The organism is Thauera mechernichensis, assembly GCF_029588855.1.
In the GTDB taxonomy this organism is placed as follows: Bacteria; Pseudomonadota; Gammaproteobacteria; order Burkholderiales; family Rhodocyclaceae; genus Thauera; species Thauera mechernichensis.
Genome location: NZ_JARQZE010000010.1, coordinates 1 through 56,363, shown reverse-complemented (window position 1 = coordinate 56,363; position 56,363 = coordinate 1). Strand labels below are relative to the sequence as shown.

49 protein-coding genes (1 of these 49 running past the window's edge) are annotated in these 56,363 nt (G+C 67.1%); 21 read left to right on the top strand and 28 right to left on the bottom strand.

All coding sequences use genetic code 11. The features are described from left to right. The 6 genes in view from P7F68_RS13740 to P7F68_RS13715 are tightly spaced (at most 39 nt apart) and all read left to right on the top strand, a layout consistent with a single transcriptional unit that may run on beyond the window. Positions 1-350, top strand: the 3' portion of a protein-coding gene (locus P7F68_RS13740) for a TorD/DmsD family molecular chaperone (protein ID WP_277833942.1). 283 nt of this gene lie to the left of the window's left edge; the window shows 350 of its 633 coding nt (coding positions 284-633); its start codon lies off the left edge, out of view; its stop codon occupies positions 348-350. Between the two features lie 39 nt (positions 351-389). After that, positions 390-596, top strand: a complete 207-nt coding sequence (locus tag P7F68_RS13735; protein WP_157354550.1) for a hypothetical protein — start codon at positions 390-392, stop codon at positions 594-596. Positions 597-609: 13 nt separating this feature from the next. Continuing rightward, positions 610-3,513 (top strand): formate dehydrogenase subunit alpha, encoded by a 2,904-nt coding sequence (locus P7F68_RS13730; protein ID WP_002940017.1) that lies wholly within the window; start codon positions 610-612, stop codon positions 3,511-3,513. A gap of 18 nt (positions 3,514-3,531) precedes the next feature. Then, positions 3,532-4,158: a formate dehydrogenase FDH3 subunit beta gene (gene fdh3B / locus P7F68_RS13725; RefSeq protein WP_002930368.1), complete on the top strand. Its 627-nt coding sequence runs from the start codon at positions 3,532-3,534 to the stop codon at positions 4,156-4,158. Continuing rightward, complete coding sequence (locus P7F68_RS13720; protein ID WP_002930370.1) at positions 4,155-4,391, top strand: hypothetical protein; 237 nt, start codon at positions 4,155-4,157, stop codon at positions 4,389-4,391. The genes fdh3B and P7F68_RS13720 overlap by 4 nt, the downstream gene beginning before the upstream one ends. 10 nt (positions 4,392-4,401) lie before the next feature. After that, on the top strand, positions 4,402-5,421 hold the full coding sequence (locus P7F68_RS13715) for a formate dehydrogenase subunit gamma (RefSeq protein ID WP_277833934.1): 1,020 nt from the start codon (positions 4,402-4,404) through the stop codon (positions 5,419-5,421). 126 nt (positions 5,422-5,547) lie between these two features. Here P7F68_RS13715 and P7F68_RS13710 read toward each other — a convergent pair whose 3' ends face one another. Both P7F68_RS13710 and P7F68_RS13705 read right to left on the bottom strand, forming a co-directional pair. Beyond that, the gene (locus P7F68_RS13710; RefSeq protein ID WP_277833932.1) at positions 5,548-8,445 is read right to left on the bottom strand and encodes an EAL domain-containing protein; all 2,898 of its coding nucleotides are present in this window, start codon (positions 8,443-8,445) and stop codon (positions 5,548-5,550) included. Continuing rightward, the gene (locus P7F68_RS13705) at positions 8,442-10,094 is read right to left on the bottom strand and encodes a FecR family protein (RefSeq protein WP_277833930.1); all 1,653 of its coding nucleotides are present in this window, start codon (positions 10,092-10,094) and stop codon (positions 8,442-8,444) included. Before P7F68_RS13705 ends, P7F68_RS13710 begins: the two co-directional genes overlap by 4 nt. Before the next feature lie 188 nt (positions 10,095-10,282). Here P7F68_RS13705 and P7F68_RS13700 point away from each other — a divergent pair, with 188 nt between their 5' ends. After that, the gene (locus P7F68_RS13700; protein ID WP_277833928.1) at positions 10,283-11,449 is read left to right on the top strand and encodes a THUMP domain-containing class I SAM-dependent RNA methyltransferase; all 1,167 of its coding nucleotides are present in this window, start codon (positions 10,283-10,285) and stop codon (positions 11,447-11,449) included. 32 nt (positions 11,450-11,481) lie between these two features. Here P7F68_RS13700 and P7F68_RS13695 read toward each other — a convergent pair whose 3' ends face one another. Next, a complete protein-coding gene (locus P7F68_RS13695) occupies positions 11,482-12,615 on the bottom strand; it encodes a PilT/PilU family type 4a pilus ATPase (RefSeq protein WP_277833926.1) in 1,134 nt (377 codons plus the stop codon). 122 nt (positions 12,616-12,737) lie between these two features. Then, a complete protein-coding gene (locus P7F68_RS13690; protein WP_002930383.1) occupies positions 12,738-13,778 on the bottom strand; it encodes a type IV pilus twitching motility protein PilT in 1,041 nt (346 codons plus the stop codon). A 92-nt stretch (positions 13,779-13,870) separates the two neighbouring features. Here P7F68_RS13690 and P7F68_RS13685 point away from each other — a divergent pair, with 92 nt between their 5' ends. Genes P7F68_RS13685 through P7F68_RS13675 form a run of 3 tightly spaced genes read left to right on the top strand, consistent with a single transcriptional unit; the run spans position 13,871 to position 16,045 of the window. Beyond that, positions 13,871-14,578, top strand: a complete 708-nt coding sequence (locus tag P7F68_RS13685) for a YggS family pyridoxal phosphate-dependent enzyme (protein ID WP_270069213.1) — start codon at positions 13,871-13,873, stop codon at positions 14,576-14,578. A 58-nt stretch (positions 14,579-14,636) separates the two neighbouring features. After that, on the top strand, positions 14,637-15,461 hold the full coding sequence (gene proC / locus P7F68_RS13680; protein ID WP_277833921.1) for a pyrroline-5-carboxylate reductase: 825 nt from the start codon (positions 14,637-14,639) through the stop codon (positions 15,459-15,461). 2 nt (positions 15,462-15,463) lie between these two features. After that, a complete protein-coding gene (locus P7F68_RS13675) occupies positions 15,464-16,045 on the top strand; it encodes a YggT family protein (RefSeq protein WP_277833919.1) in 582 nt (193 codons plus the stop codon). 52 nt (positions 16,046-16,097) lie between these two features. Here the strand turns inward: P7F68_RS13675 and P7F68_RS13670 are convergent, their stop codons facing one another. From P7F68_RS13670 to P7F68_RS13645, 6 genes are all read right to left on the bottom strand, one after another. Beyond that, entirely contained in the window at positions 16,098-17,378 is a 1,281-nt protein-coding gene (locus P7F68_RS13670) for a dihydroorotase (protein WP_270069215.1), read from the bottom strand. A 27-nt stretch (positions 17,379-17,405) separates the two neighbouring features. Then, positions 17,406-18,365 (bottom strand): aspartate carbamoyltransferase catalytic subunit, encoded by a 960-nt coding sequence (locus P7F68_RS13665; protein WP_002939992.1) that lies wholly within the window; start codon positions 18,363-18,365, stop codon positions 17,406-17,408. A 16-nt stretch (positions 18,366-18,381) separates the two neighbouring features. Beyond that, positions 18,382-18,888 (bottom strand): bifunctional pyr operon transcriptional regulator/uracil phosphoribosyltransferase PyrR, encoded by a 507-nt coding sequence (pyrR, locus tag P7F68_RS13660; protein WP_002930396.1) that lies wholly within the window; start codon positions 18,886-18,888, stop codon positions 18,382-18,384. After that, positions 18,875-19,372: a Holliday junction resolvase RuvX gene (gene ruvX, locus P7F68_RS13655; protein ID WP_277833914.1), complete on the bottom strand. Its 498-nt coding sequence runs from the start codon at positions 19,370-19,372 to the stop codon at positions 18,875-18,877. Before ruvX ends, pyrR begins: the two co-directional genes overlap by 14 nt. Beyond that, positions 19,365-19,931: a YqgE/AlgH family protein gene (locus P7F68_RS13650; RefSeq protein ID WP_002930399.1), complete on the bottom strand. Its 567-nt coding sequence runs from the start codon at positions 19,929-19,931 to the stop codon at positions 19,365-19,367. The genes ruvX and P7F68_RS13650 overlap by 8 nt, the downstream gene beginning before the upstream one ends. Before the next feature lie 135 nt (positions 19,932-20,066). Then, positions 20,067-21,731, bottom strand: coding sequence for a methyl-accepting chemotaxis protein (locus P7F68_RS13645; RefSeq protein ID WP_277833911.1), 1,665 nt, complete (start codon positions 21,729-21,731; stop codon positions 20,067-20,069). Between the two features lie 182 nt (positions 21,732-21,913). Here P7F68_RS13645 and P7F68_RS13640 point away from each other — a divergent pair, with 182 nt between their 5' ends. Beyond that, a complete protein-coding gene (locus P7F68_RS13640) occupies positions 21,914-23,359 on the top strand; it encodes a cryptochrome/photolyase family protein (RefSeq protein WP_277833909.1) in 1,446 nt (481 codons plus the stop codon). Between the two features lie 71 nt (positions 23,360-23,430). After that, a complete protein-coding gene (locus P7F68_RS13635) occupies positions 23,431-24,591 on the top strand; it encodes a MalY/PatB family protein (protein ID WP_277833905.1) in 1,161 nt (386 codons plus the stop codon). A gap of 15 nt (positions 24,592-24,606) precedes the next feature. Here P7F68_RS13635 and P7F68_RS13630 read toward each other — a convergent pair whose 3' ends face one another. From P7F68_RS13630 to P7F68_RS13605, 6 genes are read right to left on the bottom strand one after another with little or no spacing between them, the layout of a single operon-like run. Beyond that, positions 24,607-30,282, bottom strand: coding sequence for a hybrid sensor histidine kinase/response regulator (locus P7F68_RS13630; protein WP_277833903.1), 5,676 nt, complete (start codon positions 30,280-30,282; stop codon positions 24,607-24,609). A 23-nt stretch (positions 30,283-30,305) separates the two neighbouring features. Continuing rightward, positions 30,306-32,411 (bottom strand): methyl-accepting chemotaxis protein, encoded by a 2,106-nt coding sequence (locus P7F68_RS13625; RefSeq protein ID WP_277833901.1) that lies wholly within the window; start codon positions 32,409-32,411, stop codon positions 30,306-30,308. A 54-nt stretch (positions 32,412-32,465) separates the two neighbouring features. Continuing rightward, entirely contained in the window at positions 32,466-32,972 is a 507-nt protein-coding gene (locus P7F68_RS13620) for a chemotaxis protein CheW (protein WP_002930409.1), read from the bottom strand. Positions 32,973-32,980: 8 nt separating this feature from the next. Further along, complete coding sequence (locus P7F68_RS13615; protein ID WP_002930411.1) at positions 32,981-33,346, bottom strand: response regulator; 366 nt, start codon at positions 33,344-33,346, stop codon at positions 32,981-32,983. A gap of 24 nt (positions 33,347-33,370) precedes the next feature. Further along, positions 33,371-33,760 (bottom strand): response regulator, encoded by a 390-nt coding sequence (locus tag P7F68_RS13610; RefSeq protein WP_002930412.1) that lies wholly within the window; start codon positions 33,758-33,760, stop codon positions 33,371-33,373. A gap of 52 nt (positions 33,761-33,812) precedes the next feature. Continuing rightward, on the bottom strand, positions 33,813-33,965 hold the full coding sequence (locus tag P7F68_RS13605) for a rubredoxin (RefSeq protein WP_002930413.1): 153 nt from the start codon (positions 33,963-33,965) through the stop codon (positions 33,813-33,815). A gap of 136 nt (positions 33,966-34,101) precedes the next feature. Here P7F68_RS13605 and thiD point away from each other — a divergent pair, with 136 nt between their 5' ends. From thiD to hemL, 3 genes are all read left to right on the top strand, one after another. Further along, the gene (gene thiD, locus P7F68_RS13600; RefSeq protein ID WP_386040105.1) at positions 34,102-34,965 is read left to right on the top strand and encodes a bifunctional hydroxymethylpyrimidine kinase/phosphomethylpyrimidine kinase; all 864 of its coding nucleotides are present in this window, start codon (positions 34,102-34,104) and stop codon (positions 34,963-34,965) included. Then, positions 34,958-35,599 carry a thiamine phosphate synthase gene (thiE, locus tag P7F68_RS13595; RefSeq protein ID WP_002930415.1) on the top strand — a complete coding sequence of 214 codons (642 nt, stop codon included), beginning with the start codon at positions 34,958-34,960 and terminating at the stop codon, positions 35,597-35,599. Before thiD ends, thiE begins: the two co-directional genes overlap by 8 nt. Positions 35,600-35,704: 105 nt before the next feature. Continuing rightward, complete coding sequence (hemL, locus tag P7F68_RS13590) at positions 35,705-36,988, top strand: glutamate-1-semialdehyde 2,1-aminomutase (RefSeq protein ID WP_277833896.1); 1,284 nt, start codon at positions 35,705-35,707, stop codon at positions 36,986-36,988. Positions 36,989-37,611: 623 nt separating this feature from the next. On the opposite strand, the gene mgtE is transcribed toward hemL, so the two are convergent. The 11 genes from mgtE to P7F68_RS13535 all read right to left on the bottom strand — a co-directional run bounded on the left by mgtE (position 37,612) and on the right by P7F68_RS13535 (position 48,008). Beyond that, positions 37,612-39,054 (bottom strand): magnesium transporter, encoded by a 1,443-nt coding sequence (mgtE, locus tag P7F68_RS13585; protein ID WP_277833894.1) that lies wholly within the window; start codon positions 39,052-39,054, stop codon positions 37,612-37,614. A 122-nt stretch (positions 39,055-39,176) separates the two neighbouring features. Beyond that, positions 39,177-39,869: a monofunctional biosynthetic peptidoglycan transglycosylase gene (mtgA, locus tag P7F68_RS13580; protein WP_157384669.1), complete on the bottom strand. Its 693-nt coding sequence runs from the start codon at positions 39,867-39,869 to the stop codon at positions 39,177-39,179. 21 nt (positions 39,870-39,890) lie between these two features. Then, entirely contained in the window at positions 39,891-40,724 is an 834-nt protein-coding gene (aroE, locus tag P7F68_RS13575) for a shikimate dehydrogenase (RefSeq protein ID WP_277833892.1), read from the bottom strand. 10 nt (positions 40,725-40,734) lie between these two features. Next, positions 40,735-41,673: an energy transducer TonB gene (locus P7F68_RS13570; protein WP_277833890.1), complete on the bottom strand. Its 939-nt coding sequence runs from the start codon at positions 41,671-41,673 to the stop codon at positions 40,735-40,737. A 21-nt stretch (positions 41,674-41,694) separates the two neighbouring features. Then, positions 41,695-43,602 (bottom strand): ribonuclease catalytic domain-containing protein, encoded by a 1,908-nt coding sequence (locus P7F68_RS13565; protein WP_277833888.1) that lies wholly within the window; start codon positions 43,600-43,602, stop codon positions 41,695-41,697. Positions 43,603-43,753: 151 nt separating this feature from the next. After that, positions 43,754-44,629: an EamA family transporter RarD gene (rarD, locus tag P7F68_RS13560; RefSeq protein WP_002939959.1), complete on the bottom strand. Its 876-nt coding sequence runs from the start codon at positions 44,627-44,629 to the stop codon at positions 43,754-43,756. A gap of 156 nt (positions 44,630-44,785) precedes the next feature. Next, entirely contained in the window at positions 44,786-45,679 is an 894-nt protein-coding gene (locus P7F68_RS13555) for a class I SAM-dependent methyltransferase (protein ID WP_277833886.1), read from the bottom strand. A gap of 16 nt (positions 45,680-45,695) precedes the next feature. Further along, a complete protein-coding gene (locus P7F68_RS13550; protein ID WP_277833884.1) occupies positions 45,696-46,268 on the bottom strand; it encodes a YqiA/YcfP family alpha/beta fold hydrolase in 573 nt (190 codons plus the stop codon). Between the two features lie 14 nt (positions 46,269-46,282). Further along, the gene (locus P7F68_RS13545; RefSeq protein ID WP_002933072.1) at positions 46,283-47,107 is read right to left on the bottom strand and encodes an undecaprenyl-diphosphate phosphatase; all 825 of its coding nucleotides are present in this window, start codon (positions 47,105-47,107) and stop codon (positions 46,283-46,285) included. 124 nt (positions 47,108-47,231) lie between these two features. Beyond that, entirely contained in the window at positions 47,232-47,486 is a 255-nt protein-coding gene (locus tag P7F68_RS13540) for a YkgJ family cysteine cluster protein (RefSeq protein ID WP_002933067.1), read from the bottom strand. A 3-nt stretch (positions 47,487-47,489) separates the two neighbouring features. Next, the gene (locus tag P7F68_RS13535) at positions 47,490-48,008 is read right to left on the bottom strand and encodes a DUF2478 domain-containing protein (protein ID WP_277833882.1); all 519 of its coding nucleotides are present in this window, start codon (positions 48,006-48,008) and stop codon (positions 47,490-47,492) included. Between the two features lie 113 nt (positions 48,009-48,121). Here P7F68_RS13535 and hrpA point away from each other — a divergent pair, with 113 nt between their 5' ends. Continuing rightward, positions 48,122-52,348 carry an ATP-dependent RNA helicase HrpA gene (gene hrpA / locus P7F68_RS13530; RefSeq protein ID WP_277833880.1) on the top strand — a complete coding sequence of 1,409 codons (4,227 nt, stop codon included), beginning with the start codon at positions 48,122-48,124 and terminating at the stop codon, positions 52,346-52,348. Between the two features lie 25 nt (positions 52,349-52,373). On the opposite strand, the gene P7F68_RS13525 is transcribed toward hrpA, so the two are convergent. Then, positions 52,374-52,724, bottom strand: a complete 351-nt coding sequence (locus tag P7F68_RS13525; RefSeq protein WP_277833878.1) for a hypothetical protein — start codon at positions 52,722-52,724, stop codon at positions 52,374-52,376. Positions 52,725-52,975: 251 nt separating this feature from the next. On the opposite strand from P7F68_RS13525, the gene rpsF reads away from it, so the two are divergent. From rpsF to dnaB, 5 genes are all read left to right on the top strand, one after another. After that, complete coding sequence (rpsF, locus tag P7F68_RS13520) at positions 52,976-53,359, top strand: 30S ribosomal protein S6 (RefSeq protein ID WP_002933056.1); 384 nt, start codon at positions 52,976-52,978, stop codon at positions 53,357-53,359. Between the two features lie 43 nt (positions 53,360-53,402). Continuing rightward, on the top strand, positions 53,403-53,675 hold the full coding sequence (gene priB, locus P7F68_RS13515; protein WP_386040092.1) for a primosomal replication protein N: 273 nt from the start codon (positions 53,403-53,405) through the stop codon (positions 53,673-53,675). 2 nt (positions 53,676-53,677) lie between these two features. Then, on the top strand, positions 53,678-53,953 hold the full coding sequence (gene rpsR, locus P7F68_RS13510) for a 30S ribosomal protein S18 (protein WP_002933051.1): 276 nt from the start codon (positions 53,678-53,680) through the stop codon (positions 53,951-53,953). Between the two features lie 15 nt (positions 53,954-53,968). Then, complete coding sequence (rplI, locus tag P7F68_RS13505; protein ID WP_002933042.1) at positions 53,969-54,418, top strand: 50S ribosomal protein L9; 450 nt, start codon at positions 53,969-53,971, stop codon at positions 54,416-54,418. Between the two features lie 130 nt (positions 54,419-54,548). Beyond that, a complete protein-coding gene (dnaB, locus tag P7F68_RS13500; RefSeq protein WP_198291789.1) occupies positions 54,549-55,952 on the top strand; it encodes a replicative DNA helicase in 1,404 nt (467 codons plus the stop codon). Positions 55,953-56,363: the final 411 nt, after the last annotated feature.

Below are 56,363 nucleotides of genomic sequence, written 5' to 3'. Positions count from 1 at the left end.
ATGGCTCGTGGTACCTGACCGGCTTCCTGCAAGAGGAGCCGCTAGCCGAACTGCGTGCCGACCTCGCCGAGCTCGGGCTGGGCCGTCGCGCCGGGGTGACGGAAACCGAGGACCACATCGCCGCGCTCGCCGAGGTCATGCGCCACCTGGTGCTGACCGGGCCTGACGAGGCGGGCCTGCAGCGCCAGCGCGCGTTCTTCGCGCGCCACATCGCGCCCTGGTATGCCGATTTTGCACATGCCCTGGCGCAGGCGCCCGGGGCGGACTTTTACGCGAAGGTGGGTGCCTTGCTGCTGGCCTTCATGGACATCGAGCGCGAGGCGTTCGACATGCTGGAGGTGTCCGCCTGACGGGCGGATGCCGATTCTTTGTTGGGGGGGAGATCGATGATGAAAGACGACACGACGAAATTGTCCCGGCGGAACTTCCTGATGGCCGTCGGTGCGGGCAGTGCCGCAAGCGCCGCCGCGGTGGCGACGGCAGCGACCCAGGCCGTACCGCAGGCGGCGGCCGTGGTCGAGGATGCACGCCGCGAGGCTGCAGAGCAGGGCACCAGCGCGCACATGCGCAATTACTACCGCACCGCGCGGATCTGAGGAGGACGCCACGATGCTGACCAAGAAATCCGCTGCGACTGCCGGCAGTGCGCGTCGCCTGCGCGGCGCGGCAGCGCGGCCGCTGGGCCAGACCATGGATCGGCGCGCCTTCCTGAAGCGCTCGGGCCTGGGCGTGGGCGCGGGGGCGATCGCCACCCAGCTGCCCTACAACCTCATCGGTGCGGCAGACGCTGCGGCCGCGGGCGTGTCACGCAGCGACGGCCCCGCCGAAGTGCGTCGTACCGTATGCACCCACTGCTCGGTCGGCTGTTCGACCGATGCCATCGTGCGCAATGGCGTGTGGGTGCATCAGGAGCCGGTGTTCGATTCGCCGATCAACCTCGGCGCGCACTGTGCCAAGGGTGCGGCGCTGCGCGAGCACGGCCACGGCGAGCACCGCCTGAAGTACCCGATGAAGCTGGTCGACGGCAAGTACCAGCGCATGTCCTGGGAGCAGGCGCTGAACGAGGTCGGCGACCGCCTGCTCAGGATCCGCGAGGAGTCCGGCCCGGACGCCGTGTATTGGATCGGTTCATCGAAGCACAACAACGAGCAGGCCTACCTGCTGCGTAAGTTCGTGTCCTTCTGGGGCACCAACAACTGCGACCACCAGGCGCGCATCTGCCACTCCACCACGGTGGCGGGCGTGGCGAACACCTGGGGTTACGGTGCGATGACGAACTCCTACAACGACATGCAGTTCTCCAAGGCGGCGCTTTATATCGGCTCGAATGCGGCCGAGGCCCACCCGGTGTCGATGCTGCACATGCTGCATGCCAAGGAAAACGGCTGCAAGATGGTCGTCGTGGACCCGCGCTTCACGCGCACGGCGGCGAAGGCGCACCAGTACGTGCGCATCCGCTCGGGCACCGACATCCCCTTCATCTGGGGCATGCTGTACCACATCTTCAAGAACGGCTGGGAAGACCAGAAGTACATCGACGACCGCGTCTTCGGCCTGGAGAAGGTCAAGGAAGAGATCATGACCTGGACGCCCGAGCGCGTGCAGGAAGTGACCGGTATTCCGGAAGACCAGGTGTTCAAGGTCGCCGAGACGCTGGCCATGAACCGGCCCTCGACCGTTGTGTGGTGCATGGGCCAGACCCAGCACACCGTCGGCAACGCCAACGTGCGCGCGATGTGCATCCTGCAGCTGGTGCTCGGCAACGTCGGCGTGTCGGGTGGCGGCACCAACATCTTCCGCGGCCACGACAACGTGCAGGGCGCGACCGACGTCGGCCCCAACCCGGATTCGCTGCCTGGCTACTACGGCCTGGCCGCCGGTTCGTGGAAGCACTGGTGCAAGGTGTGGGGCGTCGATTACGAGTGGGTCAAGGCCCGCTACGCCTCCGAGGAACTGATGACCAAGTCGGGCATCACCGTGTCGCGCTGGATCGACGGCGTGACCGAGAACAAGGAGCTGATCGACCAGCCCAGCAACCTGCGCGCAGTCGTGTATTGGGGCCATGCGCCCAATTCGCAGACGCGCGGCGCGGAGATGGTCGAGGCCATGAAGCAGCTCGACACCCTGGTGGTGATCGACCCCTATCCGTCGGCGACTGCGTCGATGGCGGCGATGGTGCGCAAGGATGGCGTGTACCTGCTGCCGGCCTGCACCCAGTTCGAGACCACTGGCTCGTGTACTGCGTCGAACCGGTCCATCCAGTGGCGCGAGAAGGTCATCGAGCCGCTGTTCGAGTCCAAGCCCGACCACACCATCATGTACGCCTTCGCGAAGAAGTTCGGCTGGGCGGACGAGCTGGTGAAGAACATCAAGGTCGACAAGGACGCCCAGGGCTGGGACGAGCCGAACATCGAGGACATCCTGCGCGAGATCAACCGCGGCACCTGGACCATCGGCTACAGCGGCCAGTCGCCCGAGCGCCTCAAGCTGCACATGAAGAACATGCACACCTTCGACGTCAGGACGCTGAAGGCGGCCGGCGGCCCTTGCGACGGCGAGTACTTCGGCCTGCCGTGGCCGTGCTACGGCAACCCGGAGATGAAGCACCCGGGCACGCCCAATCTTTATGACACCTCCAAGCACGTCATGGACGGCGGCGGAAATTTCCGCGCCAACTTCGGCGTGGAGAAGGACGGCGTATCGCTGCTGGCCGCCGAGGGCTCGGCTTCCAAGGGCGCCGACCTGCAGATGGGCTACCCCGAGTTCGATGACGTGCTGCTCAAGAAACTGGGCTGGTGGGACGAACTCACCGACGCCGAGAAGCAGGCGGCGGAAGGCAAGAACTGGAAGACCGACCTGTCGGGCGGGATCATCCGCGTGGCGATGAAGAACCATGGCTGCCACCCGTTTGGCAACGCCAGAGCGCGTGCGCTGGTGTGGAACTTCCCCGACCCGGTGCCGCTGCACCGCGAGCCGATCTACTCGCCGCGGCCCGACCTGGTCGAGAAGTACCCGACCCATGACGACAAGATGAAGTTCTGGCGCCTGCCGACGCTCTACAAGTCGATGCAGGACAAGGTCAAGAACATCTCCAGCGAATACCCGCTGATCATGACCTCCGGCCGTCTGGTGGAGTACGAGGGGGGCGGGGAGGAAACGCGCTCCAACCCCTGGCTGGCCGAACTGCAGCAGGAGATGTTCGCCGAGGTGAACCCCAAGGACGCCAACGATGCGGGCTTTCGCAACGGCGAGTACATCTGGGTCGAGTCGCCGACCAAGGCGCGCCTCAAGGTGCGTGCCCAGGTCACCCAGCGTGTTGCCCCGGGCACGGTGTTCCTGCCCTTCCATTTCTCCGGCTGGTGGCAGGGCCAGGACATGCTCAAGTACTACCCCGATGGCGCGGCACCGATCGTGCGTGGCGAGGCGGTCAACACCGCCACGACCTATGGCTACGACCCGGTGACGATGATGCAGGAAACCAAGACCACCCTGTGCCGCGTGAGCAAAGCGTAAGGGCGAGGAGAGAACACGATGGGACGCATGAAATTTCTCTGTGACGCCGAGCGCTGCATCGAATGCAACGGCTGTGTCACTGCGTGCAAGAACGAGCACGAGGTGCCTTGGGGCGTGAACCGCCGCCGGGTGGTGACGATGAACGACGGCGTGCCGGGCGAACGCTCGATCTCGGTCGCCTGCATGCACTGCTCGGATGCGCCGTGCATGGCAGTATGCCCGACCGACTGTTTCTACAAGACCGAAGATGGCGTGGTGCTGCACGACAAGGACAAGTGCATCGGCTGCGGCTACTGCTTCTTCGCCTGTCCGTTCGGGGCGCCGCAGTTCCCCAATGGCCAGGCGGCCTTTGGTGCGCGCGGCAAGATGGACAAATGCACCTTCTGTGCCGGCGGCCCCGAGGAAACCGGCTCGCAGGCGGAGTACGACAAGTACGGCTCAAACCGTCTGGCCCAGGGCAAGCTGCCCTTGTGCGCCGAGATGTGTTCGACCAAGGCCCTGCTGGCAGGTGACGCCAACGTGGTGGCCGACATCTTCCGCGAGCGCGTGCTGCGCCGCGGCACGGGCGCCGAGGTGTGGGGCTGGGATGCGGCCTACGGCGGTGGCGAGCAGAAGCGCGAGCGCAAGCGGGAGGGGCAATCATGAGCCGCCACCCTTTGAAGCGTCTGCCTGTGCTCGTGCTGGCGGGGGTGCTGTCTGCCGGCTTGTCGGCCTGTGGCGAGGTGCCGCAGGTCACCGTGTACGAGCAGGGGCAGTACCGCGGCAAGACCGACACCCGGCCCTGGGAAGACAGCGAGTTCAAGGGTGACCGCGCGGCCTGGGAGAAGGCGCTCAAGCAGCGTGCCCGCAACCAGTCCGAGTACAACCGCATCCAGTGAGGAGAGCACCATGACGATACGCATGATGCGGGCGCAGCGCGGTTGGTTCGCCGCACTGCTGCTCATGCTCCTGCTGTGGGGGCTCGCCCTGCCGCTGCATGCGGCCGAGCAGCCCGCCGGCAGCAGCGCGGCGGATCAGGCCGAGCGCCAGGTCGAGCGTCCGCTCAACAACGCACCGGTGTGGCGTGCAGTGCGCTCGGGCGAGGCGCACACTACCAATGTGCGAGGCCCCGAGGCTGGCGTGCTGATCCAGAGCGAGGGCAACACCTGGCGTCAGCTCAGGAACGGGCCGATCACGCAGTATGGTGGCTGGCTGTTGATCCTGGTGCCTTCGGCCATCGTGCTGTTCTGGCTGGTCAAGGGCACGATCAGGTTGCACCAGCCACGCACCGGGCGCCTCATGAAGCGCTTCTCCGCCTTCGAGCGTTTTATCCACTGGGGCACTGCGATCACCTTCCTGGTGCTGGCGGTGACCGGGTTGGCCATCCTGTTCGGCAAGCATGTGCTGCTGCCGATCTTCGGCCATGGTGTGCTCGCTGCGCTGCTCGACGTCGGCAAGACGGTGCACAACTACGTCGGCCCGGCCTTCGGGGTGTTCGTCGTGCTGATGATCCTGACCTTCCTGCGTGATAACGTCTGGCAGGCGATCGACGCAGTGTGGATCCGTCGTGCAGGCGGTGTGCTCGACGGCAGCCATGTCCCATCGGGACGCTTCAACTTCGGCGAGAAGACATGGTTCTGGATCGGCGTCACCTTCCTCGGGCTGGCAGTGGTCATCTCGGGCCTGATCCTGGATTTCCCCAACATTGGCGAGTGGACGCGTTCCGACATGCAGACAGCCAACATCGTGCACGCGATCGGCGCCATCCTGCTGCTGGGGCTGTCATTCGGCCATATCTACATGGGTACGCTGGGCGTGGAAGGTGCCTACGAGTCGATGAAGACCGGCTACGTGGATGAGACCTGGGCGAAGGAGCACCACGAAATCTGGTATCAGGACATCAAGGCGGGCAAGTCAGGGCATCCCTGATCGCCTGCCAGGGGCGCACCGCTGGGCTGCGCCCCTGCCGATGGCTTTGATCCGGGCCTGCTCCTGACCTCCCTCTGGCCCGGATTATTTGGCCCCGGTGCGGATCGACCGCGCCGGGGCCTTGTTTTATCCGTCGCCGTTCGTTCCCGGGGCTCCTGCGCGCGCGTGCTGCAAGCCTTCGATGGCCCGCTGTGCGTGCGGTGGGGGCATCTTCAACCAGTGGCGGATCTCGGCAGTGGGCAAGGGCTGTGCAAACAGGAAGCCCTGGGCCACGTTGCAGCCGTGGCGGGCGAGGAAGCGCAGTTGCAGTTCGGTCTCTACGCCTTCCGCCACCACGCGCATGCCCAGGCTGTGGGCGAGGGCAATGGTGCCGCGGACGATGGCTGCGTCATCATTGTCTTCGGCCAGGTCGATGACGAAGCTCTTGTCTATCTTGAGTTCGGAGATCGGGAAGCGCTTGAGCAGCGACAGGGACGAGTAGCCGGTACCGAAATCGTCGACGGCCACGCCGACGCCGAGCGCGTGGATGCGGTGCAGTAGTTCGGCGACACGTTCCGGATCGTGCATTGCAGTGGACTCCGTTACCTCGATCTTGAGCTGGCGCGGGTCCATGCCGCTGTCGCGGAGCGCGTGGCGGATGGTGTCGACCACGCTCATGTCGGTGCATTGGCGCACCGATACATTGACCGCGATCGGCACGGGCACCAGGCCGTCCGCACTCCAGCGCGCCGCCTGGTGCGTGGCGGCGTTGAGCACCCACTCGCCGATGTTCGTGATCAGGCCGCTTTCCTCGGCGGCGGCGATGAAGAGGTCCGGGCGCACCAGGCCGCTGCCTGGTCGGTGCCAGCGGATGAGCGACTCGAGCCCGGCCAGGCGCCCGCTGCGGATGTCGATCTGGGGCTGGTAGAAGAGCTCGAATTCGTCATTGCCCAGGCCCTTGCGCAGTGCTGCTTCCAGGTTCAGGCGGTCGCGCGACCAGGTGTTCATCTCGGGCGAGTAGAAGGTGTAGCGGCTGCCGCCCTCGAGCTTGCCGCGGTACATCGCCTTGTCGGCCATCGATAGCAGGGTCTCGGCGTCGCTGCTGTCGGCGGGGCCGACGCTGATGCCGATGCTGCACGACAGCACCAGCCCGGATTCGCCTTGGGTCTCGACTTCGCGCTCGAGCAGGTCGAGCAGCTTGCCGGCCACTGCCACCACTGCGCTGCGGTCGCGCAGGTGATCCATAAGGATGATGAACTCGTCACCGCCCCAGCGCGCGACCGTGTCACCGCTGCGTACCGAGGCTGTCAGGCGCTCGGCCACCACCTGAAGCACCTGGTCGCCGACGTAATGGCCCAGGCTGTCGTTGATGCGCTTGAAGCGGTCAAGGTCGACGAACAGCAGGGCGACCAGGCTACCTCGGCGCTGGGCGTTTGCCAGCGCCTGGTGCAGGCGGTCGAGGAGCAGGGCGCGGTTCGGTAGCCCCGTGAGCACGTCGTGGGTGGCTTCATGCTGCAGGCGCGCGGTGATGGCGAGGGTCTCGGTGACATCGTGGAACACGAGCACCGCACCCTCGCCCTCTCCGCCCACCGGTGTTGCGGTCAGGCGCAGCGCATGATGCTTGCCGCTGACGGCTTGCCAGGCGATCGGTTCGGGCAGGCGGATGGCCTGCCGATGCTTGAGACAGCCGAGGATGGTTTCGACCACTACCGCGCTCTGGTCGGTGAAGTCGCGGATGAGTTCGCCCACCGGGGTGCCGCGTGCGCTGTCCAGGGTCGCCCCCGTCAGGCGCTCGGCGACCGGGTTGAGCAGTACGACGCGGGCATCCTCGTCGATCGTCAGGACAGCGTCGGCGATCGAACGCAGGGTGGCGTCGGCGTCGTGGCGGGCCTGGGCCAGCGAACCCTGGGTGTGGCGCAGCACCGACAGGAACCACAGCGCAGCGCCCAGCAGCAGGCCCGCCATGGCGCTGGCTGGCGGTATCCATAGCTGGAATGTACCCAGGACCGCCCCCGACAGCAGGGGCGGCACCAGCAGCAGGCCGCCGAGCAGGAGCTTGCCTCGTGTCCCTGCTTGTGGCCGGAGCAGTGCTGCCAGGCTGATCACGGTCAGGCAGAGGGCGAGGGCGAGGCCGGCTGCTGCGCTGTTGTAGGTCAGCCCGCTGCGCAATGCCTCGAACGCACGGGCGTGGAACTCGACCGCCGGCATGTTGCCACCGTGGGCGGCGCTGGGGGTCGCCAGGCCGGCGTCGATGCCGCTTGCTGTGGCGCCGATGAATACCGTGCGGCCTTCGAGGCGGCGTACCTGCTCTGGGCGGCTCAGCAAGGTGTAATAGGACACGACCTCGGGCCGTCCGCGCGTGTCCGGAAACGGCAGCAGCAACTCACCCTGGCGGACCCAGAGCGGGCGCTGGACGACCTGCTGCAGGCCTGCCCGGGCGCGCGCATTGAGTCCTGAAGGCTCGCCGCTGCCAGGGTGCCTTAATGCTGCGACTGCGAGTGCATCCCAGCGTGGCTGACCACTGCCGGCAAGGCGGTAGGTGCGACGGGAAAGGCCGTCAATATCGATTTCGACGTCGACATGACCGAGCGCAGCGGCGCTTGCGCGCAGGGTGTCGACAGGCAGCAGCTCGAACATGCCCTCCGTGGTGGTGCCTGCATGGGGTGCGACGGCAAGGATCACGCGGCCCGACGCCTGCATGGCCTCTGCCAGCTCGGTGTCGCCAGGAGCGCTTTCGGGAAACAGGATGGCCATGGCGATCGACGAGACACCGACCGCGGTCAGGCGGTCGATGAGTTCCGCGTGTACCGCACGGTTCCAGGGCCAACGCCCCATGGCGGCGAGCGTCGCCTCGTCGATCGCGATCACGGTCGACTCGGTGGGCAGTGCGGGGGCCCGGAACCACGGCTCAAGGGTGTCGAACAGCAGCAGGTCTGCGCGCTGGATGACCCCCGGCGGAAAGAGTGCGAGCGCACAGGCAAACAGTGCCGAGACCAGCCAGCCGGATCGGCGCCCGAGTGCGGTGGGGCGCCAGCGCAGGGTCATAGCGCGAGCAGCAGCGGCAGCAGGATCAGCAGTGCGCGCCAATGGTTATGCGGCACTTCGAGTTGCTGTGGCGTGCCCCAGGGGCCCATGGGCGCCGCGGCTTCCTGACTGCGGATGCGGACGTGCCATGTGCCGCCCGGCGGGCGGGGCATGACCAGTTCTGCACGCTCGGTTTCGAGCGTGTACTCGGGCGCGCTGAAGCTGGCGTCGCTGCTCACCTGCACTTCGTAGCGCTCGGCACCATCGCTGGCGCGCCAGCGCAACTGCAGGTGCTCGCCGTCGATCTCGGGGGCCTCGGGGGTGGGACCGGGCTGCGGCCGGCGGAAGCGCTGTGGGTCGGAGAAGGGGCCGCGGCCTTCGCTCGCGGTGGTGACGGCGACGCGCCAGAAGTAGTCGCCCGCCTCCAGCGCGTGGGCGAGCACGAAGTGCGGCTCGACAAGGTCCTCACGCTGGAGCAGGTGCTCGAAGCCTGGGTCGCCGGCAAGCTCGAAATGGTACTGCAGGGCGTCGGCTATGCCCCCCCAGGTGAAGCCGATACGCTCCTCGGTGGCAAAGCCGTCGGGGGCCGGCTGGCTGGGGAAAGGGGGCTCGGGGCGAGCGTCGATGATGATGCTGCGTTCGGCATCGATGCCTTCGAGGCCGCGCGCATCGATCGCCCGCACCCGCATCATGTATTCGCCGTCGGGCAGGTGGGCCTCGCCCCGAACAGCGGGCGCGGCGCTGACACGGTCCGAGGCGACGACGGTGAAGGCCGCACTGGGCGCGATCTGCGTACGGTAACCGGTCGCGCCCGGCACGTCGGCGATGTCGATGCTGAAGGGGACGCGCTCGATGCGCTCGGGGAGGGCATCGAGCGCGGGTGCGGACAGCAGGCGTTGGGCCGGCGCGGGCGCGGTACTGGGTGTCGCCTGGGTGCCGGTCCCCGCGCGCAGGCGGGTTTCACCGCGCTGGTTACGCAGCGCAATCTCGCCTTCGAGTGTCTCCGCGAGCATGGCGGTGCCGTCCGTGCGTACGCGGAAGTCGGTGCCGCGCACGGCGGCGACTGCAGCCGGGGTTTCGATGGTGTAGCGGCCGCCGGCCTTGCGTGCCGGGGTGACCACGCTCTCGATCTGCCCGCGCTTGAGCTCGATGCCGACCTGTTGGGCGCCGGACGCGTTCAGGCGCTGGACCTGGCCAACGCGCAGCTCGGCATTGTTGCCGACCCGGCTGCGGCTGCCGTCTGCGAACTCGATGGTGAGGCTGCCGTCGTCGCCGCTGTGGATGGTCGCACCGGCGGTGAGCTCCATGCCTGCGACCACGGGCTCGACAGTGCTGCCGCGGCGGTGCTCGACGCTGCCATGCACGTCGATCACGCGTGCGGTGTCCTGTCTGGCACGCATCCAGCCTACGGGGATGCGCAGCAGGGTGCCGGGCTGGATCGCCGTCGGCTCCAGGATGCGGTTGTAGTCCTGGATGCGCGGCCAGTAATCGATGCTCTTCAGGTAGCGCTCGGTGATGTTCCACGGGTTGTCGCCGGGGCGCACGACGTAGATGAAGTCCTGGGCGAGTGCGCCTTGCGCGCATGCGGCGGCAACCAGGCCGAGCAGTGTCGCGGCAAATGGGCCGCGTCCGTGGGCCGGCGGGAGGGCGTTGTCTCGGTTGGCCTGCATCGTGTCTTCCTCGTTGCACCCCAGGCTGCGGAGTATTTCTGGTTATCTGAATGATTGCGTGGAAATAATACCTTGGCCAGGTTGTGCAAGGCGTCTCTTGCATCATGTAAGGGGCATGAATCCTGCGCGGACGGCGCGTCTGAGGCGGCGAGCGCTACAATGCGCCGTCTCATGTGATCGGAGGCCTCATGGCCGAGCATTTTTTTTCCCCATGCCCGCGCGGGCTCGAGACCGCGCTGGCGGCCGAACTCGAGGGCCTGGGTGCGCGTCAGGTGCAGGCCGTGCCCGGAGGCGTGGGCTGGCAGGGCGACTGGACGGCCTGCCAGCGTGCGAACCTCGAAAGTCGGATCGCAACCCGAGTGCTGTGGCGGGTGGGGCAGGGGCGTTATCGCGCCGAGGTGGACATCTACAAGCTTGCCTACAGCGTGACCTGGGCGAAGTGGTTCACCGCCGATGACACCATCCGCATCCACGTCACCGCGCAGAAGTCGCCGCTCAAGAGCCTGGAGTTCATCACGTTGCGGGTCAAGGATGCCGTGTGCGACCACTTCCGCACCGTGAGCGGGCGGCGGCCGAGTGTCGATACAGCCAATCCGGCGGTCCGCATCCACGTTTTTCTCACTGCCGATACGGTCACGCTGTACGTCGACACCTCGGGCGAGGCGCTTTACAAGCGCGGCTACAAGCCAGCGGCAGTCGAGGCGCCGCTCAAGGAGAACCTGGCTGCCGGCATTCTGCGCTTGAGCGGCTGGCAGCCGGGCGAGGCGCTGGTCGACCCGATGTGTGGCAGTGGCACTTTCCTCATCGAGGCCGCCTTGATGGCGCTGGACGTGGCGCCGGGGCTGGGGCGCAAGTTCGCCTTCGAGCGCTTCCGCCACCACGACCGCAGTGCCTGGACAGCGGTGCGTGCTGCGGCAGAACGGCGCCGGCAGGCGCCGCGGGTGCTGCCCGTGTTCGGCTCGGACATCGTTGGCGAATGGGTTCGCCGCAGCCGTCTCAACCTGGAGGCTGCCGGGCTCGCCGACTGTGTGCGTCTCGACCGTGCCGATGTGCTCGAGCGTACGCCGCCAGCAGCCGAGGGCGTGATGGTGGCCAATCCGCCCTATGGCGTGCGGATCGGCGAGGCCGAGGAGCTCGCCGCGTTCTATCCGCGGCTTGGTGACGCGCTCAAGCGCAACTGGGGTGGCTGGCGATGCTATCTGTTTACCGCCGATATCCAGTTGCCCAAGCTCATTGGTCTCAAGGCCAGCCGGCGTACGCCCTTGTTCAATGGCGCGCTGGAGTGCCGGCTGTACGAGTACCGCATGGTGGCAGGCAGCAACCGCAGCCGCGACGCAGCGCCGGCTTCGAGCTGAGCCGGGCGCCCTGCCTCCGGGCGGAGGCAGGCTTACAGCATGCCTAGGTTCTTCAGGCTGTCGCTGGTGTCGCGTTCGCCGTGGCGGCTGTTGAGCTTGATCTGCAGGCGCAGGTCATTGACGGAGTCGGCGTTGCGCAGCGCGTCCTCGTAGCTGATGAGCTCGTTCTCATAGAGCTGGAACAGCGACTGGTCGAAGGTCTGCATGCCGAGCTCGGTCGAGCGCTTCATGATCTCCTTGATTGCCGGGATGTCGCCCTTGAAGATGAGGTCGGAGATCAGCGGCGAGTTGAGCAGTACCTCGACCGCCGGCACCCGGCCCTTGCGGTCCTTCACGGGCAGCAGGCGCTGCGACACCATTGCGCGCAGGTTCAGAGACAGGTCCATCAGCAGCTGCTGGCGGCGGTCTTCCGGGAAGAAGTTGATGATACGGTCGATGGCCTGGTTTGCGCTGTTTGCGTGCAGGGTGGCCAGGCACAGGTGGCCGGTCTCGGCGAACGCGATGGCGTAGTCCATGGTCTCGCGGTCGCGGATCTCGCCCATCAGGATCACGTCCGGCGCCTGGCGCAGGGTGTTCTTGAGTGCGCTCTCCCAGGACTCGGTGTCGAGGCCGACCTCGCGTTGGGTGACGATGCAGTTCTTGTGTGCATGCACGAACTCGATCGGGTCCTCGACGGTGATGATGTGGCCGTAGGTGTTCTCGTTGCGGTAGTCCACCATCGAGGCGAGCGAGGTGGTCTTGCCGGTGCCGGTGCCGCCGACGAAGATCACCAGGCCGCGCTTGGTCAGCGCGATATCGCTGAGCACCGGGGGCAGGCCCAGCTCTTCGAACTTGGGGATGCGCTGCGGGATGGTGCGCAGCACCAGGCCGACCTTGCCTTGCTGCACGAAGGCGTTGACCCGGAAGCGCCCGATGCCGGCTGGCGAGATGCCGAAGTTGCACTCCTTGTGCGACTCGAACTCGGCGGCCTGGCGGTCGTTCATGATCGCGCGCGCAAGCTCGGCGGTATGTGCGGGCTGCAGCATCTGGTTCGATTGCGGCATGATGCGGCCGTCGATCTTGATCGCTGGCGGGAAGCCGGTGGTGATGAACAGGTCGGAGCCGTTCTTCTGCAGCATCAGCCGCAGCAGATCGTGCATGAACCTGAGTGCCTGGTCGCGTTCCATGTTTCAGACTCCTGGCGCACCTTGTGTGCGGCGTGCTGCAATGAACTTGGGACCCGCGCAATTCGCCGCGGGCGCTGAGGCTCGAATCCGGCCCCAATGTGCTCCGATGCGCCTTGCTCGGCCTAGACGAAGTTGTCCTTGTTCTGTGCCCGGATACGGGCTTCGGCCGACGAGACCACATTGCGGCGCACCAGGTCGGCCAGGCACTGGTCGAGGGTCTGCATGCCGACGTTCTGACCGGTCTGGATCGACGAGTACATCTGTGCGATCTTGTTTTCGCGGATCAGGTTGCGGATAGCCGGGCTGCCGATCATGATCTCGTGCGCCGCCACCCGGCCCTGGCCGTCCTTGGTCTTGAGCAGGGTCTGCGAGATCACCGCGCGCAGTGACTCCGACAGCATCGAGCGCACCATGTCCTTTTCCGCCGCCGGGAACACGTCGACGATACGGTCGATGGTCTTGGCTGCGGACGAGGTGTGCAGGGTGCCGAACACGAGGTGGCCGGTTTCGGCTGCGGTCAGTGCCAGGCGGATGGTTTCGAGGTCGCGCATTTCGCCCACGAGGATGACGTCGGGGTCCTCGCGCAGCGCCGCGCGCAGGGCATTGTTGAAGGACATCGTGTCGCGGTGCACCTCGCGCTGGTTGATCAGGCAGCGCTTGGATTCATGCACGAACTCGATAGGGTCTTCGACGGTCAGGATGTGGCCATACTGGTTCTCGTTGACGTAGTCGATCATCGCCGCCAGCGTCGTCGACTTGCCGGAGCCCGTCGGCCCGGTCACCAGCACGATGCCGCGCGGCTGGCTGGAGATGTCCTTGAAGATCTTCGGACAGTTGAGCTCTTCGAGCGTCAGCACCTTCGACGGAATGGTACGGAACACCGCGCCTGCACCGCGGTTCTGGTTGAAGGCATTGACCCGGAAGCGCGCCAGGTTGGGTATGGCGAAGGAGAAGTCGCATTCCCAGGACTCCTCGTACTGCTTGCGCTGCGCGTCGTTCATGATGTCATACACCATGGCGTGCACTTCCTTGTGCTCGAGCGGAGGCAGGTTGATGCGGCGCACGTCGCCATGGACGCGGATCATGGGCGGCAAGCCGGCCGACAGGTGAAGGTCGGAGGCCTTGTTCTTGACTGCGAAGGCGAGGAGTTCAGTGATGTCCATGGTATGGCCGGCAGCCGGGGGCCGGAAAGGGTGGGCAACAGCGCAATGCTATACTTTTTGCGCCCTGTGCTAGAGGAATTAGGCCACGCAATATGACGACAATCGCTGCCCGACTGCAAGCGGTCAATGACCGCATCGCCGCTGCCGCGCACGCCGCGGGCCGTGCCCCCGATTCGGTCGCCCTGCTCGCGGTGAGCAAGACCTGGCCGGCAGCAGCCGTGCGCGAGGCCGCTGCGGCCGGTCAGCGTGCGTTCGGCGAGAACTACGTGCAGGAGGGTGTCGACAAGGTCGAGGCCCTGCGCGAACTCGGGCTCGAGTGGCATTTCATCGGGCCCTTGCAGAGCAACAAGACCCGGCTCGTGGCCAATGCGTTCGACTGGGTGCATAGCATCGATCGGCTGAAGATCGCCGAACGTCTGTCCGCACAGCGCGACGTGCATCTCCCCCCGCTCAATGTCTGCATTCAGGTCAATGTCAGTGGCGAGGAAAGCAAGAGCGGCGTCGCGCCCATCGATGCGGCCAGCCTGGCGGCAGCAGTGGCGGCGCTGCCGGGCCTGCGCTTGCGCGGCCTGATGTGCATCCCGGAGCCGAGTGCCGATCCGGCGCTTCTGCACGCCCGCTTTGCGCTGCTGCGCCGGCTGAAGGACGAGCTTGCCGTGAGCGGCCTCACGCTCGACACCTTGTCGATGGGCATGTCCCATGATCTCGAAGCCGCTGTAGCCGAGGGGGCCACCGTCGTGCGCGTCGGCACGGCGATCTTCGGCGAGCGCCAGGCAGGCGCTTTTGCTCAACCCGGCTGATGCGGCGCCTGGGCGGCATCGGCTCAAGTAAATCGGTTCAACCCAAACGGATCAAATCATGAAGATCACTTTTCTCGGCGGCGGCAACATGGCGAGCGCCCTCATTGGCGGCATGATCGAGCGCGGCTTCGCGGCGACCGATATTGCCGTCGTCGAGCTTGGCGAGCAGGCGCGCGCTGCGCTTGCGGCGCGCTTTGGCGTCGGCGTGCATGCGTCCCTCGATGCCGCGGCGCTGGCCTGCGATGTATTGGTGCTGGCGGTCAAGCCGCAGCAGATGAAGGCGGCGCTGGCGCCGATTGCGGGTCGCCTGCAGGGGCAACTGGTGATCAGCATCGCCGCCGGGCTGCGCCTGGCCGATCTCGGGCGCTGGCTGGGTACGCCGGAGCAGCCCCATGCGCGCGTAGTGCGCTGCATGCCCAATACACCGGCCCTGATCGGCTGCGGCGTCACCGGCCTGTATGCTGACCCCTCGGTGGATGAGGCTGGGCGCGCGGCTGCCGAGCGCATCCTGGCTGCGGTCGGCAGTACGGTATGGGCGACCGAAGAGGGGCAGATTGACGCGGTGACGGCAATCTCGGGAAGCGGGCCGGCCTATGTGTTCCACTTCATCGAGGCGCTCGAGTCCGCCGGGTGCGCCCTCGGCTTCGACCAGACCAGTGCGCGCCGGTTGGCGATCGATACCGTGCTCGGTGCGGCCAGGCTGGCGGCGAGCGCGGAAGACTCACCCGCCGTGCTGCGCCAGAAGGTCACCTCGAAGGGTGGCACCACCGAAGCGGCCCTGGCCAGTCTGGCGGCGTCGGGCTGGCACGATGCGCTGGTGGCGGCGGTACGCGCGGCCGAGGCCCGTGGTCGCGCCCTGGGCGACGAACTGGGCAAGGACTGAACATGCTCGCGAACATCCTGCTGCTGGTGCTCAACACCGTCTGCGGCTTCATCACTCTGATGCTGCTCGCGCGCTTCTACATGCAGTGGCAGCGCATCTCCTTCCGCAACCAGATCGGCCAGTTCGTCGTGACCACCACCGACTGGGTGGTACGTCCGCTGCGCCGCTTCATCCCCGGCGTGCTCGGCCTCGACCTCGCGAGCCTGCTGCCAGCGTGGCTCGTTCAGGTGCTGCTGGTGGCCTTCGAGCTCAGCCTGCGCGGCGCGGTGTTCAGCGGCAATGCCGGCGCAGTGGCCTTGGGCTTGCTCGGCGTGGGCCTGATCGAGACCGTGCGCATGATGATCTATCTGCTGTTCGCGGTCGTGCTCGGTTCGGCCGTGCTGTCCTGGGTCAGCCCGCACGCACCGCTTGCGCCGCTGCTGCGTGCCCTTGCCGATCCCTTTCTGCGCCCGTTCCGCCGCGTGGTGCCGAGCATCGCCAATGTTGACCTGTCGCCGCTCGTGCTGTTGCTGGTGCTGCAGATCGTGCTGATGGTGCTGGCCGGGCTGCGCGGCGGCTTTGCGCCGCTGCTGTTCGGGGCCTGAGCCCGGGCTTGCCTGAAGTGGAGCCGGCCCTGCAGGGCCGGCTCTCACAGCCTTAGTCGACCGCGTACATCACCTGGCCCTCGACCAGGGTGTAGCGCACCTTGCCCGGCAGCTCCATGCCGAGGAAGGGCGTGTTCTTGCCCTGGCTGCGCAGGTTGTCACGGGTAACGGTGACGTGGGTGTCGGGGTCGAACACGCAGATGTCCGCACGTGCACCCACCGCCAGGTGGCCGGCCTTGGTGATGCCGACGATCCTGGCCGCATCCGAGGTGATGCGGGCGAGGCCATCAAGCAGCGACAGGCCGGCGCGCTCGGCCCATTTCAGCGTGAGCGGCAGCAGCAGCTCCAGGCCGGTGGCACCGGGCTCGGATTCCGAGAAGGGGGCTTGCTTGCCGTCGTCGTCCACCGGGGTGTGGTCTGAGCACAGCGCGTTGACGCGGCCTTCGGCCAGCCCTCGACACAGCGCCTCGCGATCGCGCTGGCTGCGCAGCGGCGGGATGAGGTGGCAGTTGGAGTCGAAGTAGCCGATATCCATGTCGCACAGGTGCACATGGTTGATCGACACGTCGCAGGTGACGTCCATGCCCTCGGCACGTGCCTGCTCGATGAGCGCCAGGCCGGCAGCGGACGACAGGCGGGTGATGTGCAGGCGTGCGCCGGTGATCTTGGCAAGCTCCAGATAGGTGAACAGCGCCACCGTCTCGGCGGCGACCGGGATCCCTGCCAGGCCCATGCGCGTGGCGACTTCACCGTCATGGGCGTTGCCGCCGCGCGACAGGAAAGGTGCGAGCGGTTGCAGCCAGACACGGAAGTCGAAGGTGGCGGCGTACTGCAATGCACGCATCAGTACGGCGTTGTCGACGATCGGCACGTTGGCCTGCGAGAAGGCAACGCAGCCGGCTTCGACCAGTTCGGCCATCTCCGACAGGCGCTCGCCCTTGAGACCGATGGTGAGCGCGCCCACAGGGTAGATGTGGGCGCGGTTGAGCTTCTTGGCGCGGTAGGTGAGCATCTCGACCAGCCCGGGCTCGTCGAGCGCGGGGTCGGTGTCGGGCGGGATCGCCAGGCTGGTGACGCCGCCGGCCATCGCCGCCTCCATCTCGGATTCGAGCGTGGCGCGGTACTCGAAGCCGGGTTCGCGCAGGCGTGCGGCGAGGTCGATGAAGCCGGGGGCGACGACCAGGCCGCTGGCGTCGATCGTGCGCTCGGCGACGAAGCCGTCCGGCGCCTGGCCGAGGGCGACGATCTTGCCGCCAGATACATACACGTTCTGCACCGCGTCGCTGCGGTTGGCCGGATCGATGACGCGGCCGTTGGAAATCAGGATGTTCATGCTCTATTGCCTATCGGTAGTGGGCGCTCAGTGGCTGCCCAGCATGCTCATGACCGCCATGCGTACGGCGATGCCGAAGGTGACCTGGGGCAGGATGACCGCCTGCGCGCCGTCGGCCACTGCCGAGTCGATCTCGACGCCGCGGTTCATCGGCCCGGGGTGCATCACGATGGCGTCGGGCTTGGCCAGCGCCAGCTTTTCGGCGGTGAGGCCCCAGATCTTGTAGTACTCCTGCGGGGTGGGCAGCAGCGCGCCGTTCATGCGCTCGTTCTGCAGGCGCAGCATCATCACTACGTCCACACCCTTCAGCCCCTCGCGCATGTCGTGGAACACGCGTACGCCCAGCTTCTCGACCTCGGTCGGCAGCAGGGTCCTGGGACCGATCACGCGCACCTCGGGCACGCCCAGCGTGGTCAGCGCGGCGATCTGGCTGCGCGCCACGCGCGAGTGCAGCACGTCGCCGACGATCGCCACCGTCAGGTTGGTGAAGTCCTGCTTGAAGTGGCGGATCGTGTACATGTCCAGCAGGCCCTGCGTCGGGTGCGCATGGCGGCCGTCGCCGGCATTGACCACGTGGATGTGGTCGCGCCCGGTGTTCTGCAGGTGCTGGGCGATGAGCATCGGTGCACCGCTGGCGGCGTGGCGCACGACGAACATGTCGGCCTGCATCGCACACAGGTTGTCGACGGTGTCGAGCAGGCTCTCGCCCTTGGCGGCCGAACTGGTGTTGATGTTGAGGTTCACCACGTCGGCCGACAGGCGCTTGGCGGCGATCTCGAAGGTGGTGCGGGTGCGCGTCGAGTTCTCGAAGAACAGGTTGAACACGCTCTTGCCGCGCAGCAGCGGCAGCTTCTTGACCTCGCGTTCGGCGACTTCGGTGAAGGGCGCGGCGGTGTCGAGGATGGCGGTGAGGATGTTGCGCGGCAGACCGTCGAGGGTCAGCAGGTGTTGCAGTTCGCCGTGCTTGTTGAGTTGGGGGTTGCGCATCGGGCGTGCCTCGGTATCAGCGGTTGGCCTGGGTGAGCTGGAGGGAGAATACGCCGTCCTCGTCGCGCCGCAGGTCCAGGTTCTGCTCGCGCGCCAGCGGCGTGGGCAGGGTGTGGGCGCAGTAGCGCGCGGCGACCGGCAGCTCGCGGCTGCCACGGTCGACCAGGACCGCGAGCTCGACCATGGCCGGACGGCCGAAGTCGAAAAGTTCGTTGACGGCCGCGCGCGTGGTGCGGCCGGTGAACAACACGTCATCGACCAGGATGACGTGGGCGCCGTCGACATTGAACGGGATGTCCGTCTTCTGCGGCTTGGCGTGCAGGCCCTTGCTCGCGTAGTCGTCACGGTAGAAGGAGACGTCGATGGCGCCCAGGGGCTGGGCGATGCCGAGCTCGCGGTGCAGGCGCTCGGCCAGCCAGAGGCCGCCGGTGTAGATGCCGACGAGGGCGGTTGCGGGGCTGACCTGCGGGCGGATCTGTTCGGCGAGCGTTTGATACAGGGCTTCGGCGTCAAGGTCTTTCATGGCGGCGTGTGTCCAGGAAGGTTTGCAGGATGATCTGGGCCGCGGCGGCGTCGAGCACGGCCTTGCGTTCGCGCCAGTGCCTGAGGCCGGCGTCGGCAAGTTCGACCTCGGCAGCGATCGAGCTCAGGCGTTCGTCCGCGGTGAGGACGGGCAGGCCGAAGCGGCCGTGGAGCTGGTTGGCAAAGCGTTGGCAGCGCGCGGTCAGCGCATGTGCGCTGCCGTCGAGGTGAGCTGGAATGCCAACCACCAGCGCGACCGGCCGCCATTCGGCGATGAGTCGGGCGATGGCCTTGAAGCGGGCGTCGTTCGATTCGTCGTGCAGCGTGGTAAGGGCGCTGGCCTGCCCGGTCTCGAGTTCGCCGGTGGCGACGCCGATGCGGGCGAGACCGAAGTCGAAGCCGAGCAGCGTGCCGCGGGCAGGCAGCGCCGCACCCGCGGGCGTGGTTTCGTGACCTGTCGTCGCGGCGCGAGCCGCATCAGGCATGCCCGGCGACCTCGCTGAGGTTGGCGAAATCGACGCCCAGCTTCTGCATGGCCGCGACCAGGCGTTCTTCGGGCGGCAGATCGAACACGATCGCCATGTCGGCAGGCACGGTCAGCCAGGCGTTGTCCATCAGTTCCTGCTCGAGCTGGCCCGCAGCCCAGCCGGCATAGCCAAGCGTGACCAGCACGTCGCGCGGCTCGCCATGGGCGCCGATCGCCTGCAGAACGTCGCGGCTGCTGGTCAGGCCAATCTCGTCGTTGACCTTGAGCGTCGAGTGCCATTCGCCGAGCGGGCGGTGGAGCACGAAGCCGCGGTCGGTCTGGACCGGCCCGCCGAAATACACCGGCTGCGCATCGAAGCCGGGCGCATCGAGCGGCAGGTCGATGCGCTCGAACAAGGTGTGCAGCGTCATGTCGATCGGCCGGTTCACGATGATGCCGAGCGCACCCTGCTCGTTGTGTTCGGCGATGTAGGTGAGTGTGCGCGTGAAGTGCGGATCGGCCATGTTGGGCATGGCGATCAGGAAGTGATGCGTGAAGTTGGCCGTGGGTGTATCCATGCGCCGATTTTACGCCGATCACCCCGGTTCATGGCGCGGGGTCTGTGTCAATTTTGGTGCGGAGATCGTTGGCCCGCTCCAGGCCCCCGAGCGCAGGCGCTTTGCGCCTGGACTCGGGGCGGCAGGGCGTCCGTGCTACATCCTGAACCGGCGCAGCATGCTGTCGATGTTCTTGGCCATCTCGTGCAGCGTGTGTGCGGCGACGGAGGTTTGCTCGACCACGCTGGCATTGTGCTCGGCCATCTCGGCGATGCGCTCGACGTTGCGGGCGATGTCATTGGCGGCTGCGCCCTGTTCGCGCAAGGCCGTCGAGATCTCGCCGACCACGCTGTCGACTGCCTGGGCGCTGGCGTCGATGCGGCCGATGGCCTCGCCTGCCTGATTGGCGACGGCGACCCCTTCGGTTGCGGTGGTGGCGCTGTGCTCCATGACGCCGGACACCTCACCGACGCTGTTCTGGATCGCGCCCACCAACTGACCGATCTCGGTGGTGGAGAGCGCGGTGCGTTCGGCCAGCTTGCGTACTTCGTCCGCCACCACAGCGAACCCGCGGCCTTGCTCGCCGGCCCGTGCAGCCTCGATTGCGGCGTTGAGGGCGAGCAGGTTGGTCTGGTCGGCGACGTCGCGAATCACCCCGACCACACGCGAGATCTCGCTGGTGCGATCGCGCAGCTCGCTCACCCGGAGCGTAGCGGAATGCGTGCTCTCGGCGATCGATCGCATGCCGGTCACCGCCTGGTTGATCACGGCGCTGCCCTGCTTGCTCTGGTCGCCCGCCTCCTGCGCCAGGCGCGCAGCTTCGCGCGCCGAGTCGGCGACGTGGTTGATGCTGACCGTCACCTCCTCGACCGAGGCCGCCATCGATGCCGCGGCTTCGCTCTGATGCCCCGAGGCTTTGGCCACACTGTCCGCCGAGGTGGTCAGCTGCAAGGCCGAGCTCGAGAGCTGCTCCGCCGAGTGCTGCAGGGCGCCGATGATCTGGCGCAGGTTGCGTTGCATGGCTTCAAGGGCAGCGCCGAGTCGGCTGAGTTCGTCATTGCCGCCGCTGAGCGCGATTGGGCGGTCAAGGCGCCCTTCGGCGATCGTCTCCGCCGTCGCGAGTGCTTCGCCAAGCGGACGCGTGATCGAGCGCAGGATCGCGAAGCCCACCATGAGCCCCAGCAGTACGGCGGCGATGACCAGGCCTGAGAGCAGCCACTGCTGGCCGCGGTAGGCGCGCTCGGCATCCGCCGTCAGCGCCTCGCCCTTCTTGAGTTGAACCGCGGCGAGTTGATCGAGCAAGGTGAAGCGCGACATCATCATTGCCTGCCCTTCGACGATGAAGCGACGCTGGACCGCCATCGAGAAGTCGTCCTGGTTCAGGGCCGAAGTCGTATCGCGAACCAGGGGCAGAATTTCCTTGAGCGCTTCGTCGAACTGCGCCACCAGGGCGCGCTCTTCGGCATCGAGCGATCGTCCCGCCTGATAGCCCTGCCAGCTCTGGGTCAAGGTGGCCACATGCTTGGTGACCCGTTCCAGGTGCAGCGACGTCGGGTGATTGTGCAGTGCCACCAGTGCGTGCCCGGGCTGATGCTGAAGCGCACGCAGCAGCTCGAGGTTGATCCCCTGAACTGCACCCCGGACCTCGCCCAGGTGCTGCATCGGCGTCAGCTGTTCGGTATGCATGCGCTGCAGGCTGGATACGGTCGATGCCATGCCATAGAGGCCGAGCGTGCCAATGCCGAGCATGAATGCCAGCATAAGCACCTGCAGGATACCCAGGCGTAACCCTACTCTCAGTGAGGAAAAGAGGCCGTTCATTCAGAACTCCGATTCTTCGGGATGTTGTTGTTGGACACTGCCAGGGGATGCTGACCAGAATATCGGCAGGGCGTGGTCATGTCTTGAGCCGCCGCGGTCCGATCACTTGGTCCGTGTCTGGTGAGCCGAGGGAATGTGTGCAGGATGCGCCATAATGTGCTCAAACTTGTCCTGGACAAAACATGCCATCCGCCCTTGTCTGGTTTCGCCGTGACCTGCGCAGCTTCGACCATGCCGCCTTGTATCATGCCTTGCGCTTTGCCGATCGTGTGCATTGCGTTTTCGTGTTCGATAGCGCGATTCTCGATGCGCTGCCCTCGAAAGCCGACCGCAGGGTCGAGTTCATCCAGCGCAGCCTGATCGAACTCGATGCCGGGCTCGATGCCCTGTCCCGCGCAGCGGGAGGTGGGGGGGCAGGGCTGATCGTCCGCCATGGCCGTGCCGATGAACTGATCCCGGCGCTCGCGCTCGAGTTGGGTGTGGACAAGGTATTCGCCAACCGCGATTACGAACCGGCGGCGATCCTGCGCGACAGCCGTGTGGCTCAGCGCCTGGCTGAAGCCGGTATCGGCTTCGAGGACTTCAAGGACCAGGTCGTGTTCGAGCGCGACGAGGTGCTGACCCAGGCTGGCCGTCCGTTCAGCGTATTCACGCCTTACAAGAATGCCTGGCTGAGGATGGTGGACGAAGCCTGCCTCGCGTCGTGGCCCGTCGAGCCCCTTGCAGGCCGCCTGGCGCCACGGCAGGCTGGCGACGGCGTACCGGCGCTCGGCGCGATCGGTTTCGAGGCGACCAACCTGACCGCGATGAGGATGCCGGTGGGCATGAGTGGCGGCAGGCAGCTGTTAGACGACTTTCTCGCTCGCATCGAGCGTTACAAGCGCGCCCGCGACTTCCCCGCGGTGAAAGGGGTGAGCTATCTGTCGACCCACCTGCGCTTTGGCACGGTGTCGGTGCGCCAGCTTTGCGCGGCGGCGCGCAGCCGCGGTGGCGAGGGGGCGGAATGCTGGCTCGGCGAGCTGATCTGGCGCGACTTCTACCACATGATCCTTTGGCACAACCCGCATGTGCTCGAGCGCGCCTTCCGACCGGAGTACGCGGCGATCGTCTGGGACGACGACGCTGAGCTGTTCGAGGCCTGGTGCGAGGCGCGCACAGGCTATCCGATCGTGGATGCGGCCATGCGCCAGCTCAACCAGACCGGCTACATGCACAACCGGCTGCGCATGATCGTGGCGTCTTTCCTGACCAAGGACCTGGGTATCGACTGGCGGCGCGGCGAGCGCTACTTCGCCGACCACCTCAACGACTACGATCTTGCGGCCAACAATGGTGGCTGGCAGTGGGCGGCCTCTACCGGCTGCGATGCCCAACCCTGGTTCCGCATCTTCAACCCGGTAACTCAGTCGCAGAAGTTCGACCCGGAGGGGCGTTTCATTCGCCGCTACCTGCCCGAGCTTGCGCGCGTGCCGGACAAATTCATCCATGCACCGTGGACAATGGGCGGCATCGATCAGAGCGCATGCCGGACCCGGATCGGCGCGGACTATCCGGCGCCGATCGTGGATCACGCGGCCGCACGCGAGCGCACGCTGCTGCGCTTCGGGGTGCTCAAGGATGGTGGATGAGTCGGCACGGCGGCGTGCCGGCTCGGGCCGCAATGCGGGACAATGCGTGTCCTGTCCCCGGATCCTGCACCATGACCGCCGAGCCTTTCGATTTCGACCGCATCATCGACCGCCGCAGCCTGCCGAGCGAGAAGTGGGGGCGCTATGCAGGGCGCGACGTGCTGCCGCTGTGGGTCGCTGACATGGATTTCGCGGCGCCGCCTGCGGTGCTCGAGGCGCTGCAGCAGCGCGTTGGCCATGGCGTGTTCGGCTATACGGAGGCCTGGCCCTCGCTCGTCGACGCGGTGATCGACGGTTTGCGGCGCGACCACGATTGGTCGATCGAAGCCGACTGGCTGGTGTGGCTGCCGGGCGTGGTCACGGGCTTCAACCTCGCCTGCGCCATCGCCGGCGAGGCCGGCGATGGCGTGCTGACAGCCGCGCCCGTGTATCCGCCTTTCCTGAGTGCGCCGGCGAACGTCGGCCGGGTGCTGCAGCGCTGCGATCTGGTGCTGCAAGACGGGCGCTGGCAGTGGGACTGGGACGCGCTTGCCGCAGCCAGTTCGTCGCGAAGCCGCCTGCTGCTGCTGTGCAGCCCGCACAACCCGGTCGGCCGCGTGTTCGACGAGGCCGAACTGCGTCGTATTGCAGCGTTTGCGGCCGAGCGTGACCTGCTGATCTGCTCGGACGAGATCCACTGCGGCCTGGTGCTTGACGAGGCGCATCCGCATCGCCCGATCGCCGCGCTCGACGAGGCGACGGCGCGGCGCACGATCACCCTGATGGCACCCTCCAAGACCTGGAACATTCCCGCGCTTTACTGCGCTTTCGCGGTGATCCCCGATGACGCGGTGCGTCGACGCTACCGGCAGGCCATGCGCGGCATCGTGCCGCATGCGAACGTACTCGGCATGGTGGCGGCCGAGGCGGCGTATCGCGATGGCGACGACTGGCGGCAGGCGCTGCTTGCCTATCTGCGCGGCAATCGTGCGCGCGTGGTGGAGGCGGTGGGCAGGATGCCCGGGCTTGAGATGGTCGTACCCGAAGCGACCTACCTGGCCTGGATCGACTGTCGGCAGATGATGGCCGAGCGCGCGCAGACCGACCCGACGGCCTTCTTCGAGGCCGCCGGCGTCGGCTTGTCGGATGGTGCAGCCTTTGGCGCTCCCGGCTTCGTTCGTCTCAACTTCGGTTGTCCGCGTGCGACGCTCGACGAAGCCCTCGCGCGCATGGCGCGTGCGCTCGGTGCCTGAGCCGCAGCGCCTGTCTCAGCCGGCCACTCGTCCGCAGTAGCCCGCAACCAGGGCAAGGAGTTCCTCTTCCTGATAGGGCTTGCCGAGGTAGTGGTTGGCACCGATCTCCTGAGCGTAGCGGCGATGCTTCTCGGCCAGGCGCGAGGTGATCATGATCACCGGCAGGTGCTGCAGGCGTTCGTCGGCACGGATGTTGCGCAGCAGGTCGAAACCGTCCATGCGCGGCATCTCGATGTCCGACAGGACGACGTCCGGGCGTGTGTCGATCAGCTGTTCAAGCGCATCGACGCCGTCCTTTGCGGTCAGTACGCGGTAGCCCTCGCGTTCAAGCAGCCGGCCGGTGATCTTGCGCACCGTCAGCGAATCGTCCACCACCATCACCGTCGGCAGGCGAAGCGGCGGCGGCGGGGGTTCGATCGTGCCCGGTGCGTCGCCATCCTCATCCGTCAGGCCGCGGCTGGCCAGGGCAACCGGGTTCAGGATGAGCACGACCTCGCCATTGCCGAGCACCGAGGCGCCCGACATGCCGATGATCCGGGTCAGCTGAGGGCCGGCGTTCTTGACGATGATTTCCTGATTGCCACGCAGGCCGTCGACATGTAGCGCGAGCGTCTGCGCCCCCGCGCGCAGCAGCAGCACCCAGGTATAGCGTTGCGCTTCGGGGCGGGCATCGTGGTCGCCGAGCAGCCGCGGCAGATAGCGGTAGGCGAAGTGCTCGCCCTGCCAGTTCAGGCCGCGTTCGTCCTGCACCTTGCGCAATGCGTCGGGCTTGAGTTCCATGGCCTGGACGACCATGTTCGATGGAATGGCCCAGGTCCGCGCACTTGCCCGTACCAGCAGCGCCTGGGTGACGGCGAGGGTGAGGGGAAGGTGGATGTGGAAGCGCGTGCCTTCGCCGCGGCGACTGCTGACGTCCACCCGGCCCCCGGCTGCTGCGGTCTGCGCCTTGACCACGTCCATGCCGACGCCGCGTCCGGAGACTGCCGACAGCTCGCTTGCCGTGCTGAATCCGGAGACGAAGATCAGGTTGGTGAGCCGCTTGTCGTCGGGGTGTTCGCCGGGGCCGATCAATCCACGTTCGCGCGCACGTTGGGCGATGCGCTCGAAGTCGAGGCCGGCACCGTCGTCGGCGATCTCGATCGCGACCTCGTTGCCCTCCTGAGTCACCTTGAGGTCGATGCGACCGGTCTCCGCCTTGCCGGCGGCGCGGCGTGCGGCCGGGGTTTCGATGCCGTGGGCGACGGCATTGCGCAGCAGATGCTCGAGCGGGGCTGCGACCTGTTCGAGCACGCTGCGGTCGAGCTCGATGCGTCCGCCGCGCAGGTCGAGCGTGGCACGTTTGCCGAGCTCGCGCGCACTTTGCCGAACGACCTGGTAGAGCCGACTTGCCAGGCTGTCGAAGGGCAGCATGCGCACCTGCATGAGACCTTGCTGCAGATCGCGTGACAGGCGCGCCTGGCCGTTGAGCGCGATGTCGGCGCCATCCAGGTTGTGGAGCAGGTTCTGCTGGACCGTGGTGACGTCGTTGACGCTCTCGGCCATCATCCGCGTCAGTTCCTGCAGACGGGTGTAGCGGTCGAGCTCGAGCGGGTCGAACTCGCCGTGTTGCGATTCCGCCTGGGCGATGCGTGACTGCATCTGCACCTCGGCCTGGATCTCGACCTCGCGCAACTGGTTGCGCAGGCGGATGACGTTTTCGGTCAGGTCCAGCAGCGAGCGGCGCAGGGTGCGCAGTTCGCCGTCGATTCGGCTGCGCGCGACGCCGATTTCGCCCGCCTGGTTGACGAAGCGGTCGATCAGCTCGGCACGCACGCGCAGTGTTGGGGTGGCGATGGTTTCGCCCTCACCGCCCTCTGCCACTGCGCTGATGGGCTGTGCGTCTGCGTCCGTAGAGACACCGGCCGCCGCCTCGGGCACGGGCGCGGACTCGGTTGCCGCAGCCGCAGGCGCTCCCGGAAGGGCGAGTTTGTCGATGAGCTGCTCGCACGTATCGAGGCCGAGGGCGAGCTCGTCGGCGAGGCTGGCAGCCGCCTCGCGCGCCGCGACCCCATCCTCGAGACGCGACTCCAGTGCGTGCAGGCGGGCGCCGAGCTTCATCGCACCGGTCATGCGTGCGCTGCCCTTCAGCGAGTGCAGCACGCGTGCGACCGCACGTGGATGTTCCTCGGACGCGGGCTCGTTGCGCCAACTGCGTAGCGTCGCATGCAGCTCGGTCAGCAGTTCGGCGGCTTCTTCCAGGAAGATCGGCAGGAGCTGCGTGTCGACGTCGTCGTGCTGCGCGGCCTCGTCTTCGGGCGCTGCCGTGCGCCCGGCGGCCGGGCTGACCGGCGCAGCGCCGCCTGCGCCCGCGCTCGGCTGCACATCGTGGCCAACGTCCTCGTGTTCCACTTGTGCGATCGGTTCGACGCCTGCGCCCGCCTGATTGTCTGTTGGCGAAGCGATGACGTCTTCGTGCTCGGCAGGTGGCGCAGGCGGCTGTGCCGGGAAGCCCGCATCGAGTGCGCAGATAAGCGCTTGCTGCGGCTCGGGCGCCTGCAGTGCGCAGACGTCGTCGAGCATCTGCCGCAGTGCGGCGAGGCTGGCGTCGAGTACTTCGAGCTCGCTTGCATCCGGGCTGCGCCCACCATCGCGCAGGCGCCCGAGCGCGTGCTCGAGTGCGCGCCCCAGCTGGTGGGGCGCCGTCAGCCTCGCAGTGCCCGAGATGCCTGCGTACGTATGGGCGGCGCGTTGTGCGGCCAGCGTCGGGCCGCCGCTACCTTCGAGACGCAGGCGCTCGAACTCGATCTCGAGAGCGTCCAGGTGCTGTGCCGCCTCCATGCAGTAGAGCTCGTGCAAGGCTCGCGAGATCGACTGTCCGTCGAGTTCGATCGACTCGGCAGCGGCGGACGTCTCGGCACCGGCGGACGTCTCGGCGCTGGGCTGTGCTGCCGAGGGGGCTTCGGCCGCGGCGGCTGCGGGCGTGCCGAGATCCTCGACGGCCTCTTCCGCGTCGAGCTGATCGGCTTCGGCGGTGGAGGGCATGATGCCGATGTCACCGATATCGCCATCGAGCAGATAGTCGGCAGCTTCGATGGTGACCCCGGTTTCCGCCGCCGGCGCCGGTTCCACCGCTACGGTTTCGTCGCCCAGGGCCGGTAGCGGCAGGATCTCACCCTCGTCGCCGAGCTCGAGGGTGGGGAAGTCGAGCGCGGTGACGCCTGCATCGGCTTCGATGCGGGTGTCCGTCGCTGCCTCTGGCGACCATTCCGGCGCCGACTCCGGGGCAAGGGGCGGAGCGAGGGGGGGCTCTTCCGCAGCGCGCAGGCGCTCGGCTTCTGCGGTCAGCGCTTGCGCATCGGGAATGCTGCCGCTGCCCGCCTGCAGGCTGGACACCCAGCTGTCGAACAGTTGCTGTCCGTCATCGACGAAATGCAGCAAGGCAGGTGTGACCGGCCAGTCCAGCTGCAACCAGCGGTTGAGCGTTTGCTCCACCGCCCACGCTACCTCGCCGAGCGCGCTCAGGCCGACCATGCGGCCGCTGCCCTTCAAGGTGTGGAAGCCACGACGAATGGTGATGAGATGCTCGCCCGCGGACGGCTCCGTGCGCAGCAGTTCAAGGTGCTCGCGCACCGTGGCGAGGACCTCGACGGCCTCCTCGATGAAGATCGCGAGCAGTTCCGCATCGATCTGGCTGGCGCTGCTCGCCACCTGCACAGCTGGCGTGGCGGTCGGGATCTCGAGCGGGGCCAGTAACGGTGGAGCGATGTCGAATTCGAGTGCCGCGGCGTCTTCGAGGTCTTCGATGAGCGTGATCTCGTCATCATCGCGCTCCTGCGGCGGCAGCGCCTCGGGCTCGCTGCGTTCATCCGTGGCCTGTGTCGGGGCCGTCGGCGCAGGGGCCGCCGTTGGGCCAGGCGTGGCGATTGCCGTGTCCACTGCGGATGCGCGGGCTTCGGAGGCCGGGGCGGGTTCCGCCTCCGCTTCGGTGCACACGCCGGCGGGGGCGAGCTCGGCGGCCGCGTAGCCCGCGGCCTGGACCGACGCCGGCTGCGCCTGGGCCGCACCCGGGTTGAGCAAGTCGTCGAGGCGGACGCTGCCGCGAGGCAGCGCCTCGATGTAGAAGCCCAGGGCCGAGAGCGTGTGGGCAAGGGCTTCGAACTCGCCCGGGCTGTCGCTGCTCTCGGCGTGGGCAAGACCGGCGATACGGGTCGAGGCGTCGCGCACCAGGCGCAGTGCGTCGGTTTCGCCGAGCATGCTCAGCGCGCCGATGATCTGCTGCAGCGGTTTGTGCAGGTGCTGCAGCGGCTCGCGCTTGGCCTGGTTGCGGAAGAAATCGTCCAGCGCCTGTTCGACCAGGGCGAGGCTGGCGAGCATTTCCCTGGCGACCTGGGCGAGTGCCGCCTTCTCCTGCGACTGGGCTGCGCTGCCGAGGTCGAGGGCGCCTCCATCCTCGGGCAGCGTCTCGCCGCGCTGCAGGCTCGCGAGGCGGGCGAGAGCGGTATTCACCCGCCGGGCAAGGTCGGCATCGGGAGGGCGGCGCTCGAAAGCCGTTTCGAGCATCAACAGATCGGTTGCGAGTTCGAGCGCACCTGCGTCGGTGAACTGGAGCGGGTCGCGGCGCAGCCAGCGCGCAAAGCCAAGCATGCCATCGAGCAGCCGCAGGGCGACCGGACGTTCGAGCGGGCGTGCAGCGAGACTGAGCGCCTCGAGCGCGTCGTCGAACTGGGCCAGCGCAACGGCGGTGCCTGAGCAGAATGCGTCCCAGTGCTCGCGGGCCTGGGCAAGCTGTCGGTTGAGGCGCTCGAGCAGGGGGGCGATCGGCGTCTCGCTGACTGCTGCTCCGGGCTCCGGGATCAGTCCATCGAGCTGCCAGCACGCTTTCACCTCGGCTTGCTGCGGGGTATGCGTGGGGCTTGTGGCAATGCGGTACAACAGCTCGCGCACAAGCCGGTCGGGTGCCGAAGGTGTCCCGGCAAGCAGGCGCCGGAACTGCGCGTCGACCTGTGCGCACAGGCGCTTGAGCGCCGGGTCTGGCGTGCTGTCGTCGTGGATCAGGGTGTCGAAGAAGCCCAGGCTCACCCACCACAGGGTGTGTGTAGGGGTCGCGCGCTGCAGCGCTTCGACTTCGGCCATGGCTTCGCGCATGGCGCGCGCGCCGTCGCTCGCCGGCCCCTTGCGCAGCCAGTCGAGCAGGCCGCGCTCGAAGCGGCTGCGCGCTGCGCGCAGGCTGGTGGCAAGGTCTTCCGTGGGCGTCCGTGCCGGCGTGCGCAGTGATGGGCGGCGCGACAGGTCGGGATGGAACAGGTCGACCGGTCCTGCATCGCTGAGGCCGCGGGCAGCACCGAGGGCAAGGTAATGCGGCGCCAGGCGCAGCGCCTGGTCGGGCGCGCCGTGGGCGATTTCCTCGAGGTAGTTGCCGATCACGGCCAGTGCGCGTCGGGCGAGCGCCCGATGCGCCGGGTCGGCCGGCTGTTCGCCGCGGATCATGTCGCCCAGCAGTTGCTCGAGGGTGTCCGCGAACTGAGTGAGGCCGTCCAGGCCCACGATCGACAGCGCGCCGCGGACCTGATGGAGGTGAGTCTGCGCGAACTGCAGTGCGGATGTGCCTGATCCGGCGTCCTGCAGGCCTTCGTCGGCCCGGGCAAGCGCGGCGTCGATCTCGCCCTTGACCCAGGTCAGCGGTCCGAGGTCCGGCGCGGTGGCGTTTGTCATGGTGGGGTTCCGCGTGCCGGAGGTCAGACCTTGAAGCCCGAAACCGAGCCCTTGAGTTCGACTGCGAGCTCGGCGAGCTGCCCGATCGACACCGCCGTCTGCTTGGTGCCAAGCGTGGTCTGTTCGGTGATGCCGAGGATGTCCTTCATGCTTGCCGCGACGCGTCCCGCCGAGGTGGCCTGTTGTTCGGTGTCGATCGAGATCTGTTCGATCAGGCGTGCGGTTTCCTGCGTGAACTGGCCGATCTCGGCAAGCGCCTGGCCGGCGGCGTCGGACAGCTGGGCGCCTTCGACCACATTGCGGGTGGCGTTCTCCATCGCGCTGACGGCATCCTGGGTGTCGGTCTGGATGGTCTTCACGATCGCGGCGATCTGCTTGGTCGCCTCGGCCGAGCGTTCGGCGAGCCGCTGCACTTCCTCGGCAACGACGGTGAAGCCGCGTCCCGCTTCGCCTGCCGAGGCGGCCTGGATGGCGGCATTGAGCGCCAGCACGTTGGTCTGTTCGGTGATGTCCGAGATCAGCTCGACGATTTCGCCGATCTCCTGCGAGGACTCGCCGAGGCGCTTGATCCGCTTCGCGGTCTCCTGGATCTGGCCGCGGATGTCGTTCATGCCACGGATGGTGTTTTCCACCGCGTCTGCGCCCTTGCGTGCCGCTTGCAGCGAGCTGCGTGCGACCTGTGCGGACTGCAGTGCGCGTGCCGACGCTTCGGACATCGACTGCGCCATGTGTTCGACGCTGTTGCCTGCCTCTTCGATCTCCTGGGACTGGCGATCGGTTGCGGCCAGCAACTCGGTCGAGGTGCGCTGCGCGGTTTCGGTGGCGGAGGTGACGCGGGAGGCGGCATCGTTGATGCGGCCGACGAGGACGGAGAGCTCCTCGATGGTGTAGTTGACCGAGTCGGCGATGGCGCCGGTGATGTCCTCGGTGACCGTCGCGCGCACGGTGAGGTCGCCGTCGGCGAGGTCGCCCATTTCGTTCATCAGCCGCAGGATGGCCTGCTGGGTGTGGTTGCGCTCGTTCTCTGCATCCTGGCGCTGGCGCTCGGCTTCCTGGCGACGCTGCGCGACATCCGCGCGGTAGGTGCGGGCCATCAACAGCAGCACGACAAGGGCGAGCAGCGTGCAGAGCGCCGCACCCGCATTGAGCGGGCCAATGGCGCTCGAGGTGCCGATGAGCGTGGTGCCGAGCGCAGCGGCCGAAGCACCCAGGGTGCGCGCGTCCGACTGGATGCGCTGTGCGGCGGTGCGACTGGCGGCGAGGGGCTCGAAGGGCTCGGCGAGAGCGGTGGCCGCTTCGCGCACGCTGCCGATGCCGTTCTCGAGTTCGGTGAACAGGCCTGCGTAGTTGCCGTTGGCGTTCGTGCGGCGGAGGCGCTCGAACTGATTGAGCAGGGCTTCCGTATCTTGCGTCAGGCGGGCGCCGAGATCCGGTGGCAGGGTGTCGGCGAGCTGCAGCGTCGTCGCGGCATTGGCAATCCCCTGGGAGAGCGTGGCCAGGCGGTGGGCGGCCACGATCTCCCCGGTGCTTGCCTCACCCAGCACGAGCAGGCCGGCGGCACGTTCTGCAAGCGCCTGCAGCGTCGGCGCTCGCTCGACGATCACCGCTGCGGCAGCCTTCGCCTCGACCAATACCGGGCCTTGTCCGGTGAGCTGGCCGGCGTCGCTTGCTATCTGCTGCCAGGATTGTTCGAGCTGCTGAAGATGGGGGCGTGCATGTTCAGGCAGGGCCGCCATCGTGCCACCGTCGACTGCGCCGCCCTGGCCAAGGGCGCCGAGCAGGGTGCCGAAGCGGCTGCGCGCATCGCCCAACGCGCTCAGCGCCGCAGCGTCGCCGCGCGCAGCCGGTGGGGCCGCGTTGGCGAGTTGCTGAGAGAGGAACTGCAGTTCGCCTGCCGCGCGCACCTGCAAGGTCGCGGTGGCCGATTCACGGGCCTGGAACACGAGCAGGCCTGCACTGGCTGCGCCGAGGAGGACAAAGAGGGCGCCCAGGCTGCGCAGGCGGGTACCAATGGCGCTCTCGTCCTTGCGCGCTGCCGGGGCACCGGCTTTGCCGGCGCCGGTGTCGATGATGGTGCTGCCGTCGGTGTTGTCGCTGGAGGGCTTGCTGCCGAACAGTGTCATGGCCATGTCGGATGCTCGATCGTCATTGTGTGGGTTCGGTTCGCGTGCATGCGTGCGGTATCAGTGCAGGCCCGCGTCGAGAAAGTCGGGATGGGCAAGCAGGCGCGCCACGTCCAGTTGGTGCCAGATCCGACCCTGCAGGTCGCGCAGTCGGCGCGCCACCCAGGGGCGCCCGTCAGCGTTCGGGTCGGTTTCGAAGTCCTCGTGGCTGCGCAGGCCGGACGACGCCGAGACGAGCAGGGCGCAGTGAATGCCCAGGCGGGCGCCGACCAGCAGCAAGCGCGCCCGGCCCGCTGCCACGATGGGGGGCTGGCCGCAGAACTGCGCCAGGTCGACCACGCTGTAGAGCGTGCCGCGTACGTTGGCCAGCCCTCGGTACCAGAGGCGGGTGAGCGGGACTTCGGCCAGTGCAGGTGGGGGAAGGATCTCGCCTGCCTCGGCAAGCTCGATCACCCAGTTCTCGTTGCCGCACTGGAAACCGAGCAGGCCGCGCCGTTCTGCCGTCTTGGACTCGGCGAGCCGGCGGGCGAGGTGCTCCTGAAATTCACGCAGGCTGCCGCGGGCCATGTCCGGTCTCAGCCAAGGGCCCGGATGCGGGCAAGGAGTTCTTCGTGGTCGACGGGCTTCACCAAGTAGGCAAAAGCGCCCTGGCGCATCCCCCAGATCTTGTCGGTTTCCTGGCCCTTGCTTGTGCACATGATGATCGGGATCTCGCGCGTCGTTTCGCTGCGGCTGATCGTGCGCGTGGCCTGGTAGCCGTTCATGCCGGGCATCACGACGTCCATCAGGATCAGATCGGGCAGCTCGGTCTTGCTACGGGTGACGGCCTCTTCGCCACCCTCGGCGGTGATCACCTGGTAGCCGTTACGGGTGAGAAGCTCCTGTAGCGACAGGCGCTCGGTGGGCGAATCGTCCACCACCATAATCTTGCGGATCGGCATCGTCGGGTCCTGCAGGTTGAATGCTCAGCGCGCGCCGCCGCGCGCCGCGTGGTTGGCGACTGCCTTGAGCAGGCTGTCCTTGGTGAATGGCTTGGTCAGGTACTCGTCGGAGCCGACCATGCGTCCGCGAGCGCGGTCGAACAGACCGTCCTTGGAGGACAGCATGATCACCGGCGTCGATGCCAGGCGGGCGTTCTTCTTGATCAGGGCACAGGTCTGGTAGCCGTCCAGCCTGGGCATCATGATGTCTACGAAGATCACGTCCGGGCGGTGGTCGGTGATCTTCGCCAGGGCGTCGAAGCCGTCCTCGGCGAGCAGTACCTCGCATCCGGCCTGGCCGAGAAAGATCTCGGCACTGCGGCGGATGGTGTTGCTGTCATCGATGATCATGACCTTCAGGCCGGCAATATCCATGCTGCTTTCCTGCCAAAACGTCCAAAGGGGCGGGAGTGCGACAGTCCGCCGCTCAGATCTCCACCATCTCGAAATCTTCCTTGCGTGCCTGGCATTCCGGACAGGTCCAGTTCGGCGGGACGTCCTCCCAGCGCGTTCCCGGCGCAATGCCCTCCTCGGGGAGGCCGGCGGCCTCGTCGTAGATGAAGCCGCAGATGAGGCACATGTAGGTCTTGTAATCGCGATCGGCCATGATTACTCCTGACTCGAGGCGCTGTGCCCCGAGCCCAGCGGTTAGAATTCGCCGCATATTACCGCATTCACCGTCGCGCCCGAGTGGCGCAGTTCTTCAGTCAGCGTTCATGCCCATAGCCATTCCTGAGACCCCGCCCTGTGTGATGTGCCTGTCTGCGGCCGATGCGACCGCGGGCGGAGGCCTTGCTGCCGAAGTTCTGACCCTGGCCAGCATGGGGTGCCATCCGCTGCCAGTGCAGACCGCTGCGCTGGTGCGGGATACACGCGGCATCCACGAGGTGTGGCCGGTCGAGCCCGAACTGATCGTCATGCAGGCGCGCACCGTGCTGGAGGACGTGCCGGTCGCTGCGTTCAAGCTCGGTTTCTGCGGCAGCGTCGAGAATGTCGCCTTGATCGCCGAGATCCTGTCCGACTATCCCGAGGTGCCGCTGGTGGTGGAGCCCGCCCTGCAGGCGGCAGTCGCCATGGGCGATGACGGTGATGAGATCGTTGCCGCCCTGTCGGACCTGATCCTGCCGCAGACCACCTTGCTGGTGGCTGGCTACCATGAGTTGTGCCTGCTTGCGGGTATGACCGAGGCCGACGAGGACGATGCGGATGAAGATGCAGTGGTGCCCGATCCCGCCAGTGACGAAGTGCTCGCCCGCCTGTTTGGCTGCGGCACCGAGTTCGTCTTGCTCACTGGCGCCCGGGGGCATGGGCCGCAAGTGGTCAATACCTTGTTCGGCCAGGACGGCGTCGTGCGCACGGATGCATGGTCGCACCTGCAGGGCAGCTTCCTGGGGGCGGGAACAACCCTCGCGGCGGCGGCAGCGGCGGCGCTTGCCCATGGCATGGCGCTTCCCGAGGCGGTGCGCGAGGCGCAGGAGTTCACCCACCACACACTGCGCCATGCCTACCGCGCCGGCATGGGCCAGCCACTGCCAGACCGCTTCTTCTGGGCGCGCGGCAAGGATGGTGGCGATGACTGAGCTGTCGACCGAATCTGCTGCCACGACGCTACGTGGCCTGTATGCCGTTACCCCCGACACGCCGGACACGGCGCGCCTGCTCGAACTCACCGAGCAAGTGCTCGCGGGCGCCCCGGTGCTGCTGCAGTACCGCAGCAAGGTCGCCGATGCACGACTGCGCCGTATTCAGGCACGGGCGCTGCAGGCGCTCTGCCGTCGCGCCGGCGTGCCCTTCATCATCAATGACGACCTTGCGCTGGCGCTCGAACTCGACGCAGATGGCGCCCACCTCGGCCGTGACGACGGTCTGCCGGCTGCGGCGCGCGAAGCCCTTGGCCGTGATCGCATCCTCGGTCTGACTTGCTATGCCGATTGGGCGCGCGCCGCTGAGGGTGCCGAGGTGGGGGCCAGCTACATTGCCTTCGGTGCGATGTTTCCCTCGCAGACCAAGCCGAATGCACCGCCGGCGCCGTTCGCACTGATAAGCCGCGCCCGGCGCGAACTGGGCCTGCCGGTTGCGGCGATCGGCGGCATCACGCTCGAGAATGCGGCGCAGGTGGTGGACGCAGGCGCGCACCTGCTGGCGGTGGTGAACGACGTTTTCGGCGCTGCTGACCCTGCGGCGCGTGCGCGCGCATACCGCCTCCTGTTCTAGCGCGTCAGTCTGCGGGCGCGACGGTTCTTGATGTGGACGGTGGACCGGCGCCGCATGCGGGCGCCACAATGTCGCCTTTCGCAAGCAGTCCAGGACGAATGCACCATGACCAGTCGTAACGAAACCCTCTTCCAGCGTGCCCAGCAGACCATTCCGGGCGGTGTCAATTCGCCGGTGCGTGCCTTCCGCTCGGTCGGCGGCACGCCGCGCTTCCTGGCGCGCGCCGAGGGCGCCCGGGTGTGGGATGCCGATGGCAAGGCCTATATCGACTACGTCGGCTCCTGGGGGCCGGCCATCGCCGGCCACGCCCATCCCGCCATTGTCGAGGCGGTGCGCGAGGCCGCGCTCAAGGGCTTGTCCTTCGGCGCGCCGACCGAGAGCGAGGTCGAGATGGCAGAGCTGATCTGCGAACTTCTGCCCGCGGTCGACATGGTGCGCCTGGTCAGTTCCGGCACCGAAGCGACGATGAGCGCGATCCGCCTGGCGCGGGGCTTTACCGGTCGCGATGCTATCGTCAAGTTCGAGGGCTGCTACCACGGTCATGCCGACAGCCTGCTGGTGAAGGCTGGCTCCGGCCTGCTCACCTTCGGCAACCCGTCGTCCGGTGGCGTACCGGCCGATTTCGCCAAGCACACCATCGTGCTCGACTACAACGACCTGCAGCAGGTCGAGGACGTGTTCAAGGCGCGCGCCGGTGAGATCGCCGCCATCATCGTCGAGCCGGTGGCCGGCAACATGAACCTGATCAAGCCGCAGCCGGGCTTCCTCGAGGGCCTGCGCCGGATCTGCACCGAGTACGGCGCGGTACTGATCTTCGACGAGGTCATGACGGGCTTTCGTGTCGGCCCGCAGGGCGTGGCCGGGCTCTACGGCATCACGCCCGACCTGACAACGCTTGGCAAGGTGATCGGCGGCGGCATGCCGGTTGGGGCTTTCGGCGGCCGCCGCGACATCATGGAAAAAATCGCACCGCTGGGCAGCGTTTATCAGGCCGGTACGCTGTCGGGCAGCCCGGTGGCAGTGGCGGCAGGCATGGTGTCACTGAAGCTGACGCGCGAGCCCGGCTTCTACGAGGGCTTGGCTGCGAGCACTCAACGCCTGGTCTGCGGTCTCACCGCTGCAGCCAAGGATGCCGGTGTCACCTTCAGTGCGGATTCGGTCGGCGGCATGTTCGGCGTCTATTTCGCCGATAAGGTCCCGGCGTCGTTCTCCGATGTGATGGCTTCGGACAAGGAGCGCTTCAACCGCTTCTTCCATGCCATGCTGGAGGCAGGCCACTATTTCGCGCCCTCGGCCTTCGAGGCGGGTTTCGTATCGGCAGCGCATGGCGCTGCCGAGATCGACGCCACGGTGGCGGCCGCGCGCGAGGTGTTCGCCGGCCTGGCTTGAGGCCGCCGCGGTAAGCAGGCCGCGACCCTGTCCAGCCCCTCGCTGCGCGCGACGAAGCTCCGGTAGGAGCGGCGCCAGCCGCGAGGGGTTGAAGGCGACGTGGCGGATCGGAAGCGCCCGAAAAAGCTCGCGGCTCGCGCCGCTCCTACAGCGAACAACGGCGCGTGGGGTCGTCGTAGGAGCGGCGCCAGCCGCGAGGGGTTGAAGGCGACGTGGCGGATCGGAAGCGCCCGAAAAAGCTCGCGGCTCGCGCCGCTCCTACAGCGAACAGCGGCGCGTGGGGTCGTCGTAGGAGCGGCGCCAGCCGCGAGGGGTTGAAGGCGACGTGGCGGATCGGAAGCGCCCGAAAAAGCTCGCGGCTCGCGCCGCTCCGACAGCGAACAACGGCGCGTGGGGTCGTCGTAGGAGCGGCGCCAGCCGCGAGGGGTTGAAGGCGACGTGGCGGATCGGAAGCGCCCGAAAAGGCTCGCGGCTCGCGCCGCTCCTACAGCGAACAGCGGCGCGTGGGGTCGTCGTAGGAGCGGCGCCAGCCGCGACGGTCAGAAGGCGACGTGGCGGATCGGAAGCGCCCGAAAAAGCTCGCGGCTCGCGCCGCTCCTACGGCAGGGCGCAAGCCGCCGCGCTCAAAGCAGGAATATCGTCGCCAGCCCCAGGAAAATGAAGAAGCCTCCCGAGTCGGTCAGCGCGGTGATCATCACCGAACTGCCCAGCGCCGGGTCGGCGCCGAGGCGGATGCGGATCATCGGGATCAGCACGCCGGCGCTGGCAGCGAGCAAGAGGTTCAGGGTCATCGCCGCGGTCATTACCATGCCAAGCTCGACATTGCCATACAGCCACCACGCCAGTACGCCGAGCAGGCTACCCCATACCAGACCGTTGAACAGCGCGACGCCGAGTTCCTTCTTGAGCAGGCGGTTCATCGCCGACTGCTCGACCTGGCCCATCGCGATCGCACGCACGATCATGGTGATCGTCTGGTTGCCCGAGTTGCCGCCGATGCCGGCGACAATGGGCATCAGCGCAGCGAGCGCCACCAGCTTTTCGATCGAGCCTTCGAAGGCGCCGATCACGCGCGAGGCGATGAAGGCGGTGACCAGGTTGATCGCCAGCCAGGCCCAGCGGTTCTTCACCGAGCTCCACACCGAGGCGAAGATGTCTTCCTCCTCTCGCAGACCGGCGTGGCTGAGGATTTCGGCCTCGGACTCCTCGCGGATGTAATCGACCACGTCGGCCACCGTCAGGCGGCCGATCACGCGTTTCTCGCCGTCAACGACTGGTGCCGAGACGAGGTCGTAGCGCTCGAATGCCTGCGCGGCCTCATCGGCCTCGTCTTCGGGCGTGAAGCTGATCACCGTTTCCGAGCGCATCACATCGGCGACCTCGAGTTCGGGGTCGTTGATGAGCAGGGACTCGAGCGTCAGGATGCCCTTGAGGTGATCCTCGCGATCGACCACGAAGAGTTTGTCGGTATGGTCGGGCAGCTCGTCGAAGCGGCGCAGGTAGCGCAGCACGACTTCGAGACTGACGTCCTCGCGTACCGTCACCATGTCGAAGTCCATCAGCGCGCCGACCGAGTCCTCAGGGTAGGACATGGCCGCGCGCAACTGCTCGCGACCCTCGGTGTCTAGCGATTGGAAGACGTCCTGGATGACCTCGGGCGGCAGGTCGGGGGCAAGGTCGGCAAGCTCATCGGCGTCGAGCGATTCGGCGGCGGCCTTGAGCTCTTCCGGCGCCATGGTCTCGATCAGGGACTCGCGAACTGCGTCCGAAACCTCGAGCAGGATCTCGCCGTCGCGCTCGGCCTTGACCAGGTCCCACACGTATAGGCGTTCTTCGCGCGGCAGGGCCTCGAGGATGTAGGCGATGTCGGCCGGGTGCAGGCTGTCGAGCTTGGTGCGCAGCCCGGCTTCGTGCTGCTTGTGCACCAGGGTCTCGACCAGCTCATGGCGCGGCATGTCCTGGCGGTGCACGAGCCCTTCCACCACTTTTTGGCGTGCGAGCAGGTCCTGCACCTCGCGCAGGTGGTGCTGGACGTCGTCGGGGTGGAGTTCTTCGGGCTCGGTCATCGCACGGCCTTGTGGGAGGGAGGCTGGGGGCGGGCGGGGCGGAAAAGCGGAATTCTACGGGCTTGGGCGGGCGCAGGCGACCCTGAACATGTCACGGCAGGTGAATTTTTCGTTGCGCCGCATCACGGCACCTGAGAATGCACCATGCGTCGTTGCACGCGGCTGGCGTGGGTGGCCAGGCGGGGGCCGAAACTGCGTTCGTAGCGGCGAGGGTTGGGCAGCATGACGGCCAGCCTTGCCGCCTCTGCCGGCCCCAGGCTGGCAGCCGGGCGGCCGTAGTAGTGGCGTGCTGCCGCTTCCGCCCCGAACACGCCGTTGCCCCATTCGGCGACATTGAGGTAGACCTCGAGAATGCGACGCTTGTCCCAGGTCGCCTCGATCATCACCGTGATCACCGCCTCCTGGCCTTTGCGCAGCCAGCTGCGCGAGGGCGACAGGAAGAGGTTCTTGGCGAGCTGCTGACTGATCGTCGAGCCGCCGGCGGCCAGCCGGCCGCGTTCGGCATTGCGCTCGAGCGCGCGCTGGATGCCCTCCCAGTCGAAGCCGCGGTGGTCCAGGAAACGGTCGTCCTCGGCTGCGACCACCGCGCGCTTGAGGTGGATGGAGATGCGCTCGTAGGGCACCCACTCGTGACGCAGGCGGGCGTTGGGGTCCGTCTTCTGCAACTCGGCCAGGCGCATGCGCATGAAGCGCGTGCTGTCGGGATCGAAGCGGCTCCACCATACGATCTGGGTGAAGATCACCGCCTGCCAGAACAGCAGCAGGAGCACTGCGATGGCCAGGCCGCGGCCCAGCCAACCCAGTGCGCGCCGCATGCCGGCTGCGCTCATGGGCACTCAGCCAGCATCGAGCTGGCGGCGTAGTTCGGCCAGCACTGCCGCGGTATCGGGGCGTACCCCCCGCCACAGCGTGAAGCTCTCGGCGGCCTGCTCGACCAGCATGCCCAGACCGTCGGCCACGCGCGCCGCGCCCTGCGTGCGCGCCGCGGCCATGAAGGGGGTGTCGCCACGGCCGTACATCATGTCGTAGGCGAGTGCCCCGGGGGCGTACAGGCCGGATGGCAGGGGTGGCAGCGCGCCGGACAGGCTGGCCGAGGTGGCATTGATGACGACGTCGAAGCCATGACCGGCAAGGGCGTCGAAGCTGCTGGCCGCGAGCGCGGCGCGTCCGGCATGGGGGGTGAAGAGGGCGACCAGTTCGTCGGCCTTGGCCGGGCTGCGGTTGGCGACGACGAGCGTGGCGGGCCGGCAGTCGAGCAGCGGCAGCAGGGCGCCGCGGGTGGCGCCGCCGGCACCCAGAACCAGGACGCGGCGTCCGCCGAGCGTGCAGCCGAGGTTGACGATGAGATCGCGCACCAGGCCGGCGCCATCGGTGTTGTCGCCGAGGATGCCGTCGTCCCCGAACGCGAGTGTGTTGACCGCGCCGGCCAGTTCGGCGCGCGGCGTGTGCCGCGTGGACAGGGCGAAGGCTTCGAGCTTGAAGGGGACGGTGACGTTCATGCCGCGTCCGCCCTCGGCGCGGAAGTCCTCGACTGCGCGCACGAAGCCGTCCAGCGGCGCGAGCAGGGCCTCGTAGCTCAGTGTCTGGCCGGTCTGGCGGGCAAAGGCGGCGTGGATCTGCGGCGACTTGCTGTGGGCGATCGGGTTGCCGATGACGGCGTAGCGGTCCATGGGCGGGGTCTCAGTTGGCGCGCACCTGGTCGCGGTTGGTGAAGGTCCAGGTGCGGGTGATCTCGATCACGTCGTAGTCCTTGCGGATGTCAGGCGGGAAGGGCGCGTAGGGCGCGGCCATCTCGACGATGCGAACCGCCGCGTCGTCGAGCAGCTTGTGGCCCGAGCTGCGATGCACGCCGACCTTGTCCACCGAGCCGTCGGCGCGGATGGTGACGGACAGCAACAGGCTGCCATAGAGCTTGCCGCGCGCCGCTTCCGGATAGTTCAGGGTGCCGATGCGCTCGACCTTCTGGCGCCAGTCCTCGACGTACTGGGCAAAGCGGTATTCCTGTGCACGCGCGCCGATGAACTTCTTGCGCGGGCGTTTCGCGAGCTCCTGCAGGTCGCGGTCGATCTGCGCCTCGAGCCGGGCCACGGCAGCAGCGCTGTCGAGCAGGTCGAGCCCGCTCAGGCGCGGTTCGGGCTCGGGGGTTGGTGCCGGCTGCTCGACCTTCTTCGGCGCCGCGGCGACCTTGGCTGGCGCCTTGTCGCGCGTGATCACCGGTTTCTGCTCCTGCACCGGCGCGGGCGCCAAGCGCTTGGCCTCGACCAGGGCGTCGCCGTCCTGGCGGTTCGGTTGTGGTGGCAGCGGCGTGCTCGGGCGTGCGTCCTGCTCGGTGTTGCCACCACCATCAACGTTGGCCTGGGCGAACACCTCGGCCTTCTCCGGCGCCTGGGCGTGGCGGGTGTTGACCAGCACGACCTCCAGTCCCTTGTCGCGCGTCGGCTTGCTCTCGGGCAGGCGGAACTGAACGAGCAGCAGCAGGCCGTGCAGCAGCAGCGAGAGGGCGAATGCCGCCAGCAGCAGCGGCCCGCCGAGGCGGCGCAGCCTGCCTCTCACGCCCTGCGTGCCGCGCTGTGCCGGCGTTGCGGAGGGTTCGGAGGGGGGCGTGCCGGGCGGTGCCATGGCGGTTCGATGACGGCCGGCTCAGGCGAAGCCGAAGCCGGCCTCGCTGAAGTCTCGTGCCTCCGGCTCGGCCAGGATCGCCACGAAGCGGGCCTCGACCTCGACGTCGAGGAGGTCGGTGTGCTCGACGTGAAGCCTTACCCGGCTGCCGGGGAGTTGCAGCGGCATCGACGGTACGCGGAACACCAGCGGTACCTCGGTCAGGCGCACCACGTTCTCGCGCAGAACAGTGGCCTCGACCTCGCCGCGGCCGTGCTGGCGCAGCCAGCGCAGGCACCAGTAGCGCTCCATGCCACGCTGGAACTCGGCGTATTCGGCATAGGTGAGCTCGAAATCGCGCAGTGCGGCCATCAGGTCGGCGGACTTGGGTGCAAAGGCCGGCGGGGTGCCCTGCAGCACCGAGATGATCTGCCACTGGTTGACCAGGTCGACGTAGCGACGCAGCGGCGAGCTCGACCACGCGTAGCAATCCACGCCCAGGCCTTCGTGCGGCGCGGCGACCGTGGTCATGCGCACCTTGCCGCCGCCCTGGGCGCGGTACAGGCCGGGGATGCCAGAGGCGTCGAGCAGCTTGCCCCAGGTCATGTTGGCGTAGATCATCAGCTCGGCCACCAGCTTGTCCATCGGCGAGCCGCGCAGCCGACGGCTGATGCTGACGTGGCCGGGGCCGTCGGCGGTATCGATGTTCCAGTCCACGCTGAAGCCGAAGTCGATGCGGTCCTCGTTGCCGCCTGCCTTGCCGCGTCCGGCCTCGAGCACGGTGGCGAGATCCCACAGCAGGGACAGTTCCTGCTTCCAGGGGAAGTCGGCCAGGCCAGTGTGCACGGTCTCGTCGTTGAACACCGGCTCGATGTCGTGATGCCGCAGGTTGGCGACGATCGGCACCATCTCGACCCGGCTGTGCTCGGCGACGATGGCCAGGCCTGGTGTCACGTCGAGGTACAGCGATACCGCCGGGCAGTCACGGCCTTCGGCCAGAGTGAAGCCCTGCACCACCTCGTCGGGCAGCATGGTGATCTTGTTGCCCGGCATGTACACCGTGGACAGCCGTCGGCGGGCGATCGCGTCCAGGCCCGAGCCACGGGCGAAGCCGAGCGCCGGGGCTGCGATATGGATGCCGATGCGCCAGCCGCCTTCGGGTCGCGGTGTGACCGAGAAGGCATCGTCGATCTCGGTGGTGGAGGCGTCGTCGATCGAGAACGCGGCGACTTCCGCGCGCGGCAGGTCGGCCGGCGTCACCGGTGGCTCGAAGGCGGGGAAGTCCGGGCCCTCGGGGAAGTTCTGGAACAGGAAGCGGTTGTAGTGGAAGTCGTAGCTCGAGGCGAGCGCGCCACACTTCAGCAGCAGGCGTGCGGCCGACAGCCCGCTGTCGACGCAGGCGGCCTCGAGCGCCTTGATCTCGGGGCGGTTGCGGTCGGGGCGGTAGAGCGCCTGCGGCAGCAGGGCGGCGAGCTCGGCGGGCAGGCGGCCAGCGACCAGCTCGGCGCGCATGTGCTCGATCGCAGCGGCTTGCTGGCGCTTCTTCTCCAGGCCCGCGAGCGCGGCCTGAAGGATGTCGGCAGGGGCCTTGCGGAAGCGTCCTTTGCCCTTGCGATGGAACCAGATCGGCGCCGAATGCAGGCGCAGCAGGATGGCGGCGGACTCGACCGCGGTCGGCGTGTGACCCTGGTACTCGGCAGCGAAGTCGGCATAGGCGAACTCCTCGTCGCCGCACACTTCCCACAGGAACTCGATGTCGAGCTCGTCGGCCGCGGCCTCGGCGCGCGCGAGCAGGTCGGAGGGGCCGGGGTCGCGGAACTCGAGCAGCACATTGGCGCGCTTGAGCTTCACCCGTTTGCCGTGGGTGTTCTCGACCTGCAGGGTGGCATCGTTATCAGCGAGGATCGTGCCGGCCTTGAAGGCCCCGTCCTCTTCATACAGCACGAACATCGGCATCCGCCTGAAGAAAGCAAGCGCGCTAGTTTACTGGATTCGGGCGGTCAGCCCCATTTCCGGATGCGTTGCCGGTCGTATCGCGCTTGCGCACCGCTGCTCCGGGCTTGCGGGGGCGTGGGGCGGCTTCCACGCGGCGCCGCGCTGGCTATCCAGTGTTCCCTGATCTGCGCGCGCTGCGAATGAGGTCGGCCGAGTACACCGCGAGTGCAAGCCAGATCAGGGCAAAGCCGACGAGCTGGGTAGTGTCCAGGGGTTCGCGGAAGATCACGACCGCGACCAGGAAGTTGAGGCTGGGCGCGAGGTACTGCAGGAAACCCACGGTGGCGAGCGGCAGTCGCCGCGCACCGACTGCGAACAGCGTCAGTGGTACCGCTGTGAGGATGCCCGAGAGCGGTAGCAGCCAGTCGACGGTCGTGCCGGCACCGAAGGTGAGTGCGTTCTGTGCGCCCAGCCAGACCAGCCACGCCAGCGCCAGCGGTGCTACCAGGAGGGTCTCGATGAACAGGCCGCTTGCGGCCTCCACTGGGGCGCGCTTGCGCAACAGGCCGTAGAGGCCGAAGGTGCCGGCGAGGAAGATGGCGATCCATGGCGGGCTGCCCAGCTGCCAAACCCGCCAGCCCACGCCGGCACAGGCGATCGCCACTGCTGCCGCTTGCAGCGGGCGCAGGCGCTCGCCAAGGAAGATCGCGCCCAGGGCCACGCTGACGAGTGGGTTGATGAAGTAGCCTAGGCTGGCCTCGAGCAAGCGACCGGCGTCGATCGCCCAGATGAAGACCAGCCAGTTACTGCTGGTCAGGAGTGCGGTGAGGGTGAGCAGCGCGAGCAGGCGGGGTTGCGCGAGGACCGCGCGCACGCGAGCGAATCCGCCGGTCGAAGGGATTAGCGCGAGCAGGCCGGCGAGGAACAGGGCTGACCACAACACACGATGGGCGACGATCTCGAACGGCGGCACGCTGCCGATGGCGCGGAAGTAGAGCGGCGCCAGCCCCCAGATGCAGAAGGCGGTCAGCGCGGCCAGCATGCCGTTGCGCGCGTGGGTATGGGGGGAAGGCGTGGGCACGAGCGAAGCTTTGGCGTGGAGTGGGCTGGGTGACGGGGCGTGAGGTGGACAGGGGGGTGCTTGCTGCGCATTCGTGCCGTGCAGGTGCTGAGCCGCAGGCGACACGGGGCTACAGGGTCATTGACGCGTAGCGGTGGCAATCAGGGTGTGAGCTTGCAGCAGGTAACCGCCGCGGTCGTCACTGCAGCGATGATCGGCCAGCTCGTCGGCGACTGCCGCCTGTAGCGCCTCCTGCGTTGCCTGGGGCAGCCGGCCGAGGGCTTCGGCAGCGCCACCCGCGAGGTCGAGGAAGGCCTGCCAGTAGGCCTCGGCGCTGTCGAAGTGACAGCTGAACGTACATGTGCGGATGTCGACGTTAATGAAACCGGCCGCGCTCAGCGTCTGTGCCAGGACTTCCGGTTTGCCGTAGCGGAACACCGAGGGGCGGGCGACCTTGGGCGCCGGCAGCAGGCGGGCGATGGTGTCCTGCGCGCGGTGTATCAGTGGCACGGTTTCTCGCGTGCCCCACACCGACAGCGCGATCTGCCCACCGGGCACGAGCACGCGGTGCATCTCGGCGAGCGCGCGTTCGGGCTGCGGGAAGATGAACAGTGCGAGGCCGGCGAGCACGCGGTCCACGCTGGCATCGGCCAGGCACAGGTGCTCGGCGTCGGTCGCCGCGAAGCAGGGCGCCTCGGCATGCTCGCCACAGCGGCGCGCGCCCTCGGCGAGCATGCCTTCGGCGATATCGGTGGCGAGCACGGTGCCGGCGGGGGCAACGCGCAGCGCGGCGTCGCGTGCGAGCAGGCCGGGGCCGCTGGCGAGGTCGAGCACGCGCTGTCCCGGCGCAAGCGCGGCGGCGTCGAGCAGGGCTGCGGCGAGGTCCGCGCGCAAGTGCGCCCCTTCGGCATAGCGTGCGGCGATGCGATTGAAACCGGCGCGCTCCATGGCCTTGAAGCGGCGCGGGTCGAAGCCTGGTGCGGCGCCTTGGGCTGCGTCCAGTGTGCTGGGGGTGGTGTCGTAGGTGCTCATCGGTGGCAGCCGGGCGTCAGGGGCAGGTGAAGTCTATCACCGCGTCGAGGTAGTCGCTCCAGCGCGAAAAGCCGTGGTCGCCGCCCTCGAGCACAGTCTGCCGGGCGCCGGTGTAGCGCTGTACTGCGTGGCGGTAGTCGAGCACCTCGTCGCCGGTTTCAACCAGCAGCCAGTAGCGTTCCGGGCGGGTGATCGTTGCCACTTCCAGGGCGCGCAGCTCGTCGATGTGGGTGCGGGTGAATTCGAAGCGCGCGCCGGTGTACATGTTGTCCTGCGTGCCGATGTATGCCTCGAGCGAGAGCGGCGCGACGACCGCCGGATTGACCAGCACCGCGCGCAGGTTGTGGCGTTCGGCGAGCCAGGTGGCGTAGTAGCCGCCGAGCGAACTGCCGACCACCGCCGGCTCCAGGCCGGCGGCGCGGGTGCGGGCGATCGCGTCCTCGGCGAGCGCGATCGCGGCGCGCGGCGATACGGGCAGTTGCTCGCACCAGAACTGCTCGGCAAGCCCGCGCTCGGTCATGCGCGCCTTGAGCGCCTGGGCCTTGATCGAGGCCGGGGCGGAGCGGAAACCATGCAGGTAGACGATCATCGTGTGTTCCTCGATCAGGGCTCGGACCATTCGACCCAGCCGAAGTACCACGTTGCCAGCACGAAGATGCCAAAGGCGATGCGGTACCAGGCGAAGACGATGAAGGTGTGGTTGGAGATGAACTTGATGAAGCTCTTCACCGCCCACATGGCGGCGATGAAGGAGGCGACGAAGCCGACCGCGAACACGGGCAGGTCTTCGATCCGCAGCAGCGCCCAGTTCTTGTACAGATCGTAGGCGGTGGCGGCGAACATGGTCGGGATCGCCAGGAAGAAGGAAAACTCCGCTGCCGTCTTGCGCGACAGGCCGAAGATCAGTCCGCCCATGATGGTGGCGCCCGAGCGCGAGGTGCCGGGAATCATCGCCAGCGCCTGCGCGAAGCCGACCTTGAGCGCGTCGGGCCAGCGCATCTCGTCGACGTCGTTGATGCGCGGGTGATAGGCGCGCTTTTCCACATACAGGATGATCAGCCCGCCCACCACCAGTGCGGTCGCCACCGTGATCGGGTTGAACAGCAGGCCCTTGATCGTGGAGTGGAACATCAGGCCGAGGATGGCCGCGGGCAGGAAGCCGATGAACAGCATCCACACGAAACGCTGTGCGCTTGGTTGCGTGGGCAGGCCGACGGCGACCTTGATCAGGCGCTCGCGGTAGTCCCAGCACACGGCGAGGATGGCGGCGAGCTGGATGACGATCTTGAATACCTTGCTGGTGTCATCGTTGTAGCCGAGGAGGTCGCCTACGATGATCAGGTGGCCGGTGGAGGACACGGGCAGGAATTCGGTCAGGCCCTCTACGATTCCGAGGATGAGGGCGACGAGAAGGAGAGAGAGGTCCATGCGGCTTGGGTGTGGGGAAAGGGGGCGGCGGGATTATAGCCCCCGGGATGTTGCACTGCGGCGGCAATGCCGAATGCGTGACACGGTCGCCTTCGGCGGTTGTCCGCCGAACCGTTGGGAGCGCTCAGGCGGCGGTGAGTGCTTCGAGCCTGTCCAGGTAGCGCAGCGCGTGCGCCTGCTCGCTGCCGCACATTTCGATGGAGGGCTGCAGGCTGGTGCACACCGCGGGCCGGCGCGGGTCGCCGAAGAGCTGGCAGCGGTTTGAGGCGTCGAGCTGGATGCAGCGCACGCCAGCCGGTTTGCCCTGCGCCATGCCTGGGATGGCCGAGGAGATCGAGGGGGCGATGCAACAGGCAGCGCAGCCCGAGCGACAGTCCATTGCCTATGCCTGCCCAGGCAGCGCTGACCACCAGTCGAGGACGGCCTCGAGCGTGGGCGGCAGCAGCGCACCTTCGTCGCCGGTGAAGTTCTTCCATTCGCCGAGGAAGCGCTCGCCAACGGCCGTCAATAGTGGCACGCCAGCCATCACCGTTTCGCCCATCTCGTCGCGCAGGCCGGCGCCCGAGACCTCCTGGGCGCCGAACTTGTTGATGATGACCAGATCGACACCGCGTTCGATCGCGCCGCGCACCGCAACCGAGCCGCGTGCCAGCGCGTCGGGGTCGACCCGGCAGGCCACCGAGCCGCGTCCGAGCTCCTGCGACAGCGGGATGCTCTCGCCGGTCTCCAGGTTCTCCAGCTCCATGGCGCAGGGGTCGTCAATGACGGTGGCGATGTCGTGCTGCAGCACGCCGCCGAGTTTCACGCCGTCTGCCGCGAGCGCGCGTGCAGCCTGGGCGAGCAGGGCCTCGATGTTGTCGGTGGGCTTGTATACGACGGCGGCAATGGCTGTGGCTGGCATGGTCGGGCTCGGCGTTCGGCGCGTACGGTGTCAGCCGCCATTGTCGCACTGCGACGCCAACAAGGGGGCGATGCGGAGGATAATGCGCGCCCTGACGACGCCGATACGGATCCATGAGGGCTGAACAACGGGGCGCACGCCGCCCGGCCGATACGCCGAACTTCGATGATTGCCTGAGCGCCGACCGGCCACGATTGCGTCGATTGGCGAGGGATCTCTCGCGCGCGCCGCGCGCAGCGGAGCAGCACGCCCGTCTGCAGGCCGATCTCGAGACGCTGCTCGTGCGTTCCCGCGCTGCCTATGCCGCCCGTCGTGCCGCGCTGCCGACGCCGGATTTTCCGCCCGAGCTGCCGGTTTCGGCGCGGCGCGATGAGATCGCCGCGGCCTTGGCCGCCCACCAGGTCATCATCGTCTGTGGCGAGACCGGTTCGGGCAAGACCACTCAATTGCCCAAGATCGCGCTGACGCTCGGTCGCGGCGTTGCCGGTCTCATCGGCCATACCCAGCCGCGCCGGATTGCCGCGCGCGCAACTGCGAGCCGCATTGCACAGGAGCTCAGGAGCCCGCTTGGCGAAGTGGTGGGCTACAAGATCCGCTTCACCGACCGCAGTAGCGAGCGCAGCCACATCAAGCTGATGACCGACGGCATCCTGCTTGCCGAGACTCAGACCGATCCGTTGCTCGCTGCCTATGACACCCTGATCATCGACGAGGCGCACGAGCGCAGCCTCAATATCGACTTCCTGCTCGGTTACCTCAAGACCCTGCTGCCGCGCCGGCCCGACCTTAAGGTGGTGGTGACCTCGGCGACGCTCGATGCCGAGCGCTTCGCGACACACTTCGCCGACGCCGCAGGCCGGCCGGCGCCGGTGATCGAAGTTTCGGGGCGGCTGTATCCGATCGAGATGCGCTACCGGCCGGTGGAGAGCGAGGAGCTCGACCCCGCCGCGGCCGCGCGGACGGCTGCGGCGAAGGGCGACAAATCGAAGGATAAGGGGCGCGACCTGATGGACGCCCTTGTCGATGCGGTCGACGAGGCGCAGCGCTGCGGCCCGGGCGACGTGCTGGTCTTCCTGCCGGGCGAGCGCGAGATCCGCGAGGCCGCAGAGGCGCTGCGCAAGGCTCATCATCTGCCTGGTACAGAGATCCTGCCGCTGTTCGCGCGCCAGTCGGCTCAGGAGCAGGCGCGCGTGTTCTCGCCCTCCAGCGGGCGTCGGGTGGTGTTGTCGACCAACGTGGCCGAAACCTCGCTGACCGTGCCCGGCATCCGCTACGTGGTCGACACGGGCCTGGCACGCATCAAGCGCTACTCGCCGCGCAACAAGGTCGAGCAGTTGCAGGTCGAGAAGGTCGCCCAGTCGGCCGCGAAGCAGCGCGCAGGGCGCTGCGGCCGGGTCATGGACGGTATCTGCTTCCGTCTGTACGACGAGGACGATTTCAACCGCCGCCCGGCGCACACCGACCCCGAGATCCTGCGTTCCTCGCTGGCCGGCGTGATCCTGCGCATGAAGGCCCTGAAGCTGGGCGCGGTGGAGGACTTTCCCTTCATCGATGCGCCGGGCTCGCGCCTGATCGGCGACGGCTATGCGTTGCTCGCCGAGCTCGGCGCCGTCAGCGACGACGATGAGCGCAAGCTCACTCCGATCGGCATCGAGCTTGCCAGGCTGCCGCTCGATCCGCGCATCGGCCGCATGATCCTCGCCGCGCGCGATCGTGGCGCGCTCGCCGAGCTGCTGGTGATCGCCGCCGCGCTGTCGGTGCAGGACCCGCGCGAGCGGCCGCAGGACAGTCCCGGCGCCGCCGACCAGGCCCACGCAAGGTTCCGTGGCGGCGAGCAGGACCAGAAGTCCGAGTTCCTCTGGTACTGGCATCTGTGGAAGGCTTGGGACGAGGTGCAGCGTCACGAGTCGTCCAGCAAGCAGAAGGCCTGGTGCAAGAAGCACTTCCTCAACTACATGCGCATGCGCGAGTGGCGTGACGTGTTCAGTCAGCTGCACACGCTGTGTGCCGAGCACGGCTGGAAGGACAACGCGCAACCCGCCAACTACGAGGCGATCCACAAGGCCTTGCTCGCAGGGCTGCTCGGCAACATCGGCTGCAAGGTCGATGAAGGAGAGCACGCAACCAAGGGCCCGCAGGCGGGTTCCTACCTGGGCGCGCGCGGGATCAAGTTCTGGCCGCATCCAGGCTCGTCGCTCGCGAAGAAGGCCGGCAAGTGGATCATGGCCGCAGAGCAGGTCGAGACCAGCCGCCTGTTTGGGCGCTGCATCGCGCGCATCGAGCCGGAGTGGGTGGAAGAGGTCGGCGGCCATCTGCTCAAGCGCCAGGTCTTCGAGCCGCACTGGTCCAAGGCTTCGGGCGCGGTGCGCGCCTGGGAGCGCGGCACGCTTTACGGCCTGGTGATCTACCCGCGCCGCGGCGTGGCCTATCGGGACATCGATCCGGCACTATGCCGCGAGCTCCTTATCCGCGAGGGGTTGGTGCAGGGCGAGGTTGCGGAGGGCGCGGCGCGCGCGATGGCCTTCCTTTCTCACAATCAGCGCCTGGTGACGGAGATCGAGCGTCTGGAGCACAAGTCGCGCCGTCCCGACGTGCTGGTGGACGAGGCGCTGATCGAGGCCTTCTACGACAGCAAGATCCCCGCGGATGTTTGCGATGTCGCCAGCCTGGAGACATGGCGGAAGAAGGCGGAGAAGTCCGAGCCCAGGCTGCTGCACCTGTCGCGCGAACAGTTGATGCGCCATGAGGCCGAGGGCGTCACGACCGACCGTTTTCCACCCGTGCTGGAGGTGCTGGGACAGAAGCTCAAGCTCACCTACCTGCATCAACCCGGTGAGGCCGACGACGGTGTGACGCTGACCGTGCCGCTGGCCATGTTGAATCAGGTCCCGACCAACCGCTGCGAGTGGCTGGTGCCGGGGTTGCTGGAGGAGAAAGTCGCGGCGCTGATGAAGACCGTGCCGCAGAAGCACCGCCACCGCCTGCAGCCGGTGGCCGAGAGCGCAACGGCCTTCATGGCGGCTTGCGAGGCCGGCGAGTTCGACACCGACGAGCCGCTGCTGAAGATGCTGCAGCGCTTCGTCGAGGAGCGCGTGCAGCTGAAGCTGCCGCTGGAGAGCTTCCGCACGGAGAACCTCAAGCCCCACTGCTTCATGAACTTCCGCGTGATAGACGAGCACGGCCGGGTGATGGGGCAGTCGCGCAACCTGATGGACCTGCGCGCGCGCTTCCGCGAGCAGGTGGCGGCGCGTTTCTCGGCGGCGAATATCGGCGGCGCGCTTGCGGGCGCGCTCTCGGCGGCCGGCGTCGCAGGCGCGCCCGCAAGCGTTCGGGCGGATCGCGCGGGTGGAGGGCAGTCCGGCCCCAATGCGAGTCATGCTGCATCGGGCCGCGGTGCGCAGGCGGGCCGTGCCGTGCGGGGGCGTGACGGGGCGACGGCTGAGGCGGCGGGGCTGGACAATGAGGCACCAGCGCTACCGGCGAAGACGCTGTCCGGCTTCACCACGTGGAGTTTTGGCCCCTTGCCCGAGCTGCTCGAGATCCGCGTCGCCGGTCGCGAGGTGATTGGCTTCCCTGCGCTGCATGATGACGGCGACAGTGTTTCGCTGCGGCCCTATGACACCCCCGAGGAGGCGGCGCGTGTGCATCGGCGCGGTCTCGCCCGTCTGTTTGCGTTGAACCTGAAGGACCAGGTGCGTGCTGTCGAGCGCCTGCCCGGCCTGCGTGAGCTTGCGTTGCAGTACATGAGCTTCGGCACCGAGGCCGAGCTGAAGGCTCGCCTGGTGGACGCCACATTGAGCCGTTGCTGTCTGCTGGAGCCTTTGCCGACCGAGGCGGGAGCCTTCGCGCAGCGGTGCGCAGAGGCGAAGACGCGGGTCAGCCTGGTTGCACAGGAGTTCGTACGCCTGGCGGGCCAGTTGCTGGTTGAGCACGCGGGCTTGCAGAAGCGGCTGTCTGGGCTGAAAACCTTCCCCGAGGTCGTTGCAGACATCCAGGCTCAACTTGGCGGGCTGTTGCCCAAGGACTTCCTGGTCGCCTTCGAGTGGGAAAGGCTGGCCCATTTTCCGCGCTACCTGAAAGGAGCATCGGTTCGGCTCGACAAACTCCGCAACAATCCGACGCGTGATACACAGGCCATGGCCGAGTGGAGGCAGCTTGCCCAGGCCTGGGAGCGAGAGCGACTGGCGCGCCGCCGCGCCGGCGTCGAAGACCCTGCGCTGGAGGAATTCCGCTGGCTGCTGGAGGAGTTGCGCGTCGGTCTGTATGCGCAGGAGCTGAGGACGCCGATGCCCGTGTCGGTCAAGCGTCTGCAGAAGATCTGGGAGAGCCGCCCGCGCTAGCCCGACGCGGGCGGCTCTCGCCGTTTCAGCGTAGCGGGATCACGATCGGGGGGACGCTCACCCCGATCACCACTGCAGGCGAATGGCTATAGGTGTAGGGGCGATACGCCGGTTCGTAGTAGTGCTTGTGCACGATCGTCTCGCGATAGTGCCGAGGACGCTCGTGGATGATCACGCGTTCGCGCACGACATGGCGCTCGTCCCAGCCGCGGTGGACGTGTTTGTGCTTGTCCGCATGCTTGTACTTATGGGTGTGTCCGTGCCTGTCCCAGCCGCGGTGATCACGGTCGCCGCGCGCTTCGGCAGCGCCCGCGCTGGCGAGCAGTCCGCCGCACAGAAGTGCGGTGAGCAGCTTGTGGTAGAGGGGTGTCTTCATGATCTGCCTCGTTCGTGTTGTCGTGTCGCAGGGCATGGCCCCGGTGTCTGCATGCTAGGCGCTGCGGCGCATGCGGGGGCGGTGCGAATGTAAGCAGGATTTTTCGAGCGTGCCGACATGGGGCTCGTTGTGTCCGCCTTGTCAATACAAGGCTTTGACATCCCCGGGTTTCTTGTTATATTCGTGGGCTTCCCTTGCCCCACCGGATTCGCATGCCGGGGGGCTGCTTCACTCAACCGCAAGGAGTCTGCATGCGACACTACGAAATCGTATTCATCGTCCACCCGGACCAGTCCGAGCAGGTGCCGGCGATGGTCGAACGCTACAAGACCATCGTGACCGCCCGCAATGGCCAGATCCACCGCCTGGAAGACTGGGGTCGCCGCCAGATGGCCTACCCGATCCAGAAGGTGCACAAGGCTCACTACGTGCTGATGAACATCGAGTGCGACGGCGAGACGCTGGCTGAACTCGAGCACTCGTTCAAGTTCAACGACGCCGTGCTGCGCCACCTCACCATCAAGATGAAGAAGGCCGTGACCACGCCTTCGCCGATGATGAAGGAAGAGAAGTCGCGCTCGCTGAGCACCGCTTCCGACGACAAGCCGGCCGACAGCGAAGCTGCTGCTGCCTGAGTTGCCTGAGCCGGGTCTGAACCAACTGCGCATCGATGCGCGCGTGGCCGAAGTGCTGCCGTTGCGTCGAACCCCTGCCGGAGTGCCGGTCGCCAGCTGTACGTTGGCGCACGAATCGAAACAGATCGAAGCGGGTTTGAGCCGCGATGTTTCGGTGGAGCTCCAGGCGGTCGCAGTGGGTGATCTGGCTGCGGTGCTCGCGGTGGCGGCTCCGGGATGCGCGATCCGCGCGACCGGTTTCATGGCCGCCAGGAGCATGCGCAGTCGCAGCCCGGTTCTGCATCTGAACACAATCGAATTTCTCGAAGGAAACTGAAAATGGCCTTCAAGCCCAAATCCAAGTTCAAGAAAAAAGATGACCGCGGCGGTCGTGGTCTGTTCAAGCGTCGCAAGTTCTGCCGCTTCACCGCTGAGAAGATCGAAGAAGTCGACTACAAGGATGTGGACATCCTCAAGGACTTCATCACCGAAAACGCCAAGATCATGCCGGCCCGCATTACCGGCACCAAGGCGGGTTACCAGCGTCAGCTGTCGGTCGCCGTCAAGCGCGCCCGCTTCCTGGCTCTGATGCCTTACACCGACCTGCACCAGTAAGAGAGGAACGACGTCATGCAAATCATTCTTCTCGAGAAGGTTGTCAATCTGGGTGGCCTCGGCGATGTGGTCAAGGTCAAGGATGGTTACGCTCGTAACTTCCTGATTCCGCAGGGCAAGGCCAAGCGTGCCACGCAGGCCAATCTGGCCGAGTTCGAAGCCCGCCGCGCTGAACTCGAGCGCGCCCAGGCAGAGAAGCTCGCTGCCGCCCAGGCGCTCGCAGCCAAGCTCGAAGGCGTCAGCGTCCAGGTCGCCCGCAAGGCCGGCATGGACGGTCGCCTGTTCGGCTCGGTCGGCAACGCCGACATCGCCGATGGACTGGTGGCTCAGGGCTTCGAGATCGAGCGTTCGGCCGTGCGTCTGCCCGATGGCCCGCTCAAGCAGGTCGGTGATGTCCAGGTCGAAGTGTCCCTGCACGCAGATGTCCTCGCGACCATCACCGTGACGGTGGTTGGCGAGCAGTAATTCCCGCGTCTTTGCGCGTGATCGAAAGGGCTGCCTTGCGCAGCCCTTTTTGCTTTCGGAAGCGTGCCGTGCAAGTGGCGCGCCGCTAGCATCGCTAGAATCCGATGAGTGGAATCGAAAGGTGGTCGTGATGAGCTCTCTCCCCTCCCGTTTTGCCGACCATGTCGCGGCCGATCCGCAACTGGCGCAGATCAAGCTGCCGCCGCATTCGATCGAGGCCGAGCAGTCGCTGATCGGCGGCATCCTGCTCGACAACCAGGCTTGGGAGCGGGTTGCCGATCTTGCCAACGAGTCCGACTTCTATCGCGACGACCATCGCCGCATCTACCGCCACATCACCCGGCTCATCGATCAGGGGCGGCCGGCCGACGTGGTGACGGTGTTCGAGTCGCTGGAGAAGAACGGAGAGGCCGAGCAGGCCGGCGGTCTCGCCTACATTGCCGAGATCGCCAACAACACGCCGTCGGCGGCGAACATCCGCCGCTACGCCGAGATCGTTCGCGAGCGCGCAATCCTGCGCAAGCTGGTGGCGGTCGGCGACGAGATTGCGGCGAGTGCGCTGAGCCCTTCCGGCAAGGACGCCAAGGCCTTGCTCGACGAGGCTGAGGCGAAGGTGTTCGAGATTGCCGAGGCCGGCGCCCGTCATACCAGCGGGTTCGTCTCCATCCAGCCCATCCTCAAGCAAGTGGTGGATCGGGTGCAGGAGCTCTACGACCGCGACAACCCGCAAGAGGTTACAGGGGTGCCTACTGGGCTGGTGGATCTCGATGAGAAGACGTCCGGCCTGCAGCCGTCGGACATGATCATCGTTGCGGGGCGTCCGGCAATGGGCAAGACGACCTTCGCCTTGAATCTTGCCGAGCACATTGCGATCGAGCAGCGCCTGCCGGTGGCGATCTTCTCGATGGAAATGCCGGGCACGCAGCTCGCGACCCGCTTCATCTCTTCGGTCGGTCGCATCGACATGCAGAAGATCCGCAGTGGACGGCTTACCGATGATGACTGGCAGCGGCTCACCATGGCGATGGGCAAGCTCTACGATGCGCCGCTCTTCATCGACGAGACGCCGGGTCTCAATCCGATCGATCTGCGCGCGCGTGCGCGCCGGCTCGCTCGCCAGTGCGGCAAGCTCGGCCTCATCGTCATCGACTACCTGCAGCTGATGAGCGGTACGCGCGAAGGCGACAACCGGGCGTCAGAGCTCTCCGAGATCTCGCGCTCCGTGAAGTCGCTGGCCAAGGAGCTCCATGTGCCGATCATTGCCTTGTCGCAGTTGAACCGAAGTCTCGAGCAGCGTCCCAACAAGCGTCCCGTGATGTCCGATCTGCGCGAATCCGGTGCGATCGAGCAGGATGCGGACATCATCATGTTCATCTATCGTGACGAGGTCTACAACCCCGATTCGCCGGACAAGGGCACGGCGGAGCTGATCATCGGCAAGCACCGTAACGGTCCGACCGGCACCGTGCGCATGACCTTCATTGGTGAGAACACGCGATTCGAAAACTATGCGGCCGCACCGGGAGCCTACTGACGGGAGCTGGGGGTGCGCATACCGGATGCGCCGGCATGCATCCATTTAAAACCTTGATCGTTATTTTTCTTGACGGTCTGGATTGGGTGTCTATAATGCGCACCTCTTCAGCGCTGCAGCGGTTTCTTCGGAAGTGCAGGCGGCGGTGGAGTTGGGAGGTGAGGTGGGTGTTTGGTGGATCTTTGTTCGGCGCAGCCGGGCGGCGGTAAAAAAAGATTCACGAAATGCTTGACAGTGAGTTTAAAGCTGATCATAATCTCGTTTCTCTGCTGCAGCGAATGCAGCGCTCTTTAAAAAATTGAACAACCGATAAGTGTGGGTGCTTGGTGGTTGTGGTCGAAAGCGGCTTCGGTCGTTTTGGTTTCACAATGATTAGGTGCTCATGCTGATTAAAGTCAGTATTTTGAGTAC

Excerpts from the sequence above, each read along its gene's own strand:
- hemL (WP_277833896.1), top strand. The coding sequence starts at position 35,705 with ATGACCAGTCGTAACGAAACCCTCTTCCAGCGTGCCCAGCAGACCATT.
- P7F68_RS13650 (WP_002930399.1), bottom strand. The coding sequence starts at position 19,931 with ATGGATACACCCACGGCCAACTTCACGCATCACTTCCTGATCGCCATG.
- P7F68_RS13715 (WP_277833934.1), top strand. The coding sequence starts at position 4,402 with ATGACGATACGCATGATGCGGGCGCAGCGCGGTTGGTTCGCCGCACTG.
- P7F68_RS13540 (WP_002933067.1), bottom strand. The coding sequence starts at position 47,486 with ATGGACTGTCGCTCGGGCTGCGCTGCCTGTTGCATCGCCCCCTCGATC.
- P7F68_RS13675 (WP_277833919.1), top strand. The coding sequence starts at position 15,464 with ATGCTCGCGAACATCCTGCTGCTGGTGCTCAACACCGTCTGCGGCTTC.
- P7F68_RS13615 (WP_002930411.1), bottom strand. The coding sequence starts at position 33,346 with ATGCCGATCCGCAAGATTATGGTGGTGGACGATTCGCCCACCGAGCGC.
- P7F68_RS13700 (WP_277833928.1), top strand. The coding sequence starts at position 10,283 with ATGGCCGAGCATTTTTTTTCCCCATGCCCGCGCGGGCTCGAGACCGCG.
- P7F68_RS13565 (WP_277833888.1), bottom strand. The coding sequence starts at position 43,602 with ATGTTCGTGCTGTATGAAGAGGACGGGGCCTTCAAGGCCGGCACGATC.
- mgtE (WP_277833894.1), bottom strand. The coding sequence starts at position 39,054 with ATGACCGAGCCCGAAGAACTCCACCCCGACGACGTCCAGCACCACCTG.
- P7F68_RS13625 (WP_277833901.1), bottom strand. The coding sequence starts at position 32,411 with ATGGCCATGACACTGTTCGGCAGCAAGCCCTCCAGCGACAACACCGAC.
- P7F68_RS13735 (WP_157354550.1), top strand. The coding sequence starts at position 390 with ATGAAAGACGACACGACGAAATTGTCCCGGCGGAACTTCCTGATGGCC.
- P7F68_RS13635 (WP_277833905.1), top strand. The coding sequence starts at position 23,431 with ATGACCGCCGAGCCTTTCGATTTCGACCGCATCATCGACCGCCGCAGC.
- fdh3B (WP_002930368.1), top strand. The coding sequence starts at position 3,532 with ATGGGACGCATGAAATTTCTCTGTGACGCCGAGCGCTGCATCGAATGC.
- P7F68_RS13620 (WP_002930409.1), bottom strand. The coding sequence starts at position 32,972 with ATGGCCCGCGGCAGCCTGCGTGAATTTCAGGAGCACCTCGCCCGCCGG.
- P7F68_RS13550 (WP_277833884.1), bottom strand. The coding sequence starts at position 46,268 with ATGATCGTCTACCTGCATGGTTTCCGCTCCGCCCCGGCCTCGATCAAG.
- P7F68_RS13730 (WP_002940017.1), top strand. The coding sequence starts at position 610 with ATGCTGACCAAGAAATCCGCTGCGACTGCCGGCAGTGCGCGTCGCCTG.
- rarD (WP_002939959.1), bottom strand. The coding sequence starts at position 44,629 with ATGCTGGCCGCGCTGACCGCCTTCTGCATCTGGGGGCTGGCGCCGCTC.
- pyrR (WP_002930396.1), bottom strand. The coding sequence starts at position 18,888 with ATGAAAGACCTTGACGCCGAAGCCCTGTATCAAACGCTCGCCGAACAG.
- rpsF (WP_002933056.1), top strand. The coding sequence starts at position 52,976 with ATGCGACACTACGAAATCGTATTCATCGTCCACCCGGACCAGTCCGAG.
- rplI (WP_002933042.1), top strand. The coding sequence starts at position 53,969 with ATGCAAATCATTCTTCTCGAGAAGGTTGTCAATCTGGGTGGCCTCGGC.
- P7F68_RS13555 (WP_277833886.1), bottom strand. The coding sequence starts at position 45,679 with ATGAGCACCTACGACACCACCCCCAGCACACTGGACGCAGCCCAAGGC.
- P7F68_RS13705 (WP_277833930.1), bottom strand. The coding sequence starts at position 10,094 with ATGCAGGCCAACCGAGACAACGCCCTCCCGCCGGCCCACGGACGCGGC.
- thiD (WP_386040105.1), top strand. The coding sequence starts at position 34,102 with ATGCCCATAGCCATTCCTGAGACCCCGCCCTGTGTGATGTGCCTGTCT.
- P7F68_RS13710 (WP_277833932.1), bottom strand. The coding sequence starts at position 8,445 with ATGACCCTGCGCTGGCGCCCCACCGCACTCGGGCGCCGATCCGGCTGG.
- hrpA (WP_277833880.1), top strand. The coding sequence starts at position 48,122 with ATGAGGGCTGAACAACGGGGCGCACGCCGCCCGGCCGATACGCCGAAC.
- P7F68_RS13535 (WP_277833882.1), bottom strand. The coding sequence starts at position 48,008 with ATGCCAGCCACAGCCATTGCCGCCGTCGTATACAAGCCCACCGACAAC.
- P7F68_RS13720 (WP_002930370.1), top strand. The coding sequence starts at position 4,155 with ATGAGCCGCCACCCTTTGAAGCGTCTGCCTGTGCTCGTGCTGGCGGGG.
- P7F68_RS13605 (WP_002930413.1), bottom strand. The coding sequence starts at position 33,965 with ATGTGCCTCATCTGCGGCTTCATCTACGACGAGGCCGCCGGCCTCCCC.
- dnaB (WP_198291789.1), top strand. The coding sequence starts at position 54,549 with ATGAGCTCTCTCCCCTCCCGTTTTGCCGACCATGTCGCGGCCGATCCG.
- P7F68_RS13630 (WP_277833903.1), bottom strand. The coding sequence starts at position 30,282 with ATGACAAACGCCACCGCGCCGGACCTCGGACCGCTGACCTGGGTCAAG.
- P7F68_RS13685 (WP_270069213.1), top strand. The coding sequence starts at position 13,871 with ATGACGACAATCGCTGCCCGACTGCAAGCGGTCAATGACCGCATCGCC.
- rpsR (WP_002933051.1), top strand. The coding sequence starts at position 53,678 with ATGGCCTTCAAGCCCAAATCCAAGTTCAAGAAAAAAGATGACCGCGGC.
- P7F68_RS13525 (WP_277833878.1), bottom strand. The coding sequence starts at position 52,724 with ATGAAGACACCCCTCTACCACAAGCTGCTCACCGCACTTCTGTGCGGC.
- P7F68_RS13570 (WP_277833890.1), bottom strand. The coding sequence starts at position 41,673 with ATGGCACCGCCCGGCACGCCCCCCTCCGAACCCTCCGCAACGCCGGCA.
- P7F68_RS13610 (WP_002930412.1), bottom strand. The coding sequence starts at position 33,760 with ATGGATATTGCCGGCCTGAAGGTCATGATCATCGATGACAGCAACACC.
- P7F68_RS13690 (WP_002930383.1), bottom strand. The coding sequence starts at position 13,778 with ATGGACATCACTGAACTCCTCGCCTTCGCAGTCAAGAACAAGGCCTCC.
- aroE (WP_277833892.1), bottom strand. The coding sequence starts at position 40,724 with ATGGACCGCTACGCCGTCATCGGCAACCCGATCGCCCACAGCAAGTCG.
- P7F68_RS13665 (WP_002939992.1), bottom strand. The coding sequence starts at position 18,365 with ATGCGCAACCCCCAACTCAACAAGCACGGCGAACTGCAACACCTGCTG.
- mtgA (WP_157384669.1), bottom strand. The coding sequence starts at position 39,869 with ATGCGGCGCGCACTGGGTTGGCTGGGCCGCGGCCTGGCCATCGCAGTG.
- proC (WP_277833921.1), top strand. The coding sequence starts at position 14,637 with ATGAAGATCACTTTTCTCGGCGGCGGCAACATGGCGAGCGCCCTCATT.
- P7F68_RS13640 (WP_277833909.1), top strand. The coding sequence starts at position 21,914 with ATGCCATCCGCCCTTGTCTGGTTTCGCCGTGACCTGCGCAGCTTCGAC.
- P7F68_RS13670 (WP_270069215.1), bottom strand. The coding sequence starts at position 17,378 with ATGAACATCCTGATTTCCAACGGCCGCGTCATCGATCCGGCCAACCGC.
- P7F68_RS13695 (WP_277833926.1), bottom strand. The coding sequence starts at position 12,615 with ATGGAACGCGACCAGGCACTCAGGTTCATGCACGATCTGCTGCGGCTG.
- ruvX (WP_277833914.1), bottom strand. The coding sequence starts at position 19,372 with ATGCCTGATGCGGCTCGCGCCGCGACGACAGGTCACGAAACCACGCCC.
- P7F68_RS13545 (WP_002933072.1), bottom strand. The coding sequence starts at position 47,107 with ATGGACCTCTCTCTCCTTCTCGTCGCCCTCATCCTCGGAATCGTAGAG.
- P7F68_RS13645 (WP_277833911.1), bottom strand. The coding sequence starts at position 21,731 with ATGAACGGCCTCTTTTCCTCACTGAGAGTAGGGTTACGCCTGGGTATC.
- thiE (WP_002930415.1), top strand. The coding sequence starts at position 34,958 with ATGACTGAGCTGTCGACCGAATCTGCTGCCACGACGCTACGTGGCCTG.